Annotated in this window: 56 protein-coding genes (1 of these 56 only partly in view); 26 read left to right on the top strand and 30 right to left on the bottom strand. The window is 65.0% G+C overall.

The window, feature by feature from the left end; genetic code table 11:
- Nucleotide 1 precedes the first annotated feature (1 nt).
- Nucleotides 2-418: a pyridoxamine 5'-phosphate oxidase family protein gene (locus ACSFA3_RS14325; protein WP_435506108.1), complete on the top strand. Its 417-nt coding sequence runs from the start codon at nt 2-4 to the stop codon at nt 416-418.
- Between the two features lies 1 nt (nt 419).
- Here ACSFA3_RS14325 and ACSFA3_RS14320 read toward each other — a convergent pair whose 3' ends face one another.
- Nucleotides 420-800 carry a DoxX family protein gene (locus tag ACSFA3_RS14320; RefSeq protein ID WP_435506107.1) on the bottom strand — a complete coding sequence of 127 codons (381 nt, stop codon included), beginning with the start codon at nt 798-800 and terminating at the stop codon, nt 420-422.
- A 130-nt stretch (nt 801-930) separates the two neighbouring features.
- Here ACSFA3_RS14320 and ACSFA3_RS14315 point away from each other — a divergent pair, with 130 nt between their 5' ends.
- A complete protein-coding gene (locus ACSFA3_RS14315) occupies nt 931-1,149 on the top strand; it encodes a hypothetical protein (protein ID WP_435506106.1) in 219 nt (72 codons plus the stop codon).
- A gap of 6 nt (nt 1,150-1,155) precedes the next feature.
- On the opposite strand, the gene ACSFA3_RS14310 is transcribed toward ACSFA3_RS14315, so the two are convergent.
- The 5 genes from ACSFA3_RS14310 to ylqF all read right to left on the bottom strand — a co-directional run bounded on the left by ACSFA3_RS14310 (nt 1,156) and on the right by ylqF (nt 7,173).
- Entirely contained in the window at nt 1,156-1,881 is a 726-nt protein-coding gene (locus ACSFA3_RS14310) for an ABC transporter ATP-binding protein (protein ID WP_435506105.1), read from the bottom strand.
- Nucleotides 1,882-1,901: 20 nt separating this feature from the next.
- Entirely contained in the window at nt 1,902-3,830 is a 1,929-nt protein-coding gene (locus ACSFA3_RS14305) for a branched-chain amino acid ABC transporter ATP-binding protein/permease (RefSeq protein ID WP_435506232.1), read from the bottom strand.
- Between the two features lie 65 nt (nt 3,831-3,895).
- Nucleotides 3,896-4,771, bottom strand: a complete 876-nt coding sequence (locus ACSFA3_RS14300; protein WP_435506104.1) for a branched-chain amino acid ABC transporter permease — start codon at nt 4,769-4,771, stop codon at nt 3,896-3,898.
- Between the two features lie 78 nt (nt 4,772-4,849).
- Nucleotides 4,850-6,082: an ABC transporter substrate-binding protein gene (locus ACSFA3_RS14295; protein WP_435506103.1), complete on the bottom strand. Its 1,233-nt coding sequence runs from the start codon at nt 6,080-6,082 to the stop codon at nt 4,850-4,852.
- A 143-nt stretch (nt 6,083-6,225) separates the two neighbouring features.
- Nucleotides 6,226-7,173 carry a ribosome biogenesis GTPase YlqF gene (gene ylqF / locus ACSFA3_RS14290; protein ID WP_435506102.1) on the bottom strand — a complete coding sequence of 316 codons (948 nt, stop codon included), beginning with the start codon at nt 7,171-7,173 and terminating at the stop codon, nt 6,226-6,228.
- A gap of 100 nt (nt 7,174-7,273) precedes the next feature.
- On the opposite strand from ylqF, the gene ACSFA3_RS14285 reads away from it, so the two are divergent.
- Nucleotides 7,274-7,702, top strand: a complete 429-nt coding sequence (locus ACSFA3_RS14285) for a CBS domain-containing protein (protein WP_435506101.1) — start codon at nt 7,274-7,276, stop codon at nt 7,700-7,702.
- Nucleotides 7,703-7,718: 16 nt separating this feature from the next.
- Here the strand turns inward: ACSFA3_RS14285 and ACSFA3_RS14280 are convergent, their stop codons facing one another.
- Entirely contained in the window at nt 7,719-8,582 is an 864-nt protein-coding gene (locus tag ACSFA3_RS14280; protein ID WP_435506100.1) for a D-amino acid aminotransferase, read from the bottom strand.
- Between the two features lie 146 nt (nt 8,583-8,728).
- Here ACSFA3_RS14280 and ACSFA3_RS14275 point away from each other — a divergent pair, with 146 nt between their 5' ends.
- Nucleotides 8,729-10,897 (top strand): hypothetical protein, encoded by a 2,169-nt coding sequence (locus ACSFA3_RS14275; protein ID WP_435506099.1) that lies wholly within the window; start codon nt 8,729-8,731, stop codon nt 10,895-10,897.
- A gap of 45 nt (nt 10,898-10,942) precedes the next feature.
- On the opposite strand, the gene ACSFA3_RS14270 is transcribed toward ACSFA3_RS14275, so the two are convergent.
- The 3 genes from ACSFA3_RS14270 to ACSFA3_RS14260 all read right to left on the bottom strand — a co-directional run bounded on the left by ACSFA3_RS14270 (nt 10,943) and on the right by ACSFA3_RS14260 (nt 13,800).
- Nucleotides 10,943-11,317 carry a response regulator gene (locus ACSFA3_RS14270; protein ID WP_435506231.1) on the bottom strand — a complete coding sequence of 125 codons (375 nt, stop codon included), beginning with the start codon at nt 11,315-11,317 and terminating at the stop codon, nt 10,943-10,945.
- Nucleotides 11,318-11,478: 161 nt separating this feature from the next.
- Nucleotides 11,479-13,035: a glutamate--cysteine ligase gene (gshA, locus tag ACSFA3_RS14265; protein WP_435506098.1), complete on the bottom strand. Its 1,557-nt coding sequence runs from the start codon at nt 13,033-13,035 to the stop codon at nt 11,479-11,481.
- A gap of 78 nt (nt 13,036-13,113) precedes the next feature.
- Nucleotides 13,114-13,800 carry an alpha/beta hydrolase gene (locus tag ACSFA3_RS14260; protein ID WP_435506097.1) on the bottom strand — a complete coding sequence of 229 codons (687 nt, stop codon included), beginning with the start codon at nt 13,798-13,800 and terminating at the stop codon, nt 13,114-13,116.
- Between the two features lie 111 nt (nt 13,801-13,911).
- Here ACSFA3_RS14260 and ACSFA3_RS14255 point away from each other — a divergent pair, with 111 nt between their 5' ends.
- The 3 genes from ACSFA3_RS14255 to ACSFA3_RS14245 all read left to right on the top strand — a co-directional run bounded on the left by ACSFA3_RS14255 (nt 13,912) and on the right by ACSFA3_RS14245 (nt 17,777).
- A complete protein-coding gene (locus ACSFA3_RS14255) occupies nt 13,912-14,256 on the top strand; it encodes a hypothetical protein (RefSeq protein ID WP_435506096.1) in 345 nt (114 codons plus the stop codon).
- Nucleotides 14,257-14,515: 259 nt separating this feature from the next.
- Nucleotides 14,516-16,036, top strand: coding sequence for a collagen-like triple helix repeat-containing protein (locus ACSFA3_RS14250; protein WP_435506095.1), 1,521 nt, complete (start codon nt 14,516-14,518; stop codon nt 16,034-16,036).
- A gap of 22 nt (nt 16,037-16,058) precedes the next feature.
- Nucleotides 16,059-17,777: a ShlB/FhaC/HecB family hemolysin secretion/activation protein gene (locus ACSFA3_RS14245; protein WP_435506094.1), complete on the top strand. Its 1,719-nt coding sequence runs from the start codon at nt 16,059-16,061 to the stop codon at nt 17,775-17,777.
- A 21-nt stretch (nt 17,778-17,798) separates the two neighbouring features.
- Here the strand turns inward: ACSFA3_RS14245 and ACSFA3_RS14240 are convergent, their stop codons facing one another.
- Nucleotides 17,799-18,185 (bottom strand): hypothetical protein, encoded by a 387-nt coding sequence (locus ACSFA3_RS14240; RefSeq protein ID WP_435506093.1) that lies wholly within the window; start codon nt 18,183-18,185, stop codon nt 17,799-17,801.
- A 46-nt stretch (nt 18,186-18,231) separates the two neighbouring features.
- Here ACSFA3_RS14240 and ACSFA3_RS14235 point away from each other — a divergent pair, with 46 nt between their 5' ends.
- Nucleotides 18,232-18,453 (top strand): hypothetical protein, encoded by a 222-nt coding sequence (locus tag ACSFA3_RS14235; RefSeq protein ID WP_435506092.1) that lies wholly within the window; start codon nt 18,232-18,234, stop codon nt 18,451-18,453.
- Here ACSFA3_RS14235 and ACSFA3_RS14230 read toward each other — a convergent pair.
- Together ACSFA3_RS14230 and ACSFA3_RS14225 are read right to left on the bottom strand one after the other, a co-directional pair.
- Nucleotides 18,419-19,345, bottom strand: a complete 927-nt coding sequence (locus tag ACSFA3_RS14230) for a DUF808 domain-containing protein (protein WP_435506091.1) — start codon at nt 19,343-19,345, stop codon at nt 18,419-18,421. The genes ACSFA3_RS14235 and ACSFA3_RS14230 overlap by 35 nt on opposite strands.
- Before the next feature lie 16 nt (nt 19,346-19,361).
- Nucleotides 19,362-19,880: a GNAT family N-acetyltransferase gene (locus ACSFA3_RS14225; protein WP_435506090.1), complete on the bottom strand. Its 519-nt coding sequence runs from the start codon at nt 19,878-19,880 to the stop codon at nt 19,362-19,364.
- A gap of 104 nt (nt 19,881-19,984) precedes the next feature.
- Here ACSFA3_RS14225 and ACSFA3_RS14220 point away from each other — a divergent pair, with 104 nt between their 5' ends.
- Genes ACSFA3_RS14220 through ACSFA3_RS14210 form a run of 3 tightly spaced genes read left to right on the top strand, consistent with a single transcriptional unit; the run spans nt 19,985 to nt 20,671 of the window.
- Nucleotides 19,985-20,131 (top strand): hypothetical protein, encoded by a 147-nt coding sequence (locus ACSFA3_RS14220; protein ID WP_435506089.1) that lies wholly within the window; start codon nt 19,985-19,987, stop codon nt 20,129-20,131.
- Between the two features lie 7 nt (nt 20,132-20,138).
- The gene (locus tag ACSFA3_RS14215) at nt 20,139-20,390 is read left to right on the top strand and encodes a VF530 family protein (protein ID WP_435506088.1); all 252 of its coding nucleotides are present in this window, start codon (nt 20,139-20,141) and stop codon (nt 20,388-20,390) included.
- Nucleotides 20,387-20,671 carry a 2Fe-2S iron-sulfur cluster-binding protein gene (locus ACSFA3_RS14210; RefSeq protein WP_435506087.1) on the top strand — a complete coding sequence of 95 codons (285 nt, stop codon included), beginning with the start codon at nt 20,387-20,389 and terminating at the stop codon, nt 20,669-20,671. Before ACSFA3_RS14215 ends, ACSFA3_RS14210 begins: the two co-directional genes overlap by 4 nt.
- Here ACSFA3_RS14210 and ACSFA3_RS14205 read toward each other — a convergent pair.
- Nucleotides 20,668-21,942 (bottom strand): MFS transporter, encoded by a 1,275-nt coding sequence (locus ACSFA3_RS14205; RefSeq protein ID WP_435506086.1) that lies wholly within the window; start codon nt 21,940-21,942, stop codon nt 20,668-20,670. The genes ACSFA3_RS14210 and ACSFA3_RS14205 overlap by 4 nt on opposite strands.
- A gap of 36 nt (nt 21,943-21,978) precedes the next feature.
- On the opposite strand from ACSFA3_RS14205, the gene ACSFA3_RS14200 reads away from it, so the two are divergent.
- Nucleotides 21,979-22,662 (top strand): RluA family pseudouridine synthase, encoded by a 684-nt coding sequence (locus tag ACSFA3_RS14200; protein ID WP_435506085.1) that lies wholly within the window; start codon nt 21,979-21,981, stop codon nt 22,660-22,662.
- A gap of 6 nt (nt 22,663-22,668) precedes the next feature.
- Here ACSFA3_RS14200 and ACSFA3_RS14195 read toward each other — a convergent pair whose 3' ends face one another.
- From ACSFA3_RS14195 to egtB, 5 genes are all read right to left on the bottom strand, one after another.
- Nucleotides 22,669-23,109, bottom strand: a complete 441-nt coding sequence (locus tag ACSFA3_RS14195) for a universal stress protein (protein ID WP_435506084.1) — start codon at nt 23,107-23,109, stop codon at nt 22,669-22,671.
- 48 nt (nt 23,110-23,157) lie between these two features.
- Nucleotides 23,158-23,928 (bottom strand): 2OG-Fe dioxygenase family protein, encoded by a 771-nt coding sequence (locus ACSFA3_RS14190; protein WP_435506083.1) that lies wholly within the window; start codon nt 23,926-23,928, stop codon nt 23,158-23,160.
- A gap of 10 nt (nt 23,929-23,938) precedes the next feature.
- Nucleotides 23,939-24,220 (bottom strand): DUF427 domain-containing protein, encoded by a 282-nt coding sequence (locus ACSFA3_RS14185; protein ID WP_435506082.1) that lies wholly within the window; start codon nt 24,218-24,220, stop codon nt 23,939-23,941.
- A gap of 40 nt (nt 24,221-24,260) precedes the next feature.
- Complete coding sequence (gene egtD, locus ACSFA3_RS14180; RefSeq protein WP_435506230.1) at nt 24,261-25,169, bottom strand: L-histidine N(alpha)-methyltransferase; 909 nt, start codon at nt 25,167-25,169, stop codon at nt 24,261-24,263.
- A gap of 104 nt (nt 25,170-25,273) precedes the next feature.
- A complete protein-coding gene (gene egtB / locus ACSFA3_RS14175) occupies nt 25,274-26,581 on the bottom strand; it encodes an ergothioneine biosynthesis protein EgtB (protein ID WP_435506081.1) in 1,308 nt (435 codons plus the stop codon).
- Between the two features lie 93 nt (nt 26,582-26,674).
- On the opposite strand from egtB, the gene ACSFA3_RS14170 reads away from it, so the two are divergent.
- A complete protein-coding gene (locus tag ACSFA3_RS14170) occupies nt 26,675-28,012 on the top strand; it encodes an NAD(P)/FAD-dependent oxidoreductase (protein ID WP_435506080.1) in 1,338 nt (445 codons plus the stop codon).
- Nucleotides 28,013-28,062: 50 nt separating this feature from the next.
- Here the strand turns inward: ACSFA3_RS14170 and ACSFA3_RS14165 are convergent, their stop codons facing one another.
- Both ACSFA3_RS14165 and ACSFA3_RS14160 read right to left on the bottom strand, forming a co-directional pair.
- Nucleotides 28,063-29,793: a long-chain fatty acid--CoA ligase gene (locus ACSFA3_RS14165; protein WP_435506079.1), complete on the bottom strand. Its 1,731-nt coding sequence runs from the start codon at nt 29,791-29,793 to the stop codon at nt 28,063-28,065.
- A gap of 108 nt (nt 29,794-29,901) precedes the next feature.
- A complete protein-coding gene (locus ACSFA3_RS14160) occupies nt 29,902-31,668 on the bottom strand; it encodes a PAS-domain containing protein (protein WP_435506078.1) in 1,767 nt (588 codons plus the stop codon).
- 124 nt (nt 31,669-31,792) lie between these two features.
- Between ACSFA3_RS14160 and ACSFA3_RS14155 the strand changes: the two genes are divergently transcribed.
- The 10 genes from ACSFA3_RS14155 (at nt 31,793) to ACSFA3_RS14110 (ending at nt 40,691) form a co-directional block, all read left to right on the top strand.
- On the top strand, nt 31,793-32,560 hold the full coding sequence (locus tag ACSFA3_RS14155; protein ID WP_435506077.1) for a GntR family transcriptional regulator: 768 nt from the start codon (nt 31,793-31,795) through the stop codon (nt 32,558-32,560).
- On the top strand, nt 32,557-33,348 hold the full coding sequence (locus ACSFA3_RS14150) for a transporter substrate-binding domain-containing protein (protein WP_435506076.1): 792 nt from the start codon (nt 32,557-32,559) through the stop codon (nt 33,346-33,348). Before ACSFA3_RS14155 ends, ACSFA3_RS14150 begins: the two co-directional genes overlap by 4 nt.
- Nucleotides 33,349-33,384: 36 nt before the next feature.
- Complete coding sequence (locus ACSFA3_RS14145; RefSeq protein WP_435506075.1) at nt 33,385-34,047, top strand: amino acid ABC transporter permease; 663 nt, start codon at nt 33,385-33,387, stop codon at nt 34,045-34,047.
- A gap of 15 nt (nt 34,048-34,062) precedes the next feature.
- Nucleotides 34,063-34,716, top strand: coding sequence for an amino acid ABC transporter permease (locus ACSFA3_RS14140; RefSeq protein ID WP_435506074.1), 654 nt, complete (start codon nt 34,063-34,065; stop codon nt 34,714-34,716).
- A complete protein-coding gene (locus tag ACSFA3_RS14135) occupies nt 34,700-35,500 on the top strand; it encodes an amino acid ABC transporter ATP-binding protein (RefSeq protein WP_435506073.1) in 801 nt (266 codons plus the stop codon). Before ACSFA3_RS14140 ends, ACSFA3_RS14135 begins: the two co-directional genes overlap by 17 nt.
- A 67-nt stretch (nt 35,501-35,567) precedes the next feature.
- Nucleotides 35,568-36,140, top strand: a complete 573-nt coding sequence (locus tag ACSFA3_RS14130) for a DUF1439 domain-containing protein (protein WP_435506072.1) — start codon at nt 35,568-35,570, stop codon at nt 36,138-36,140.
- A complete protein-coding gene (locus ACSFA3_RS14125) occupies nt 36,137-37,135 on the top strand; it encodes a glycerophosphodiester phosphodiesterase (protein ID WP_435506071.1) in 999 nt (332 codons plus the stop codon). The genes ACSFA3_RS14130 and ACSFA3_RS14125 overlap by 4 nt, the downstream gene beginning before the upstream one ends.
- 40 nt (nt 37,136-37,175) lie before the next feature.
- Complete coding sequence (locus tag ACSFA3_RS14120; protein ID WP_435506070.1) at nt 37,176-38,201, top strand: P1 family peptidase; 1,026 nt, start codon at nt 37,176-37,178, stop codon at nt 38,199-38,201.
- Nucleotides 38,202-38,220: 19 nt separating this feature from the next.
- A complete protein-coding gene (locus tag ACSFA3_RS14115; protein ID WP_435506069.1) occupies nt 38,221-39,582 on the top strand; it encodes a TAXI family TRAP transporter solute-binding subunit in 1,362 nt (453 codons plus the stop codon).
- A complete protein-coding gene (locus tag ACSFA3_RS14110; RefSeq protein ID WP_435506068.1) occupies nt 39,579-40,691 on the top strand; it encodes an acyltransferase family protein in 1,113 nt (370 codons plus the stop codon). The genes ACSFA3_RS14115 and ACSFA3_RS14110 overlap by 4 nt, the downstream gene beginning before the upstream one ends.
- A 113-nt stretch (nt 40,692-40,804) precedes the next feature.
- On the opposite strand, the gene ettA is transcribed toward ACSFA3_RS14110, so the two are convergent.
- Complete coding sequence (gene ettA, locus ACSFA3_RS14105; RefSeq protein ID WP_435506067.1) at nt 40,805-42,466, bottom strand: energy-dependent translational throttle protein EttA; 1,662 nt, start codon at nt 42,464-42,466, stop codon at nt 40,805-40,807.
- 249 nt (nt 42,467-42,715) lie between these two features.
- Between ettA and ACSFA3_RS14100 the strand changes: the two genes are divergently transcribed.
- The 3 genes from ACSFA3_RS14100 (at nt 42,716) to ACSFA3_RS14090 (ending at nt 46,580) form a co-directional block, all read left to right on the top strand.
- On the top strand, nt 42,716-44,611 hold the full coding sequence (locus ACSFA3_RS14100) for a DEAD/DEAH box helicase (protein ID WP_435506066.1): 1,896 nt from the start codon (nt 42,716-42,718) through the stop codon (nt 44,609-44,611).
- 132 nt (nt 44,612-44,743) lie between these two features.
- Entirely contained in the window at nt 44,744-45,517 is a 774-nt protein-coding gene (locus tag ACSFA3_RS14095) for an SDR family NAD(P)-dependent oxidoreductase (RefSeq protein WP_435506065.1), read from the top strand.
- Nucleotides 45,518-45,545: 28 nt separating this feature from the next.
- Nucleotides 45,546-46,580, top strand: a complete 1,035-nt coding sequence (locus ACSFA3_RS14090) for an L-idonate 5-dehydrogenase (RefSeq protein WP_435506064.1) — start codon at nt 45,546-45,548, stop codon at nt 46,578-46,580.
- A gap of 6 nt (nt 46,581-46,586) precedes the next feature.
- Here ACSFA3_RS14090 and ACSFA3_RS14085 read toward each other — a convergent pair whose 3' ends face one another.
- The 8 genes from ACSFA3_RS14085 to ACSFA3_RS14050 all read right to left on the bottom strand — a co-directional run.
- Nucleotides 46,587-47,657, bottom strand: a complete 1,071-nt coding sequence (locus tag ACSFA3_RS14085; RefSeq protein WP_435506063.1) for an ABC transporter ATP-binding protein — start codon at nt 47,655-47,657, stop codon at nt 46,587-46,589.
- Nucleotides 47,658-47,687: 30 nt separating this feature from the next.
- Nucleotides 47,688-48,539 (bottom strand): carbohydrate ABC transporter permease, encoded by an 852-nt coding sequence (locus ACSFA3_RS14080; protein WP_435506062.1) that lies wholly within the window; start codon nt 48,537-48,539, stop codon nt 47,688-47,690.
- Nucleotides 48,536-49,429: a carbohydrate ABC transporter permease gene (locus ACSFA3_RS14075; protein WP_435506061.1), complete on the bottom strand. Its 894-nt coding sequence runs from the start codon at nt 49,427-49,429 to the stop codon at nt 48,536-48,538. Before ACSFA3_RS14075 ends, ACSFA3_RS14080 begins: the two co-directional genes overlap by 4 nt.
- Before the next feature lie 15 nt (nt 49,430-49,444).
- Complete coding sequence (locus ACSFA3_RS14070; RefSeq protein ID WP_435506060.1) at nt 49,445-50,833, bottom strand: ABC transporter substrate-binding protein; 1,389 nt, start codon at nt 50,831-50,833, stop codon at nt 49,445-49,447.
- Nucleotides 50,834-50,964: 131 nt separating this feature from the next.
- Nucleotides 50,965-52,077: an acyltransferase family protein gene (locus ACSFA3_RS14065; protein WP_435506059.1), complete on the bottom strand. Its 1,113-nt coding sequence runs from the start codon at nt 52,075-52,077 to the stop codon at nt 50,965-50,967.
- A 131-nt stretch (nt 52,078-52,208) separates the two neighbouring features.
- A complete protein-coding gene (locus ACSFA3_RS14060; protein WP_435506058.1) occupies nt 52,209-52,970 on the bottom strand; it encodes a FadR/GntR family transcriptional regulator in 762 nt (253 codons plus the stop codon).
- Entirely contained in the window at nt 52,967-53,938 is a 972-nt protein-coding gene (locus ACSFA3_RS14055; RefSeq protein WP_435506057.1) for a 2-hydroxyacid dehydrogenase, read from the bottom strand. The genes ACSFA3_RS14060 and ACSFA3_RS14055 overlap by 4 nt, the downstream gene beginning before the upstream one ends.
- A gap of 1 nt (nt 53,939) precedes the next feature.
- On the bottom strand, nt 53,940-54,003 hold the final stretch of the coding sequence (locus tag ACSFA3_RS14050) for a Bug family tripartite tricarboxylate transporter substrate binding protein (protein ID WP_435506056.1). The gene runs 911 nt beyond the window's last position; 64 of the gene's 975 nt are visible here — the last part of the coding sequence; the start codon falls outside the window, past its right edge — the gene reads right to left on this strand; it ends in the stop codon at nt 53,940-53,942.

Here is a 54,003-nt window from a genome sequence, read left to right as displayed (position 1 = left end):
CATGACCGCAGTCACCCTCCAAGCCATGGCCAAGATGATGCGCGATCTGGACATCGCCATGCTCAGCACCGTGACCGACGACGGTTCCATTGCAGGCAGGCCCATGAGCAACAACGGCGACGTCGACTACGACGGCGACTCCTTCTATTTCACGTTCGAGCAGTCGCGCACCGTGGCCGACATCGAACGCAACCCGCGAGTCGGACTGGCTTTCGAGGGCGCTGATGGCCTGTCGATCCACGTGAGCGGACATGCCGAGCTGATCCGCGACAAGGACCAGTTCGAAGCACACTGGGTCGCAGAACTCGACCACTGGTTCGACGACGGCATCGACACGCCGGGCATCGTACTGATCAAGGTCGGCGCAGACCGCATCAAGTACTGGCGCGGCGAAGAAAACGGCGAGTGGACGGCCTGAGTCAGCTCCGACGCTCGGAGCGCCAGGTCGTCCACGCGATCAGCGCCAGCAGCGCTATCTGCAGCGGCAGACGGAGCACCAGTGCCCAGTAAGGGACCGACGGGAATAGCCCGGGTTCCTGCAGCATGTGGACGTTTGCCGGCGTGACGGCGATGGTCAGGAGAAAAAGCCCGATACCGGCCGCGCGCCGGGTCGGCCTCCATAGCAATCCGGCCGCGCCCAGCAGCTCGAGCACTCCGCTGGCCAGTACGACCTCACGCGGCCACGGAATGTACGGCGGCACGATGCGCATCTCGGTCGCGGTCGCTACGAAGTGCGCGATCCCGCCGATGAAGAACCACAAGAAAACGAAGGCCAGTCCGGCCCGGCGCAATGGAGTCATGGTGCAACATTAAGCTTCGCGGCTGAAGCGGAAGTCAGCGGCCCGCCCGGCGGCGAGTCGTCCGACACGGGCATCCAGCCCGGCCCGCTCTAATCACTGCGGATTCAATTCACCAACAGGAGAGATCGTCATGCCTCAGTTCGGCACCATCAAGGGACTCGTCGTCTACACACCCGGAGACGGGCCGCCGCTCGAAATCCCGCTCGGCAAGGTCGAGATCGATCTCACGGCGCCCGATAGTGCCACCCTCAGCTGGGAGGCGGACGACGGCGTGCTCGGCCTGACAGCCATTCCTCGCACGACGTTCGACGAGTATGTCGAAGCCGGCAAGATCGAACTCGAAGCCTGAGTCTTTTCAGTGGCCGCCGCCGCCGAGGTAGGCGGCCTTCACTGCGGGGTCGTCGCGAAGCTTGTCCGCCGGCCCGTGCAGCGAGATCTTTCCGTTCTCCAGCACATAGCCGTAATCGGCCACACCCAGCGCAGCGGCCGCGAACTGCTCGACCAGCAGCATCGTGACGCCCTCGCTTTTCAAGCGCTCGATGATGCGGAAGACTTCCGCCACCAGGATCGGCGCCAGCCCCATCGACGGCTCGTCGAGAAGAACGACCTCCGGATTCAGCATCACGGCGCGCGCCATGGCGAGCATCTGCTGCTCGCCGCCAGAAAGCGTGCCGGCGAGCTGCATGCGACGCTCTTTCAGCCGCGGGAACAGCTCCAGCGCACGTTCCAGATCGCCAGGCACGTCACCGCGCGGGCGGCTTCCGGTCAGGCGCGGAAATGCGCCGAGCGTCAGGTTGTCGGTCACCGTCATGGTGGCGAAGACGCGCCGGCCTTCCGGTGAATGCGCGAGCCCCTGTTTGGCTATGTGATAGCTCTCCAGCCCGTCGATACGCTTGCCGTTCAGCGTGATCTCGCCGGCCGTCGGCGCGATCATTCCGGAGATGGCGCGCATGGTCGTCGTCTTGCCGGCGCCATTGGAGCCGATCAGCGTGACGACCTTGCCCTTGGGCACCTCGATCGAGATGCCGTGCAGCACCTGCACCTTGCCGTAGCCGGCGGATAAGTTGTGGATGGTCAGCATGGGTTGTTCCGTCTGCGCGTTCACGTCGCCGTTCCGCCGAGATAGGCCTCGATGACCTTCTCGTCCGCCTGCACCTTCGCAGGCTCGCCCTCGGCGATCTTCTGGCCGAAATCGAGCACCGACACCGTGTCGCACATGCTCATCACCACGTCCATGTGGTGCTCGATCAGGATCACGGTCACGCCATGCTCGCGGATCTTGCGGATGATCGCGACCAGTTCCTTGATGTCGGGCGCAGTCAGGCCGGCGGCGGGTTCGTCGAGCAACAGAAGTTGCGGGTCGAGCGCCAGCGCACGGGCGATTTCCAGCAGGCGCTGCTTGCCGTAAGGCAGGTTGCGCGCTTCCTCGGTCGCCAATTCCTGCAGCCCGACGAAGCGCAGCAGGTTCAGCGCGCGCTGTGCGGCTGCATCGCGCTCTCGCTTGTAGCGCGGCGTGTGCAGCGACACGTCGATCAGGTTGCTGTCGAAGGTGTGATGCAGGCCGACCTGCACGTTCTGCAGCGCCGTCATCTCGCCGAAAAGCTGCACGTTCTGGAAGGTTCGCGCGATGCCCGACAGCGCGATGTCCGAAGACGTGCGTCCGACCAGCGAACGACCGGCAAAAGTCAGTGCGCCGGCGGTCGGCGTGTAGATGCCGGTCAGCACGTTCATCATCGTGCTCTTGCCCGATCCGTTCGGACCGATCAGGCCGTGGATGGTGCCGCGACGGATGCTCAGGTCGACATTGTTCAGCGCCTTGAGGCCGCCGAACTGCATCAGCACACCGGTCGCTTTCAGCACCTCGTCGCTGCCACCGGCATTCGCTGCGACCGAGACCGCGTCGGAGCGCACATTCGTATCGGCGAGATCTGCTACCTGCAACTTCGGCTTGCGGATGTTGAAGGCAGTGCGCACGAAGCCGACGATGCCGTCCTGCAGGTAGTACACGACGAACAGCATGATCACGCCGAAGATCGACAGCCGCCAGTCGGTCATCGTCTCCAGCCAGAACGCGAGCCCCGCAAGCGCGATGCTGCCAACGACCGGGATCGCCATCTGCGATGCGGTCGCACGCTGGCGCTGAATGGCGACCACGGCGGTGACGACGACCAGCACCGCCAGCCCGACCGACACGTAGCGGAACAGCACCACGTCGTCCAGCAGCTTGGGCAGCAGCACGATGATGGCCGCGCCGAGCATCGAGCCGATGCGGCTCTTGCGTCCGCCCATGATCACGGCGAGCAGGAACAGCACGGTCAGCTCGAAGTTGTACGAATTCGGCGAGATGTACTGCTCCGAATAGGCATACAGGCTGCCAGCCAGACCGGCAAATCCGGCGCTAATCACGAAGGCGTAGACCTTGTAGCGGTACACCGAAACGCCCATGCAGTCGGACGCCACCGGGCTGCCGCGCAACGCCTCGAACGCCCGGCCCAGGTGCGAACGCAGAATGCGGTGCACGACGACCAGCGCCAGCACCATCAGTACCACGACGACCCAGTAGAACTCGCGCTCGTCGAGCTTGTGGCCGAACAGCGCCGGCTTCTCCAGCTTGATGCCCATCGGGCCTTCGGTGAGGAAGCTCATCTCGTTGATGAGAATCTGGATGATGGTGCCGAAGGCCAGCGTCACCATCGCCAGGTACGGCCCCGACACGCGCAGCGCCGGCAATGCCAGCAGCGCGCCGAAACCGGCTGTCAACAGGATGGCTGCCGGCACGGTGATCCAGAACGGCGCGGCCAGCTTGAAGACCAGCACGCCGGCCGTGTACGCGCCGAGTCCGAAAAGTCCCGCATGGCCGAGCGAAACCTGGCCGGTATAGCCGACCACGATGTCGAGCCCGAACAGCACGATCGCGTAGATCATGATGGTTTCGAGCAAATGGATGTAGTACGGGTTGTCGATCCCGACCGGGAATAGCAGCAGAAGCGCGATGCCGACGATCACCATCAGCAGATGGCTCTTCTTCATCTTCTCTGGTGCGGTCGGAGCGACGACCTTCGCGGCGGAAGTGGGTGCAATGGACGACATCTTCTTCAGACCTTCTTGATCGCGGTCTTGCCGAACAGGCCGGCAGGGCGAACCGCCAGGACGATCAGCAGCAGCACCAGTCCGGGAACGTCCTTGTATCCGGTGCTCAGGTAGAAGCCGGTCGTGGTCTCGGCGATGCCGAGAATGATCCCGCCGACGACGATGCCCATGCCGCTGGTCAGTCCGCCGATGATGGCGACCGCGAAAGCCTTGAGGCCGAGCACAGCACCCATCGTGGCGCCGGTCAGCGTCAGCGGCGCGATCAGCACGCCCGCGAACGCCGCCGTCATCGACGACAGCGCGTACGAGAACGTGATGACCAGACCGGTGTTGATGCCCATCAGCTTGGCCGCGTCGCGATCGTTGAAGGTCGCGACCACGGCCTTGCCGTAGATCGTCTTGCGGTTGAAGAACTCGACCGCCAGCATCATCAGCAACGCGCCGACGACCACCAGGATTTCCATCGGCAGCACGTTGGCGTTGAGGAACTTGAGCGGCGATTCGGGCAGCGGCGACGGAAACTTGAGGTCGTCGCGACCCCAGACGTTTTCGGCCACGTTCTTGAAGATGATGCCCAGCGCGATGGTCGACATGATCCAGCCGAACTCCGACTTGATCTTGATCGCCGGCCGCACGCCGATGCGTTCCACCACCACGCCCTGGAAGGCACCGAACAGGCAGACGATCGGGATCATCAGCCAGTAGTTCACGCCGAGCCCGACCAGTGTCAGGCCGACCAGTGCACCGAGCATGAGCGCGTCGCCCTGCCCGAAATTGAGAGTATCTGATGTCGCAAAGGTCAGCTGGTAGCCGAAGGCGATGACCGCGTAGATCATGCCCAGCGCTATGCCGCTGAAGATGAGTTGGGTGAGGATTTGCATGGAATTTCCGGACATTCAAAAAAACGCCGCTGCCGGAAAATCCTGCAGCGGCGCTACTTCCACCGTGGGTTCGTACCCTTATTTCTTCATCAGCGCGTCGTTGGCCGCCAGATCCTTGATGCGCACCTTCGCAGCCGCCTTCTGGTCGTCGGCATTCGCGTAGATCACGCGTCCGCCCTTGACTTCGCCGAATACCGGGATGTTCGCGGTGATCGCGTCATGGTCGGTCTTGGAGAACGGCTTGTTGTAGGTCGTCACGACGCCCTCGACCGGCGCCTGCAGGTTTTCCAGCGCTTCCTTGATCTTCGGACCTTCGGTGCTGTTGGCCTGCTTGATAGCTGCAGCCAGCAGGTAGATCGAGTCGTAGCCCTGTGCTGCCGACACCGGCGAATCCATCCGGTTGTTCTTGGGCTTGAACTTCGCGACGAAGTTGTCGATGAAGGCCTTGCGCTTGGGCGTCGTCGCTTCCTGGATGAACGTCTGCGGCATGCGTGCACCGTCGCCGCCGGGACCGGCGTTGTCGATGAAGTTGGCCATCGCCAGCGTCCAGCTGCCGACCATCGGCACCTTCCAGCCCAGCTTGGTCATGCCGTTGGCGATCTGCGCCAGCTCGGGGCCGATGCCGTACGTCAGGATGGCTTCGGCGCCCGCTTCCTTGGCCTTCAGCAGCTGGGCCGTCATGTCGACGTCCTTGATGTTGAACTTCTCGACCGCGACGGCAGTGATGCCCTTGGCCTTGAGCGCCTTCTCCAGATCCTCGCGGCCCAGCTGGCCGTAGTTGGTGGAGTCGGCCAGGATCGCGACCTTCTTGAAGCCACGACGCGTGACCGCCTCTTCCACGATCATCGGCGCCTGGATGCTATCGTGCGCCGCATTGCGGAACACGTAGTTGTCGGGGTCCTTGTCGAACTGGCGCGTGATGATGGAGCCGGTCGCGACGTTGTTGATGACGGGGATCTTCGCGTCCTGGAAGAAGCGCTGCGACGCCAGCGCCACACCGGTGTTGATGTAGCCGACGGTCGCGACGACCTTTTCCTTGTTGATGAATTCCTGCGCGATCTGCACGCCGCGTTCGTTCTTGGCTTCGTCGTCGCGTTCGACCAGCAGGATCTGGCGACCGATCACGCCACCGGCCTTGTTGATTTCTTCGGCTGCGAGGCGTACGCCGTCGCGCATGCTGACGCCCATCGACGACGACCCGCCGGTGAACGGACCGTCGACGCCGATCTTGATCGGGTCCGCGGCGAACGCGCCGGCAGCTGCGAGCGAAATGATGCCGGCAACGGCCAGGCGCTTGAACGGAAATAGCATGTGTCTTGTCTCCACGAGGTTCTGATGTCTGAGGTGCCGAGAAGGTAACGACAACTTCAGATTCCGCGGAGAGTGACAACCCCTAGCAGTGCTGTCAGCCCTGTGTCAGCGCCATGCCATCGATGCCGGTCGAAAGCGTCCGGCTACCGTATTCCGTCCGGCATGGCCTTCTTTCCGCGCGCTGCCTTTTTCGCCTGACGCGCCGCATCGAGCAGTTCGCCCTCGGCCATCCAGCCGGCGAACTGCGCGGGTGTCTCTAGCGTCACGCGGCCCAGGCTGGCATCGCGGAACGCCTGCATCACGATTTCCGCCGCTTTCTGCAGATTGACGCGCCCCTTCCCCAGCAGCGCGCCGCGCTTTCGTCCGATGGCTTCGAGAAGTTCCTCGTCCTTCATTGCTGCGACTGCGGCAGCATCGGTGTCGTCCAGCTTGAAGCGCGCCGCGATGAGCGCCGCGTAGTTGACCTTGAGCACGTCGAGCAGCTCGAGCGCGACTTCTTCCTCGTCGTACGCATTGCGACCGATGGCGCCGCTGGCCGCCAGGTTGTAGCCGCACTTGGCAGCCACGATGCGGGGCCACAGCATGCCGGGCGTGTCCCAGAGATAGAAGTCGTCGGCCAGCGTGATGCGCTGTTCGAGCTTGGTGATGCCGGCCTCGTCGCCGGTCTTGGCTTTCTTCTTGCCGCCGACCAGCGTGTTGATGAGCGTCGACTTGCCGACGTTGGGAATGCCGCAGATCAGCACCCGCATCGGCTTCGCCATGCCGCCGCGGTTCGGAGAAAGCTGGTGGCAGGCCGCGACCAGCTGCTGCGCGGCGGTGGTCTGGCTGGCGTCCAGGCCGATGGCGCGCGTGTCGGGCTGCGCGTTGTAGTGCGCGAGCCATTCGGCGGTGCGCGCGGGGTCGGCCACGTCCTGCTTGTTGAGCACCTTGACGCCGGGCTTGTGGCCGGTGAGTTCGGCCAGGATCGGGTTCGCACTGGAACCCGGCAGACGCGCATCGAGCAGTTCGATCACGACATCGATGTCCTTGATGCGCTCGCCGATGGCCTTGCGGGTCAGATGCATGTGACCGGGGAACCACTGGATCGCCATCGGTAATTACTTTCGCTTGTTCGTCGCTCGGAGGGGTCTGCATTGTCGCAGTCGCGGTCGCCCCCTATGATGGCTTTCAAATCCACTTGCCGGAGTGTCCATGAAGCCAGTTTCCCTTCTGCTCCAGCGCCGCGCCCCCGGCCTCTGGCGCACCGCCCCCGACACCACCGTCTTCGATGCGCTGCAAACGCTGGCGCGACACGAGGTCGGTGCACTGGTCGTGATGCAGGGCGATGCGCTGGTCGGCGTCTTCTCGGAGCGCGACTACACCCGCAAGGTCGCGCTGCAGGGCAAGAGTTCCAAGGACGTGCGCGTCTCGGAAATCATGACCGCCAACGTCTTCACCGTGACGCCGCAGACGCCGACGCACGAATGCATGGCGCTGATGAGCCAGAAGCGAATCCGGCACCTGCCCGTCGTCGAGGGCGCGACGGTGATCGGCATGCTGTCGATCCGCGACCTGATGGACGACATCATCGCGGACCACGAACAGACCATCGAGCAGCTCCGGACGTACATCCAGACCTGAGACGCGGCAAGCCGGATCAGATCGACTGCGCCGCCTTCGCCCGCTGATAGGCGGCGTGCAGGCGTGCGAAGACCGGACCGGGCTTGCCGTCGCCGACCTTCTGGCCATCGAGCTGCGTCACCGGCAGCACTTCCTTGCTGGCCGAACTCAGCATCAGCTCGTCGGCCCCGCGCAATTCGGCTTCGCTGATCGGGCGAAGGTCGTAAGCGATGCCCTCCTCTTCGCAAAGCTCGCGGATCAGCTCGTAGCGGATGCCTTCGAGCACATGCTTGCTCTTCGGCGAACCGAAAACCGTGCCGCCGCGCACCACCCACACATTGGACGACGACGCTTCGGTCAGCAGTCCGTCGCGCATCAGGATGGTTTCGGTGGCGCCGGCATCGACCGAAATCTGTCGCGCCAGCACGTTGCCCAGCAACGAGGTGCTCTTGATGTCGGCGCGTTCCCAGCGGAAATCGCTCGCCGTCACGCAGGCCACGCCCTTCCCGAGCGTCTCGGCACTCGGCAGCTTCATGGCATTGACCATCATGAAGACGGTCGGCACGATGCCTCTGGTCATCGCATGGTCGCGCACGGCAACGCCGCGCGTGACCTGGATGTAGATCATCTGGTCTTCCTCAGGCAGCCCTGCGATCAGGCGGCGGCAGCGCTCCAGCCATTCTTCGGCCGAATGCGGGTTGTCGATGCTCAGGCTGGCCAGACTGCGCGCCAGACGCGCCATGTGTTCGTTGAAGCGGAACAGCTTGCGACCGTAGACCGGCACGACTTCGTAGATGCCGTCGCCGAAGATGAAGCCGCGATCGAGTACGGAGACTTTGGCTTCGCCGACGGGCGTGTACTCGCCGTTCAGGTAGCAGAGGGTGTCGGGCAGGGCTTGCATGGTGTGTCGGGTGTGCGAAGGGAAAGTGAGAAATGCGGATCTCCCGATTTTGCCCTTCCGGCCTACGCATGCCCGGACGGCGAGCCGGCAAACTTGCATCTTCCACAAGCCGCCTCAAAGAACCAGGAACCGAATCCGCCAAGCCGATGCACGATGAAAAACTTTCCCGCCACACCTGGCAATTCTTTCGCGCCGGCGGCGTCGATCAGGTAGCGATCCGCAGTGGCGCCGACATCGCGCATATCGGCGAACTCGACCAGAAACTCTGGGTCGCGCTGGCCTGCCCTACCCGCGGCATAGAGTTCGACGCCCGCACGCTCGACCTGATCGACACCGACCGCGATGGCCGCATCCGTCCGCCCGAACTGATTGCCGCCTGCGTCTGGGCCTGCAGCCATCTGAAGAACCCCGACACGCTGATGCAGGGCGGGGATTCGCTGGCGCTGGACGACATCGCCGAACTACCGGCCGACGAAAAATCACCGGACATGCCGCTGACTGAAGAAGCGCGCCGCATCCTGCAGTTGCGTGGGAAGGAAGGCGCCGACACCCTCACGCTGGCCGACGTCACCGACCGCAGCCAGCTGCTCGATGCGATGCGTTTCAACGGCGACGGCGTCGTCCCGCCGGAAAGCACCGACGACGAAGCCGTCGCAGCCGTGGTCCGCCGCATCATGAAGACGCACGGCAGCGTCAAGGACCGCAACGGCAAGGACGGCGTCAACCGCGCGCTCGCCGAAATATTCTTCAGGCAGGCACACGCGTTGCGCGACTGGCAGGCCGGCGTCGACGCACCGAGCGTCGCAAGGGACATACCGCTGCCGAACGAAGCCATGCTGGCCGCGGCCCAGGCGGTGGGCGCGGTGCGCGAAAAAGTCGACGATTTCTTCGCACGCTGTCGCGTGGCGGCCTTCGACGTCCGGGCCGTCGCCGCGCTGAATCCGTCCATCGAAACCTACGAAACGCTGGCCGCGCAGGACCTGCAGATGCGTTCAGACGCCATCGCCAGGCTGCCGCTCGCACCGATCCAGCCCGACCGCGCCTTGCCGCTGCAACACGGCGTCAACCCCGCCTGGGCCGATGCCCTGCGCAAACTCCAGCGCGACGCGGTCCAGCCGCTGCTGCGAGCCGACGCGATCGCCATGGACGAAGCCGAGTGGATGGCGCTGCAATCGCGTGTCTCGCCGTGCAGCCTCTGGCTGGCTGCGAAGCCCGACACCCTGCTTGGCGCGCTGTCGGCCTCGGAGGTCGAAGGCGCACTTCTTCATGAAGCGGCGGTCCTCGAACTGATCGCCGAAGACGAACGCATCGAACCGCACAACGCGCGCATCGCCGATCTGGAGAAACTGCTTCGGCTCAAGCGCGATCTGCTGACGCTGCTGGAAAACTTCGTGTCGTTCAAGGCGTTCTACCGGCGCGAAGGCGCGATTTTCCAGGCTGGGACGCTGTATCTCGACGGCCGCAGCTGCGAACTCAGCGTCGAAGTCGCGGACGCCACCAAACATGCGCCGCTCGCCGGGCTGGCAAAGGCTTACCTTGCGTACTGCCGCTGCACCCGCGACGGCAAGACCATGACGATCGTATCGGCGTTCACCGCCGGCGATGTCGACTTCCTTTTCATCGGACGGAACGGGGTCTTCTACGACCGCCAGGGCCGGGATTGGGATGCCACGATCACCAAGGTGATCGAAAACCCGACCAGCGTCTCGCAGGCCTTCTTCTCGCCCTACAAGAAATTCCTGCGGCTGATCGAAGAACAGGTTGCCAAGCGCGCCGCCGCCAGCGACACCGTCGCCCAGGGCTCGCTGGGGTCGCTTGCAACGACACTGGTGACGGCCGACAAACCGGCGGTTGCCGGGGCCAAGCCTGGTGCGCCGTTATCGCCGCTGAAGGTGCCTGCGCGTTTCGATGTCGGCACGGTTGCGGCCATCGGCGTCGCGCTCGGCAGCATCAGCGCCGTGATGGTCGGCATCTTCGGCAAGTTCGTGGATCTGGGGCAATGGATTCCAGTCGCCATCATCGGAATCATCCTGGCGATATCGGGACCGAGCATGCTGATTGCCTGGCTCAAGCTCCGGCAGAGAAGCCTGGGGCCGATCCTCGACGCGAGCGGATGGGCGATCAACGGGCGGATGCGCGTGAATGTGCGGTTGGGCGGCTCGCTGTCGCAAACGGCGCAACTGCCGGCAAATTCGAAACGGACCGTCCGCGATCCTTATGCGGAGAGCAACGGCACTGCGATCTGGCTGCTGGTCCTCGTCAGCATGGCCGCATTCGCCGTACTGGCATGGCGCATGGGATGGCTGACGCGCTGATACGCGAAGGAACGAGGCGCTGAAATGCGCCTCGCCGAGGTCCGATCAGGCGCGATGAGCGCCTTCGCAGTACGCCAGCAACAGGTCGATTTCGGCGGATTTATCGAAGAAAGCATCGGCACCCAAGGCGCGCGATCGCTCGCGCATGTCGCTGGTCGCATAGTTGCTGAGCACGACGACCTTCTGGTGCGGCGCTCGATCACGACAGGCATTGACGACACCGAAGCCGTTGCCCTGCTGCAGGAACAGGTCGATGACGGCGAGATCCCAATCGCCGCTGTGCGAATGGAGCCATTTGACAGCTTCGTCTTCGGTACTGGCATGGGCGACGACAGTGGCATCGGCGACATCCTCGAGAAAACCGACAAGGTTCTCCCGGATCACCGGGTTGTCTTCGACCAGATAGGTCTTGAAAGGCATGGATGTGTGGAACAAGGTAAGGCTGCAGTTGGAGGAAGCGTTGCAGGTATGTTTGCGTCCATCTTCCAACAACACTGTTTCCACATGGTGAGCCATGCAGGCCATTGCAGGTAGGCAGAAACCTACCATCCCTGTACGGCCATCGTGCCGCGCCGTCGTTGTCAGACGGTGGCGGCGACCCTCACCCGCTTGCCGATTCCGAGCCGCGCCGGCGACACGTACTGCTGCCGATAGATCTCGAACGGCATCGTGTCGTTGGCCTCGATGCGCTTCTGTGCCTCGACCGAGGCAACGCTGGCTTCGGCGAACGCCGTCTGCCTGTCCGCAGGCAACGGCTGCGCGAGCAGCGCAGCGCGGATCGACTCCGACTGCGCGCAGACGAAGGAAGTGAAGGAATCGTCGTGCGACGCATGCATCTCGGCCAGCACACGCGCCGACGGCAGGCGTGATGCGTCGTCGAGCGCGGCTTCGGCTGCGGCCAGTGCGGCTGCGTACAGACCTCCACCGTGTGCTGCGTCGAGTGCAAGCGCGATCGGCGTGCACTCTGCGACCAGTTGGTGACCCCATGCGGTGAGCGCCACATCGGTGCCGTTGCGCTGCAGGCACAAACCGGGCTCGCGCCCGCGCGCAGCGGTGAGATGCTGGTTATGGGCGAGTTCGGCGATTTCCTTCGGCGAATCGTCGGGGCTGTCGCTCAGCAGGCAATGCAGCAGGAAGACATCGAGGAAGCGAATGGTTTCCGCGGAAATGCCGACCGGCTCGAACGGATCGAGGTCCATCAGTCGCACTTCGACATATTCGACGCCTCGCTCGCGCAGCGCGTGCAGCGGACGCTCGCCGGGATGGATGACGCGCTTCGGACGGATGGTGCCGTAGAACTCGTTCTCGATCTGGAGCAGTGTGGTCGCGAGCTGGCTGTAGTCGCCGCCCGGATTCTGGATTCCGATGGCTTCGTACGCCGGCCACGGGCGCGTCAGCGCATCCTGCAAAGACGCGCCGTAGCCTTCGAGGCTGTTGTAGCTGACTTCGAGCGACGCCTGCGCATCGCTCTGATAGCCGAGTCGGCCCATCCGCAACGACGTGCCGTGCGGCATGTGCATGCTGCTGTCGCCCAGCGGCTGGAGTTCGTGCGAACGGCCCGCGACGAAGGTAGAGCAAAGCGCCGGCGACGCGCCGAAGAGATACAGCAGCAGGAAGGCATGACGCCGGAAATTCCGGATCAGCCCGAAATACTGTTCGCTCGACACGCCCGGCAACGACCAGTTGTAGTGAATGCCGGAAATCGTCTGCATGCGACGACCGTAACGGTGCCCGAGTCCCATGCGATAGACGCTCTTGGCACGCGCAACGTTGGAACTGCCGTAGCGGCCCAGCGGAATCGTCTCGTCCGTCGGCAGGCCGCAAGGCATGCTCGAGACCCAGAGACGTTCGTCGCCCGCAGCATCCAGCACACCGTAGGTGAAGCGATGGACTTCGGTCAGCTCGTCCAGTGCTTCCTCCACGCCGGCATGCACGCCGGTGATCAGTTCCAGCTGCGACTCGCTGAAATCGGTCGTGATGTTCGGATGTGTGAGCGCCGATCCCAGTGCGGCCGGATGCGGCGTCAGCGCAAGCTGTCCGTCGGGCAGCGACCGCAGGCTTTCCTTCTCGATTCCCCGCCGCACGCCTTTCAGCCGCTCGGGCGAAAGCGCTTTCAGCCGCTCCTGCAATTTGCTCATTTTTTTATCACCCAACAGTCTTTCTGGGGCTGGAAGGTAGCACTTCCGCATACAGGCTGCTGAGCGGGGGAATCCGCGTCATGCGGCCAGCACGCGCAGCAGGAAAGCCTCGATGTCGCCGATCTCTTCCATGCAGACCGAATGCTCCATCGGATATTCGTGCCATTCGACCGCATAACCCAGCGCCGTCAGCGCATCGCGAGAGGCTGCGGCGCGCGCCGGCACGACCACGCCGTCGCGGCTTCCGTGCGCCAGGAACACCGGTGTGTCCTGATTTGCCGGATTGCGCTCGGTGGCTGTCGTGCTGGCCAGCGGCAGGTAACCCGACAGCCCGACGATGCCCGCCAGGCGCTCCGAATGGCGCAAGCCGGTCAGCAGCGCCATCGCACAGCCCTGCGAAAAGCCGGCGATGACGATGCGATTCGCCGGAATGCCGCGCGCTTTCTCGCGGGCGATCAACGTCTCGATCGCGGCCATCGAGCGACGCAGTCCGGTGTCGTCTTCGGGACGTCCCGGTCCGGCGATGTCGTACCAGGCCGGCATCGGGTAGCCGCCGTTGATCGTGACGGGAATCACAGGCGCATTGGGAAACACGAAACGCACCGGGCCCACCGACGACAGGTCGAGTTGCTTCGCGATCGGCACGAAATCGTTGCCGTCGGCACCCAGTCCGTGGATCACGATCATGGTGGCGGTCGGTTCGGGCCCGGACACGAGCTCGATCGGCGGCAGGGACGGAAGAGGTTGGGCGGGGTTTAGCGTCATGAAAGGTCTTCGGGAAATTGCAGGCTGAACGATAGCGCAACGGCGTTGCGGTCTACATGGCGCGATGGTGTTGCGGTCTAGGCTCGCAGCGAACAAGTTCGAAGGATCGATATGAAAGAAAAAGAAACTATCCCGTCCGCAGATAGGTCGGCGCTGCAACCGCCGTTCGAGAAGGCGAAGTTCGACGGTCTGGTGCTCGTCTGCGGCGAATGCCAGAAACGCAGCAGCGGGCCGTCGAAACTCACGGCCAAGGACGTTCGGCGCGAACTCAAGGGAACGCTCGGCAAGGAACGCTTCCGGCTCCGCGTCGCGCAATCTTCCTGCCTGGGCCTGTGCCCCAAAAAATCTATCGCCGTCGCTGCTGCATTCAGCGGTGCACCAGCGCTGCTGGCTTCCGTGCGCGACGATGCGGACATCGCCGCCGTCGCAGCCCGGTTGGCGAATCCAGAAATCTGAACAGACCAGCCCACGCCGTTAGGTCTTAGGTACTAGATAGGGAAAATACGCTGGGTCGATTGTGAAATCGATCACGCAAACGTTTTTGCTCAGTTGTCTTTTATCGATTTTCAAACGTCACAGATTGTGTTCGATTGTTTACAAATACCTGTAACGCGATCGACCGCTGCATTACCGAAGCCAGCAGCGCATCGCGTTCAGGCACCGGGTGAACCCCAGTTCGCCCGGTTTGTGACGACGTTGAAATCAGGAGAACGACATGCGAGCCAGTATCCAGACACGATTCAATTCGATCCTTTGCGCGGCGGCAGTGACTGCTGCGCTTGCAACGTTGGGAGGCTGCTCGTCGAGCGGTCATGTAGGCGCCTCCGCGGGCGGTAGCAGCGAGGCGACGCCGGGCGGCATCGGAGGCGCCACCGGCGTATCCGACAGTGGGGGCGGCGCCGGGAGCGGCGGTGCGGGTGGCGGGAGCAGTGGTGGCGGCAGTGATCCCGTCGTAGGTGTGGGCGGCGGTGTAACGGGCGGCGCGAGCGGCACGGGCGGGAGTGGAGGCACCGGGATGGCCGGCGGCGGAACGGGTGGAAGCACCGGCGGCGGAACAGGCGGAGGTACAGGTGGAGGTATCGGCGGAGGAACAGGCGGCCCCGCTGCCGTCGCATCGGCGGGTGGCCAGCTTCTCGATGGCCTCGGCAAGACGGTGACGGGCGCCGGCACCATTGTTTCCGGCGTCGGGAGCAGCACGCCGGCCGGTTCGGTGATCGCCAATGCGGGCGCGACGGTCGGCAATGTCGGGACCGCGGTCAGCAGTGGCCTGGGCCAGATGGGCCTCGGCACGGATGTCGTCGGCACGACACTGGGCGGCCTGCCTGCAGTCGTCGACAGCACGGGCAAAACGGTGTCGAGTGCCGGGACGTTGGTGGCATCGATCGGCGGCAACTCGCCGTTGGGCGCGGTCACCAACGTTGCAGGCGGACTGGTCGACGGCGTCGGCAACGGCGTCGGCAATGTTGCGGGATCGCTCGGCGGCGTCATGTCGAACGGCACGGTGCGCCAGATCACGGGCGGCGCGAGCCAGGCCGTTGACCGTATCGACAGCGGCGCACTGACGCTGGTGCAGCGCATCGGCGACGGCACGGGCATCGGCCGGCCCGTCGATGGCCTGACGCGTCAGGTCGGCGCCAGCCTCCAGGGCATCGGCGTCGGCACGCAGGTGGCTTCGCTGACGCAACCGCTGGGAACGACCGTCGGCGGTGCCGGCCAACTGGTGCGTTCGCCGGACGTTGCGACAGGCGGCACGCCGGCGGCGCCCGGTCTTTCAGGCCTGTCAGGCCTGTCAGGCTTGACAGGCGCAGTCGGTGCAGTCGGCGCCCTCGCCGGCACAGGCGCGGTGCTGGCGCCGGTTTCCGGTGTGGTGGCCGGTGTGGGCGCCGCGGCGGGCGCAGGAATCGGCGCATCGGTCGCGGCGAGCAATGGGGGCGTGTCCGCTGGCGTCGGTGCCGGTCTGGGCGCAGGGGTCGGTGCCGGACTGGTGACCGGAACATCCGGCACGTTGACCAGCGCGCCGACGACGCTCGGCAGCACGGTGGCCGCCACCGGCGCGACCGTTGCCGGCACGACGAGCGCTGTCGGCGTCGGCTCGGTCGCACCGCTGGTGGCGGGCACGACTGCGGCTGCAGGCACGGTGGTGACCGGCGTCACGGGCCTGGTGAGTAGCGTCGGTGGCCTCGGCGGTCTCGGTGCACTGGGTGGACTGGGCCTGAGCCGCGGCGGCAACAACTGAGTCGCCAACCGAGTCAAAGCCGATGCCGACACTCCAACCGACACCCACCCGTCGTTTTCACCGTGTCGGCATCGCGCTGACGCTGGCTGGAGGCGCCGTCGCCCTGCACGCACAGACCGCGCAGGGCGGCAATCCGCTCGACCAGCTGCCGATGCCGGCGCCGGTTCCTGCAGTGCAGGCACCGGCGCCGCAAGTGACCGCGCGGCCACCGCCCGGCGCCGCCGACGGCGCGGACAAGCTGTCCCGGCAGCTCGCGCCGTCGCGCTTCGACATCGAGGGCGTGAAGGCCCTTCCCTTTTCCACCGTTTCCGCGCTTTTTGCGCCGATGGCCGGTCGACAGACAACGGTTGCGCAGCTGGTCGAGATCGCCGGCCAGGCGACCGCGCTCTACAGGCAGGCCGGTCACCCGCTGTCGTTCGTGTACCTGCCGGACCAGAGTTTCGACGGCGGCGTGGTGCGCGTGATCGCGGTCGAGGGCTACATCGGCAGCGTGCGGATCGAGGGCGACGCCGGACCGGCGGAAGCGCGGTTGCGCGACATCGCGAACCGCCTGCTCGCCGAGCGGCCGCTGCGCCAGTCGACCTTCGACCGCATCACGCAGTTGCTGCTGCGGCTGCCCGGCGTCACGGTGGCCGCGACAGCCTCGATGCCGGCCACCACCGATGGCGCCACCGTGCTGGTGCTCAAGGTCGTGCGGAAGCCGTACAACATATCTGTCGGCGCCGATCTGCGTCAGCCGACCGCGCGCGCGGTATTGAGCGGTGTCCTCAACGATCCTTTCGTGCCCGGCGGCCAGCTGAGCGCATCGACATTGCTGGGTGATCCGGCGCGCGAGAAACTGCTGACGCTCGGCTACACGCAGCTCGTCGGCAACGACGGCCTGCAGTTCAAGGCGCAGGCCACGACGTATCGGGGCTATCCGGACAAGAAGCTGGACAGCGGATCGCCGCTCGAGCGCTTCAACACCAACCGCCGCCTCGAGCTTTCCGCCAGCTACCCGCTGCTGCTGGATGCGCGCAGCAGCCTGCTGCTGAACGGCGGCTTCTACGGCGTCGACAACGCCGACGACTACCGCGTGCCCGCGAACGGTGCCCGGCTCACCGACGACACCCGCGTGCGCGCACTCTTCGCGCAGCTCGCTTATCTCGACGTGCAGCCCGACCGCAGCCGCAGCGCCGGACTGATGCTGGCGCAGGGCTTCGACGGTGCCGGCGCTTCGGCCGAAGTGCGGAGCAACGTCGCCGGACTCGGCGGACCGGGCACGGCACGACTTGCTTTCACCCGCCTCGCCGTCGACGCCAGCCAGCGGGACCGGTTCGCCAACCAATGGGGCACCGGCGTGTCGTTCGGTGCGCAGTACAGCCCGCAGTCGCTGGCATCGTCGGAGCGCATTTCCTTCGGCGGACCGAAGTTCGGTCGCGGCTACGCTGCGGGCGATGCAGCCGGAGACTCGGGTTGGGGCGTGGGTTTCGAGCTGAACCGCATGTTCAGGTTCGATACCACCTGGCTGAAGCAGGTCGAGCCCTACGTCCTGCTCGAACAGGCACGGGTGTCGACGGATATCGGCCGCCCGATGCCCCGCACGCTGCGTTCGGTCGCCCTCGGCGTCCGGCTGTCGGATGCGAAACACTACAGCGTCGATCTCGCGATCGGCAAACCGACCGGCGATGCCGCCATCGACAATCCGGCGCGCAAGGTGCGCATCAGCCTGCTGTTGAGCTATCAGCTGGCTTCGCGTTAGACCACAAAGTTGCGGAATCTTTCAGCGGGCTGCCGCGCGGCAACTGCGCACGCTGGCATCGAAGTGCGCTGCCAGCGCCGGATCGCAGGCGCTGCTCGCGGGCATCAGCCGGCACAGACCGACCACGACATAGTCGGAAACGGCATCGGTACAGGCCTGGTACGGCGCCAGATCGGGGTTGGCGCGCGCCTTGAAGCCCCAATCCTCGGAAAACGACACGGTGCGCGCCATCGAATCCTCGAAGAAATCGCGGTCGCGGTCCCTGATCGCGGCTTCCATGAGCGGCAGTTCGCCGTCGAGAAAGCGCACTGCGGCAGCGGGAAACTGGGCGGCATCCTGACGCGCCGGCTGGGCAATGACGTCTGCAGCGCCCAAGCCGCCCAACGCCATCGAGAGCGCCAGAAACACGGAGCGCCAGCCAGCTCTCGTTCCGTGGCACCTAAACTTGGCCGCTATGGCATCCAAACCCACCCGTGCACCGCGCATGTTCGAGCGCGGCATTCTTGTCGCATTGATCGGTATCGCGATCATCGTCGGCCCCCGCTTCCTTCAGTCTTCACGCTTCTACGAAATGGTCGCGGGCGCACAGGTGGTCGGCTGGTTCGCGCTGGTGCTCGGCATCGCGCTGGCCGCCGTCGACCTCATGCAGCGGGCGAAGAAGAAGCGCGGCGGCTGAAAAGCTTCTTGCCGAGCTCTACCACCGCCAGCACCACGGCACCGGCGATCAGGCCGACCACCAGATTGACGAACGACGGGCCGATCGCCCCGAGCACGCCGCCCGTCGCCTGCGCCCAGCCGTCGACGCCGTGGCCGATGAACGGCACGCCGTGCACCAGAATCCCGCCGCCGACAAGGAACATAGCCAGCGTACCGACGACCGACAGCGCCTTCATGAGCCAGGGTGCGGTCGCGAGGATTCCGCGGCCGAGCGCCTGCAACCCGGCGCTCGACTTCTTCGTCAGGTAGGTGCCCGCGTCGTCGAGCCGCACGATGCCGGCGACCAGCCCGTAGACGCCGACCGTCATCGCGATCGCGATACCGACCAGCACGGCGACCTGCGTGCCGAACGACTGACCGGCCACCGTTCCGAGCGTGATCACGATGATTTCCGCCGAAAGGATGAAATCGGTGCGGATGGCGCCCTTGACTTTTTCCTTCTCGGCCGCGACGACATCGACCGCCGCGTCGGCAATCGCCGCCACATGCCGTTCTTTTTTGGCCTCATGCTCGTCCTTGTGCAGGAACTTGTGCGCCAGCTTCTCGACGCCCTCAAAGCAGAGAAACGCACCGCCAATCATCAGCAGCGGCGTGATCGCCCAGGAAGCGAAGCTGCCGATGAGCAGCGCCGCCGGCACCAGGATCGCCTTGTTGATGAACGAACCCTTGCAGACGGCCCAGACGACGGGCAGCTCGCGGTCGGCGCGCACGCCCGAGACCTGCTGGGCATTGAGCGCGAGGTCGTCGCCCAGAACGCCGGCGGTCTTCTTGACGGCGACCTTGGAGAGAACCGCGACATCGTCGAGCACGGTCGCGATGTCATCGAGGAGAAGGAAAAGACTGGAGGCCATATTTCCTTTTTCTAACTCAGGCGACGGTGCGCTTGAGTCGGACTTCTTCGATCCTCGCAGTCCCGATGGAGGTGGTCTTGGCTGTCTTCATGTCGCGCTTGAAGCCGGCGAGCTCGGCGAAGCGCAGCGCGCGTTCGTTACGCAACGGGATCCACATCGTGACGTTGGTGCAGCCCTCTTCGTCGAGGCCTTCGCGGGCGGCATCCCAGAGGGCGACGCCGACACCCTTGTCCCAATGCGCCGGCAGAACGTAGAGCGACCAGATCTCGCCGGTGGTCGACGGCGTCTTCGGGTCGCGCGAGCGGTCGAAGCCGACGAAACCGACGACCTTGTCGCCCGACACGGCCACCTGGACCTGCGGCTCGCTGAATTCGATGGCGTCGCGCCACTTGGCTTCACGGGTGGCCGGCGCCAGGGCGCGCAGCTGATCTTCGGGGAGGATGTCCGCATAGGCGACCGCAGCGGCGGCGGCGTGGACTTCGGCGATGGCTTTGGCATCGCGCATTTCGGCGGGGCGAACTTCGTAGTTGGACATGACAGGAGAGAGAAGCGTGGTTCGTTCAAAGAACCGGCTATTGTCGCTGCGCCGCTAAACTGGCCGTTACCGTTCATTGCATCGCATCTATCCGGAGAAAAATCATGGCCAAAGGTCAACAACGCACCAACAAGGAAGCAAAGAAACCTCGCAAGGACACCTCGCCGCCAAAGCCGCCGGCGATCGCCGGGGAGCCGATCCGCACCGTCACCACGGCGGTGATTCCGCGCGGCAAGCTGAAGAACAAGTGAGCCGACGGTGACGACCGAAGCCGGAGGACAGCCGCGCAACCCGCTGCACGGCCTCACGCTCGAAACCATCGTCACCGCGCTGGCCGAAAACTACGGCTGGGACGGATTGGGCGAGCGCATTCCGGTTCGATGCTTCACGGCGGACCCGAGCGTGGCGTCGAGCCTGAAATTCCTGCGCAAGACGCCATGGGCACGGGAAAAAGTCGAAGGGCTGTACCTTTTCATGCTGCGCGAACAGCGCCGGCAGCAGGCAAGGTGAAAGTCCGGGTCGCGCCGGGCGGCTTCGATTTCGAAGCCGAGCCCGGCCAGACATTGCTTCGCGCAGCCGAAGCGGCCGGCATCGAACTGCCCAGTTCGTGCCGCAACGGCACCTGCCGGACCTGCATCTGTCTCGTCAGCGCCGGTCCGGTGCGTCACACCATCGACTGGCCCGGCCTGAGTGCCGAAGAGAAAGCGGAAGGCTGGATTCTTCCCTGCGTGGCGGAGGCACTTGGCGATGTGACGTTGTATGCGCCGGGCGCGTTTTCGGTGTTCGATTAAATGACCGGACCGATCTTTTCGTCCGGCACGATCCTGTCCCGCTGCGCCAGCGACGGAAACAGCTTGAACCAGGCCGCCGCGACCGCGATCGTTCCCACGCCACCCAGAACCACCGAACCGACCGGACCGAGCAGCGCAGCCGTGGCGCCGGACTCGAATTCACCGAGCTGGTTGCTGGCGCCGATGAAGATCGAATTCACCGCGCTTACCCGGCCGCGCATCGCATCCGGCGTCTCCAGCTGCACCAGCGTCTGGCGGATCACGACGTTGACCATGTCCGCACCACCCGAAACCGCCAGCGCGATCAGCGAAATCAGAAAGCTCTGCGACAGCCCGAATACCACCATGCACAGCCCGAACAGCGCCACCGCGATCAGCAGCGTGCGCCCGACGTGGCGCTCGATCGGCTGGCGCGTCAACACGATCGACGTCAGCAGCGCCCCGACCGCCGGCGCGCTGCGCAACAGGCCCATGCCCCAGGCGCCGGTGTGCAGGATGTCCTTGGCATAGATCGGCAGCAGCGCCACCGCGCCGCCGAGCAGCACGGCGAACAGGTCCAGCGACACGGCACCGAGCACCGGCTTGCGGCGCCAGATGAAATCGACGCCGGCGAAGATCGTCGCCATGGTCACCGGCTCACGGACCCGCGCCGGCTGGACGTACCGCAGCGCTACGACGAGAACGCAGCCGATCGCGAACAGCACGACGCTCGCGCCGTACACCACGCCGGTGCCGGCGACGAAGAGTAATCCGCCCAGCGCCGGCCCGCCGATGATCGCGCCCTGCATCCCCGCCGAACTGAAAGCCATCGCGCGCGGCAGCATCAGCGGCGGCACCAGCATCGGCGTCAGCGCCTGCTGGGCCGGCATCTGGAAAGCGCGCACGGCGCCGAGCACGACCGAGAGCCCCAGCAGCAGCGCACGGGAATCATGGTGTCCGACATGGGCCGACAGCAGCGCGAGCGCTACCAGCCCCTGCACCGCGAAACAGATCGCGAGGATGCGGCCGCGGTGGTGCCGGTCGACCACGTGGCCCGCATAAAGCGCCAGGATCAGCGCCGGCATGAACTGGTAGAGCCCGACAAGCCCCAGGTCCCAGGCGCTGCCGGTGAGGTCGTACATGTGCCAGCCGATCGCCACCAGCAACATCTGACTGGCAGCGGTTCCGAAGAGCCGTGCAATCCACAGACGCATGAACGGGCGCTGTCGGGTGAGATCGGAAAAGCTGGGTTGGACGGATTCTCTGAGCGGATCGGGTGCGGCGGCTGACATCCGTTCGAGAATAGCCCACCGCCGACGACTTCGCCGATGACAGCTCCGTTCACGCTCCCTGTTCCTTCAACGCAACGCCCTGCAATCCCGCCCGGGCTCGTCGTCATTCACGAAGACGCCCATCTGCTGGTGCTCGACAAGCCGTCGGGGTTGCTGTGTGTGCCAGGCCGCGGCGAGGACAAGCAGGATTGCCTGAGCGCACGCGCGCTCGCCCGCTGGCCCGATGCCCTGGTGGTGCACCGGCTCGACATGGCCACGAGCGGGCTGGTGCTGATGGCGCGCAGCCCGGCGCTGCAGCGCGCTTTGGGCGACGCTTTCGCCAGGCAGGAGGTCTGGAAACGCTACGAGGCGGTGGTCGACGGACTGCTGGCGGTAACCCCGGACTGGTCGACCATCGATGCGCCGATCGCCGCCGACTGGCCGCGCCGACCGATGCAGAAGATCGACGCGGCCGGAAAACCGAGCATCACGCGCTGGCGTGCGCTAGGAAGCGAGCCTGACGATGCGACCCGTCTGCTGCTGGAACCGCGCACCGGTCGCACCCACCAGCTCCGCGTGCATCTGGCTTCCATCGGCCATCCGATCCTCGGCGACACGCTGTATGCAGGCGATCCGGTCAGGGACCGTTCCGAACGGCTGCTGCTGCATGCAAGCCTGCTGCGGTTCCGGCATCCGGCAAGCGGAGAGCCGGTGCGCTTCGAAAGCGCGACGCCGTTCTGATGACGGTCACTCGGCCTTGACCACCATTACCGGCATCGTCGCGTCCTGGAGCACTCGCTGCGTGACGCTGCCCAGCAGAAGTTTCTCGATTCCGGCGCGGCCATGCGAGCCCATGACGATCAGGTCGACGCCCAGGGCGCGCGCCGTGTCGGTGATGGCTTCGTGCACCACATGCCCGTCGATCACGCGCTGGTCGCTGTGCAGGCCTTCGGCTGCCAGCGCGGCGACACCGCGCGCCAGCGCAGCGTGCGCGCTGCTGGTCGCAGCCGCCAGATACTCGTTCTGCCCCATCGCGTAATCGGCGCCGACACCGATGAACGGATAGTTGTCGATCACATGGATCAGCGTGATCCGGCTGCCGAAAGCAAGCGCCAGTCCGCTCGCCTTGCTTACCGCGAACATCGAAGTTTCGGAGCCATCGATGGGAACCAGAATGTGATTGAACATGGAAGAGCCCCAGAAAAGTCGCGGAAAGTTGCGTAAAGCCGCAAAACCTCAATTTACAGCATCGTCACCCTGGAACGCCTGACCGCGACAGGTCACGACCAGCGTGTCGCGATACCCTTTCGAATCGGCGCCAAGCGGCTGGATCGGCGTCGATTCGTGGATCACCCGTGCGTCGTCGAGCAGCATCAGCGTCCAGGGCTCGGTCATGGTGAAACGTTCGCCACGGCGGCCTTCGGATTCGAAAACCCGCGTTTCGCCGCCCTTGATGCCGTGCCGGCCGACCAGCATGACAGCCACGAGATCGACGCCGTCGCGATGCGCGCCTTCGGGCGTCGGACGCCCGATGCCTGCGGCGGTGTCGATACGGAACTGGTGCGCCTCGACGAACCAGCGGCGCGGCCCACGCAGCTCGCCGGCCACCGCGGCCAGGCGACCGAGCAGATGCTGCCAGGCCGGCGCCGCGAGTGTTCGCGACTCCATCGGCGCGAACCAGCGCTGCATGCCGCCATGGAGCGCGTTGTATTCGACAGGCTGCCAGTGCGCACGATGCGGCACCTGAACGACGGTTTCTCCGTCGGCGTCCGCATCGATCTCGAAGCAGGCATGGCGTCGCTGTCGGTATTTGCCGCCGTCCTTCAAATACTCGTCGGGCGGCAGCTTGTCCCAGTCGCCTTTCAGCGCATCCAGCGCCGAGAGATCGGGCATTGCCAGCCAACTGGCGACGCCTTCCGGGTCGAGCACGGCATAACCGTCGGTGCGAAGGGCCGAAGCGAGATCGGCGGGAGGTATGGCTGCGGGTTCGAAGGCGGTGGTGGTCACGCGACCGCCTTCACGCCCCGACCTTCACACCCTTCCAGAATGCGACGCGATCCTTGATCGACTCCGCCTCCGGCTTCGGTTCCGGGTAATACCACGCTGCGTCGGTATTGAGCTCGCCGTTGACCAGCAGGGAAAAGTAGCTCGCCGAGCCTTTCCACGGGCAGGTCGTCTTGTGGTTGCTGAAGGTCACGTACGAACGGTCGAGCGAATCGAGCGGAAAGTAGTGATTGCCTTCGACGATGACGGTGTCGTCGCTTTGCGCGATGGTGACGCCGTTCCAGGTTGCTTTCATGTTGGAGTTCTCCGTGGCCCGCACGGTGCGGGCTAGCTCGCTATTGTGCCGCTGGCGCCTGCAGCCAGTGCACGCTGAAAAGTCGCTCCGGATCGGTCCAGACCACCTTGGGAACGAATCCGGCCTTCTCTGCCAGAGCGCGAAGGCCGTCGATCGTGAATTTATGCGAGTTTTCCGTGTGGATGGTTTCACCCTCGGCGAAGTCGAAAACGACCTCGCCGAGCGAAACACGCTGGGCGCGCCGGCTGATCAGGTGCATCTCGATGCGACGCAAGGGCGCGTTGTAGAACGCCGCATGGGCAAAGCCGTCGAGATCGAAGTCCGCGCCGAGTTCGGTATTCGCGCGGCGCAGGAGATTCAGGTTGAACGCCGCCGTGACGCCCTGCGCGTCGTTGTAAGCCGCATGAAGCAGCGCCGCATCCTTCACGAGGTCGACACCCAGCAGCAGGCCACCGCCGCGCAGCAGGCGCGCCGAAAGCTGCAGGAACGACAACGCCTCCTCGGGCGTGAAATTGCCCAGCGTGGAACCCGGGAAAAATCCGACGCGCCGTCCTGCGCCCTCGCCCGGCGCGGGCAGCACCAGCGGCATCGTGTAGTCGGCAACGACCGGTTGGACCGTGAGCGCGGGATAGTCGGCACGCAGGCGCTCGGCCGCCGCCTCGAGATGTTCGCCAGAGATGTCGATCGGCACATACCGGCGCGGTGCTTCGAGCGCATCCAGCAGCAACCGCACTTTCGTCAGCGAACCGGCGCCGAATTCGATGATTTCCGCGTTCGGCCCGATCTCGGCCGCCATGTCAGATGCGTGGTCGGTGAGTATCTGCAACTCGGTCCGTGTCGGGTAGTACTCCGGCAGATCGCAGATGCGGTCGAAGAGCGCCGAACCCTCCACGTCATAGAAGAATTTCGGCGAAACGCTGCGAACGGTACGCGACAGTCCCGCACGCATCTCGCGCCCGAATTCGGAGAGGTTGTCGCTGGCGTCCAGCGTACGCTCGGGTAAGTGAAGAGGAAGCTGTCGACTGTTCTCGAGCTGGGCGGACTGTTGCGACATCAAAGATCCTTGGCGAGCCGCAGCCCCGTGAACTGCCAGCGCGCGGCCGGCGGGAAAAAGTTGCGGTAAGTCGGGCGCGTGTGTCCGGCCGGCGTCGCGACGCTGCCGCCGCGCAGCACGACCTGCCCGACCATGAACTTTCCGTTGTATTCGGCGGCGATTCCCGGCATCGGCCTGAATCCCGGGTACGGGTCGTAGGACGAACGGGTCCATTGCCAGACATGCCCCGTGATCTGCTGCAGTTCCGGATCGGACGAAGCAGCTTCCCACTCGAACTCCGTGGGCAAGCGCGCACCGGCCCATTCCGCATAGGCTGCGGCTTCGTAGAAACTGAGTTGCGCGACGGGCGCTTCCGGGTCCATCGGCCGCACGCCGTTCAATCCGAACACGTGCCATCCCGCGGCTGTACTGTGTGCGCCGGTGGCGGAAAGCTGGAATGCGAGCCGCGGATCGTCCGATGCTAGCCAGTAGGCCGGGCACTGCCAGCCGTTCGCCTGCACCTGCGCCCAGCCGTCGGACAGCCAGAACTCGGGACGACGGTAGCCGCCGTCGTCGATGAAGCGCAGGTAATCGCCGCAGAGCACCAGCCTGTCCGCGATCGCATAGGGGCGAAGCAGCGCGTCGTGGCGCGGGGTTTCGTTGTCGAAAGCGAAGTTTCCGACTGCGTCGCGTGCATCGGCGGAATGGCCGGTATGGCCGATCTGCACCGTGCCGCCCGGCTGCGCAAGCCAGCGGACCGGCGGCAGGGGTGCCGCGAGCCGCAACGACGGGCCCGTCGCGGTACGGTAGGCAGGCAGCAGCGGATTGCATGAGAACGCATGGAGGATGTCGGTGACGAGCAATTCCTGATGCTGCTGCTCATGCTGGAGCCCGAGCGCGACGATGGGCGCTATCGTTTCCCAGGTCGCGTCATCGGCGCCGGCGAGAAAAGCCACGACGGCGGCATCCACGTGCGCCCGATAGGCCATCACTTCGTCGTTCGATGGTCGGGTGACCAGCCCGCGCTGCGGTCGAGGTGCACGCGGCCCGAGCGCTTCGTAGTAAGAATTGAAAAGATACTGAAAGCGCGGATCGAAGGCGACATAGCCCGCTGCGTGCGGTTGCAACAGCACCGTTTCGAAAAACCAGGTGCTGTGCGCAAGGTGCCATTTCGTCGGGCTGGCATCCGGCATCGACTGGATGCACTGGTCTTCCACGGACAACGGTGCCGCGAGTGCAACACTCGCCGCACGCACTTCCGCAAAAGAGTTCTTACAGTTTTCGCGCAGCGAACTGGCGGTCGGCGCGTCCGGCCGGGATAACGTCATGCAATCTCCAAGGTTTTCACTTCAGTTTTAGCTGGGAGCAGTTAGTGCTTTCGTAGGACAAACTCGCCCTCGACGGCTGTCGATAATGTCGCGATGAAAACGTCTCCTTCACCATCGGTAGCCCGTCCGCGGGTACTGATCATCGGTTGCGGCTTCGGCGGGCTCGAAGCTGCCCGTCATCTGCGAAATGCCGAAGTCGACATCACCATCGTCGAAAAAACCAACCATCATCTGTTCCAGCCCCTGCTTTATCAGGTGGCGACCGCCGGTCTGGCCGCACCGTCCATCGCGGCGCCGACCCGGCTCTTGTTCCGCGAACAGCGCAATGTCACGACGCTTCTCGGCGAAGTGGTCGAGATTCTTCCCGCAACCCAAGAAGCCGTGCTGGCGGACGGTCTTCGCCTCGGCTACGACCACCTGATCGTGGCGGCCGGCTCGACGCACAGCTACTTCGGCAACGACCAGTGGGCCGAGTTCGCACCGGGTCTGAAGACGCTGGCCGATGCGTTCCAGATCCGCCGCCATGTACTGATGTCTTTCGAACAGGCGGAGAAGGAGTCCGATCCGGTCAGGCAGCGCGCGCTTCTGACCTTCGTCGTCATCGGCGGCGGTCCGACCGGCGTGGAAATGGCCGGCACGCTGGCCGAAATCGCGCATCACACGCTGGAGGGCGAATTCCGCCGGATCGATCCGGCCAGTGCGGAAATCCTGCTGGTCGAAGGCGGCTCGCGCATCCTGCAGGCGATGCCGGAAGGGTTGAGCCAGAAGGCACGCGAGCAATTGGAGCGCCTGGGCGTGAACGTCCGGCTCGGCGCCCGCGTCACGTCGATCGATGCCACAGGCCTCCAGGTCACCGTCGACGGGCAGGACGAGCGCATCCCCAGCCATTGCGTGATCTGGGCCGCCGGCGTCGCGGCTTCTCCGCTCGGCAAGCTGCTGGCGACCGCAACCGGCGCCGAAAGCGACCGGGCGGGCCGCGTCAAGGTCGAGCCGGACCTGAGCCTGCCGGCACATCCCGAAATCAGCGTGGTCGGCGACCTGGCTGCGGCGATGAGCTACGCGCCGGGCAAGCAACCGAAGCCGGTTCCGGGCGTTTCGCCCGGTGCCAAGCAGATGGGACGCGCTGCGGCAGCCAACATCCTGCTTCGCATCGCCGGCCGGCCGACGAAGCCGTTCCGCTATGCCGACTACGGCAATCTGGCGACCATCGGCCGCAATTCGGCGGTGGTCGACCTGGAAACGCCGTTCGGCGCCTTGCGATTCAGCGGCAAGTCGGCCTGGCTGTTCTGGCTCTTCGCACACGTCTACTTCCTGATCGGCTTCCGCAACCGCTTCGTCGTGCTGATGGACTGGGCGAGCGCCTACTGGAGCTTCCAGCGGCACGCGCGGGTGGTTGCGGACGTCGGCGCGAGCGGCAAGAGCGAGTCCTGAGCCGCCCGGCCCGGCCCGGCCTGGCACGGTCTGGCCCGGCTCAGGCTCGATCAGGCGGTCGCGACTTTCGAAGCCGCCGCGGCATCGGCCGCCTCGTCCTCCTGCAGCAGCCGCCACATCACCTTGCCGCTGCCGCTCTTCGGCAACGCATCGACGAAACGCACCGTGCGCGGGATCTTGTAGACCGCCATGTTGTCGCGACACCAGTCGATGATCTGCTGCTCTGTGGTGTCCTTGTGCGACGCGCGCAGCACCACGACGGCTTTCACCGACTCGCCGCGGTAGGCATCCTTCGTGCCGATGATGCAGGCCTCCTGGATCGCCGGATTGCGGAACATCAGCAACTCGACCTCCGCCGGCCAGACCTTGAAGCCGCTGGCGTTGATCATCCGCTTCAGCCGGTCGGTCATGAAGAAGTAGCCGTCTTCGTCGACGCGGCCCATGTCGCCGGTGCGGAAGAAGCGCCTGCCCTCGAATTCGATGAAGGCCGATGCGGTGGCGTCGGGACGTTTCCAGTAGCCCTGGAAGACTTCCGGCCCGCTGGTGATGATCTCGCCGGCCTCGCCGGTCGGCATCTCCTGCAGCGTGTCCGGATCGACCACGCGCGAATCGGAACTCATGTAGGGAATGCCGAGGCACTGCTGTTTCGGATGGTCGAAAGGTTGCGCATGCGAGGGCGCAGCGGTTTCGGTCAGGCCGTAGCCTTCCATGTAGCGCAAACCATACAGCTCGAGCAGCCGCTGGGCCACGGCCTGCGGCATGGCGGCGCCGCCGCCGCCGATGTAGCTGAGGCTGCTGAGATCGAAGCTCGCGAAGTTCGGGCTGGCCAGCAGGTCGATGACCATGGTCGGGATGTTGGTCCAGCTGGTGATCCTGCGCAGGGAGATCAGCCGGCCCGCGACCTCGCGGTCCCAGCGCGGCATGATGACCAGCGATGCGCCCGAGAAGATCGAGGTATGCAGCATGCTGACGGTACCGGTGATGTGGAACATCGGTATGACGGCCAGCACCACCGAATCGGCCGAAACCGCACCCCACAGCTGGCCGGAGACGGCGTTGTGCATCAGGCTCGAATGGTGATGGATGCAGCCCTTCGGCAAGCCCGTCGTGCCGCTGGTGTAGGGCAGCAGCGCCATGTCGTTGGCGCCGACTGCGAGCTCGGGCGGCCGGCGACCCGCGTCGAGTGCATCTTGCCAGTGCATGACGGCGCCTTCGGCCGCACCCTCCAGCACCGGCAGCGGATGGCGTGCGAGCAGCCAGTCGCGCCATGCCGGAGCCAGTGCTTCTTCACCGGTGACTTCGGGATCGAAGGCGTCGGTGAACTGCGTCACGATCATGTGTGCGAGGCGCTGGCCGGGCTCCAGCGCATTGTTCGCCTTGGCCAGTTCGGGCGCCAGATCGCCGGTGATGATCGCGACCTTCGCATCGGGGTCGACGATGTAGTGCTTGAGTTCTTCGGCCCGGTTCATAGGGTTGACCGGCACCACCACCGCATTGGCGCGCAGGATCGCGAAATGCGCGATCACCAGTTGCGGGCAGTTCTGCATGTCGAGCAGCACGCGATCGCCGCGCCGCACGCCCAGCGCGTGCAGCGTGCCGGCCAGCCGCTCGGCCCGGTCGACCAGTTCGCGGTAGCTGACGACGCTGCCGAAGAAGATCAGCGCGTCCTTGTCGGGGTAGCGATCGGCGGAAGTGGCGAGGTTGTGCCAGAGCGACGTGGCAGGCACGGTGATGGAATGAGGCAGCCTCGAGGGCCAGAACTTGTGGTGCGGACGGTCCATGAAGTCTCCAACTGAATCGTCGAGACTACGACGCCCGGACCGCTGCCCGACAGAGGGGAAGCCCCCGGAAGAGGTCGCGCAGGCGACGCTTCCGGGCGCCCCGCTTCTTCAGTCCGGACTTCCGAATACCTGGATGCCCGAAGCGCCGGCGCGTCGGTCGTGCTTGGCCGCATACATGGCGGCATCGGCATGGCGGATCAGTACGTCGGCATCGATGCCGGCGTCCGGGTAGATCGCGATGCCCAGCGACGCATCGAGCTTCAGCAGATGCGCTTCCACCTCCAGCGGTTCCCGCAAAGCCACGAGCACACGGCGGCCGAGTTCAAGCGCGAGGCTGCGGCTGCGCACCCGGTACTGCAGGATCGCGAACTCGTCGCCACCCATGCGCCCGACGATACCGGCGCCGCCGACGGCCAGGCTCATCTTGCCGGCTGCCAGCGCCAGCACCTTGTCGCCGATGGCATGGCCGAAACGGTCGTTCACAGGCTTGAATTCGTCGATGTCGATGTAGTGCACGGCGAAACCTTCGCCGGTGCTCGTGGCCGATTCGGTCGCACCGGCCAGATATTCGAGGAAGACTTCCCGGTTGACGAGCGAAGTCAATCCGTCGTGGCGCGCCAGATGCCGGATGCGTTCCTCGCTGCGCTTGCGCTCGGTGATGTCGGTGTAGGTGCGCACCACGCCGCCGCCCTCGATTGGCACCATCGACACTTCGATGACGCGCCCGTCGGGCCGTTCGCGGTCGTAGCGCTGGATGCCTTCGATCCCGGAATTCGGACGCATCAGGGGAAGCAGCTCGTCGGCGGTACGCGAAAACTCGTCCTGCGCCCACTGGTAGGCCACGACCTCGGAAAACGCCGGACGCGATGCCAGAAGCTCGCGCGGGAGATCGAGCAGCTGCAGCACACGATCGTTGCAGACCTCGACGATCCCCTGCGCGCTCACCATCATGATTCCCTGCTGCATGCATTCGAGCGTGGTTTCGAGCAACGCCGATTTCTGGCGCAACAACGCTTCGCTTTCGCGCGCACGACGCTCGGCGATCTGCAGCCGGTTCTGCTGGCGTTTGAGGACGGTGATGTCGACGTGAGCGAAAAAGCGCTTGCCGTCGGGCGCCCGCTGCTCGATCACACGGCTCCACCGCTCGAAAGGCAGCGGCACCTCGAAAGGTGCGCCGGCGAAGCGCATGTTCTCCTCCAACACCGCGAGACCGCTTTCGAACAGCGCCGACGCGCTGTTCTCCAGATCCCGCCATGCACAGCGATAAGCCTCCTCGAAGGTCAGGCCGACGGCGGTGTCCCGCTGACCGAACCCGTACATGGTCACGAAGGGCTGGTTGACCCACAGGATTCGGTCGTCCGCGCCGCTGACCATCACACCGTCCGCCACGTGATCGAAGAGCGAAGTTCCTTCGATGCCGTGCAGGTCCAGGCGCTCCATGGCAAGCGATGCGGCCTCGTTCCTCGGCGATTGGTCCTGGGCCTGGTCGTGGTCCAGACGCCAGATGCGGATGCGGCCGACACCCGGCACCGGCAGCGACGCAACCAGCAGACGCTTTCCGCGATGCTCGAACGCAAAAGGCCGCTGCTGCGCCCGATGACGGGCCACGCCTTCCTCGATGTAGCGATCGATCTGCGGCATCTCCTCGGCGCTGAGCCGACCGTTGTAGAAACGGCGGAGATTGGCGACGTAAGGCTCGCCGACGGCGATCGCTTCCGCATGCTCCGGGAAGAAGGAGACGAAGCTCCGGTTCCACATCATCAGCCGGTCGTCGTCGTCGAAAAGACAGATCGCAATGCCGAGGCTGTCGAGGGCTTCGACGACGGGTTGCAAAAGCACACCCACAGACTGCAACGGTGCATCGGCTGGCTTCACTTGACGGCTCTTTCGCGGATTGGGGCGAATTCTGCCTCGGAAAACGCACAGGCCCGGCGTTTCGCACTTCGCTGGTGCGCATTGCTTGCATACAAGCTGGCACGGAAGCTGCTGAACTGCAGGCATGTCGATCTCCGCATCCGAAATCAGTGCACGCATCGTCGAGGCCGTGATGGCGCGCAAGCTCGCGCCCGGCTCCCGGCTGGGCGAGCAGCAGCTGGCGATGCTGTTCGGCTGCAGTCGCACCATCGTCCGGGAAGCACTGACCCGACTGGCGGCGCGCGGCATCGTCACCGTCGAGGCGCGCCGGGGCTGGTTCGTGATCGAGCCTTCGCAGGAAGAGGCGCGTGAAGCCTTCGAAGCCCGCCGGGTGATCGAGGTCGGGCTGATCCGCAGCGCGGGCACCGCCGGCAGCATCGACAAGACCGCGCTGCGCCGTCTGAAGGCGCACCTCCAGCGAGAGAAAGCCGCAGTCAAGGGCACCGACGTCGGTGCGCGCAGCTTCCTGCTCGGCGATTTCCACGTCTGCCTGGCCGAATGCCTGGGTAACACGCTGCTGGCCGACACGTTGCGCGACTTCACCGCGCGAACCACGCTGATCGCCATGCTTTACCAATCCACGCACGACGCCGCGCAATCGTGCGAAGACCACGTGCGCATCGTCGATGCGCTGGCACGCGGCGATGCGGCAGAAGCCGAAGCGCTGATGGCCGAACACATCGGCACCGTGCATTCCGCGCTGCGGGCCCAGGCCAGCCCCGATCCGCTGGCGCAGTTGCGCGATGCGCTCGCACCGATGCCGGGCACCCGCCCCCGTCGTCGGGCGACGCCTGCCGCCCCGGCCGACGACACCTCCATCGATTCATCCACTTACCTAGGAGCTCTCTTGTGAAAATCTCTAAACGCCTGTTCGCGCTCGGCCTCACGGCAGCCGCCATCCTTTCCGCAACCGGCGCGCAAGCGCAGGCGGCGCTCGACAACATCATGAAGTCGAAGACGATCAAGATCGCCGTGCCGACCGACTACCCGCCGTACGGCTTCGTCGGCCCCGACATGGCACCGCAGGGCCTCGACGTCGAAACGGCGAAGCTGATCGCGTCCAAGCTCGGCGTCAAGGTCGAACTGGTTCCCGTGACCAGTGCCAACCGCATTCCGTATCTTCAGACGCGCAAGGCCGACCTGGTCATCTCCACGCTTGGCAAGAACGCCGAACGCGAGAAGGTCATCGACTTCAGCAGCGCCTACGCGCCGTTCTTCCAGGCCGTGTATGCCGCGAAGAACATGAGCATCAAGACCTTCGCGGACATGGGCGGCAAGAGCGTTGCCGTGACGCGCGGCGCGATGGAAGACCAGGAACTGGCCAAGGTCGCCCCGGCCACGCTGGACTACAAGCGCTTCGAGGACAACAACGCGACCATCGCCGCCTTCGTGGCCGGCCAGACGCAGACCATCGCGACCAGCGCGGCCGTCGCCGGCGACATGATGAAGCGCAACCCGCAGCTCGGCGTCGAATACAAGCTGCTGCTCAAGGACAGCCCGTGCTTCGTCGGCGTCGCGAAGGGTGAGGACGCGCTCAAGGCCAGGGTCAACGAGATCATCGCCGCCGCCCGCAAGGACGGCACGATCGACAAGATGTCGACCCAGTGGCTCGGCCGTCCGGCCGGCGACCTGCCGCTCTGATCCGCCCGATCCATCGATCACTGATCCCTCACGATCATGCTCATCGACTTCGACTTCATGGCTGTCCTCAGCCAGTGGCCGCTGCTGCTCAAAGGCGTGGCATGGACGGTCGGCCTGACCGCCATCGCCACGGTGCTGGGCATGATCGTCGGCACGCTCTGCGCCTGGGCGCGGTCGTCCGGCGCGCTGTGGCTGCGCACCATCGTCGGCACCTACGTGGAACTGATCCGCAACACGCCGTTCATCGTGCAGCTGTTCTTCATCTTCTTCGGGCTGCCGGCGGCCGGCTTCAAGCTGTCGGCGGAGACGGCGTCGATCATCGCGATGGTGATGAACCTCGGCGCCTATTCCACCGAGATCATCCGCGCCGGCATCGAGGCGACGCCCAAGGGGCAGATAGAGGCGGCGGTGAGCCTGGCGCTCAGCAAGGCGCAGGTTTTCCTGCGCGTAGTGCTGCCGCCGGCGCTGAAGAAGGTGTGGCCGTCGATGGTCAGCCAGATCATCATCGTGATGCTCGGCTCGGCCGTGTGCGGACAGATCTCCACCGAGGAACTCAGCTACGCCGCAAACCTGATCCAGAGCCGGAACTTCCGCGCCTTCGAGGCCTTCATCGTCGCGACGGTGATCTATCTCGCCCTGTCGGTGGCGCTGCGGCGACTGCTGAACTGGGCCGGTCCAAAGTATTTCTTCGGTCGATAGGAAGGAAACCCTCCCATGGTCGAATTCACTCTCTGGGACATCCTGCGCAACCTGCTTCTCGCACTGCGCTGGACGGTCGCCCTGTCGCTAATCGCCTTCATCGGCGGCGGCCTGGTCGGCGCCCTGCTCCTGTTCCTGCGGCTTCGCGGCGGCAAGGGCATGGACCGCGCGGTCAGCCTCTACGTGCAGCTTTTTCAGGGCACGCCGCTGCTGATGCAGCTATTTCTCTGCTACTTCGGCATCGCGCTGTTCGGCATCGACGTGTCGGCCTGGACAGCCGCATCGGTCGCGCTCACGCTCTACACGAGCGCCTACCTGACCGAGATCTGGCGCGGTTGCGTGGCATCGATTCCGAAAGGTCAGTGGGAAGCCTCGAACAGCCTGGCGCTGAGCTTCAGCGAGCAGATGCGCCACGTGATCCTTCCGCAGGCTACGAAGATCGCGACCGCGCCCACCGTCGGCTTCCTGGTGCAGGTGGTCAAGGGAACGGCGCTGGCATCGGTCATCGGTTTCGTCGAGCTGACCAAGGCCGGCAGCATGATTTCCAACGCCACCTTCCGCCCTTTCGTGGTCTTCAGCTGCATCGCGCTGCTGTATTTCGCGCTGTGCTTCCCGATCAGCCTGTTCGCCAAACACCTGGAAAGAAAAACCTATGCAAACCGCCGCTGAAACTCCTGCCGCAGCTGTCGCTTCGCACGGCGGCCACGTCCTCGCGGGCGCGCCCATCGTGCAGATCACTGCACTGCGCAAGTCGTATGGCACCAACGAAGTGCTCAAGGGCATCGACCTGACCGTGAAGCGCGGCGAGGTGATCGCCATCATCGGCAAGAGCGGTTCGGGCAAGAGCACGCTGCTGCGCTGTATCAACGGGTTGGAGGTATTCCAGGAAGGTGCGCTCACCGTCGACAGCAAGCCGCTGCTGCACGAAAGCGCGATGGCGATGCGCGAACTTCGCCAGCGCGTGGGCATGATCTTCCAGAGTTTCAACCTGTTCCCGCATCTCACTGTCGGCAAGAACGTGATGCTGGCGCCGACGCTGGTCAAGCAGCGCGGCAAGGTCGAGGCCGCGAGCCAGGCCCGCAAGCTGCTGACGCGCGTCGGCCTGGCCGAGAAGTTCGACGCCATGCCCGACCAGCTCTCGGGCGGTCAGCAGCAGCGCGTCGCCATCGCGCGCGCGCTGGCCATGGAGCCGGCCGTTCTGCTGTGCGACGAGATCACTTCTGCGCTCGATCCGGAACTGGTCGGCGAAGTGTTGCGCGTGGTCGAATCGCTCGCCGACGAGGGCATGACGCTGCTGATGGTGACGCACGAGATGAGCTTCGCGCGCAAGGTCGGCGACCGCGTGATCTTCATGCACCAGGGCCGCGTGCACGAGATGGGACCGCCGGCCGAGTTGTTCGGCAACCCGCAGACGCCGGAGCTCAAGCAGTTCCTCTCGTCCCTCCACGACTGAACGCACGACCGCGCATTCGTTCCCCGCGCGGCTCAGGGGCTTGCGCATGTGGCAAGCTCCGGGCGTTATGACTCTCCGTCCGCTCTCCCGTCGCCTCCTGCTGCGTGCCGCCCTCGGCACCGCGGCGCTGCACGCGCCCTTGGCTGCGTTGGCCGGCTTCAACTTCTTCACCAGCGAGTACACGGCCAGCCGCGAAGAACTACAGGCGCAGGTCGTGAAACGATTTCCTGTCCGGCAACGCTATGCCGAACTCTTCACCGTGGCATTGCGAGAGCCTAGGCTGACGCTCGACGCGGCGACGAACCGTGCGGCGATCGCGGCTCTGTTGACCATCGGCAGTCCTCTGCTGAATCCGCCGAGCGTCGAAGGCGCGATCATGGTCAGCAGCGCGCTCAAATACGATCCTGCGGCTTTGGCGATCCGTCTCGACCAGCCGAAAGCGGAGCGGCTCGAACTGCAGGGCATGACCGGCCGCGATGCCGAGCGCCTGCAGCAGATCGGCGCGGTCGTCGCACAGGAACTGCTGCGAGACTACGCGTTGATCGCCTTCAAGCCCGAGCAACTCACGGTCGGCCGCAAGACCTACCGGATCGGCCAGATCACGATCGAGCCCGACGACATCCGGGTGGAACTCAAATGACCCGGTTCCTGCGCTCCCGTGCCGCGACTTTCGCTGCGTGCGCAGCGTTTGTCGCAATGCTGCTGATGACGTTCGCCGCGGCGGCAGAACCGTTCGACCTGCAGGCACACCGGGGCGGGCGTGGGCTCTGGCCGGAAAACACGCTGGCCGCGTTCGACAAGGCCGTCACGCTGGGCGTGACCACGCTCGAACTCGACATCGCCATGACCGCCGACGACGTGGTGGTGGTTTCGCACGACGTCGCGCTGAATCCGGATCACACCCGCAACGCGGCCGGCGCATGGATATCTGCACCCGGCCCGCTGATCCGGTCGCTCACCTACGACCAGCTCCAGACCTACGACATCGGTCGTATCCAGCGCGGAACCGATTACGCGAAGCAGTTCGCCTATCAGTCGCCCCGCGACGGCGAGCGCATACCGACGCTGGCGGCCGTGTTCGCCATGGTGCAGGCCCGCAGCGCCGAAACCGTGCGCTTCAACATCGAGACCAAGACCGATCCGACACGCCCGGACGACACCGCGTCTCCCGAGCTGATGGTCAGGGCGCTGCTTGCCGAGATCGACAAGGCCGGCATGGCGTCGCGCGTGACGGTGCAGAGCTTCGACTGGCGCACGCTGACGCTCGTCGCCCAGCGCGCGCCCGGAATGGCGCGCGCCTATCTCACGACCGCGCGCACGCTGGCCGACCGCCGCTGGACCGACGAGATCGATGCAGCCGCTTACGCATCGACGCCGCAGCTGGTCAAGGCAGCTGCGGGAACGCGCGCCGGCCCGGTCGTCTGGTCGCCGAGCAGCCGGGACGCCACGTCGACGATGGTGACGGAAGCGCGCTCGCTCGGGCTGCTGGTGATTCCGTGGACCGTGAACAAGCGCAACGAGATGAGTCTGCTGATCGGCCTCGGCGTCGACGGGCTGATCACCGATTACCCCGACGTGCTGCGCGACGTGATGCGCGCGCAGGGCATGGCGCTGCCGACGGCGTACAAGCGCTGATCAACGGCTCCATTTTGGTGCGCCCGGATAATCGGGGCCCATGCGCTCCCAGACAAACAATCCAACGCCTGCCGACGGCAGCATCACCGATGTCGCCGGCGTCGAGGTCGGCCATTTCACCGACGCCCGCCGTCCGACAGGCTGCACCGTGATCCTGACGCGCGGCGGGGCGGTCGGCGGCGTCGACGTTCGCGGCGCGGCGCCCGGCACGCGCGAAACCGATCTGCTGGCCCCTGGCAACCTCGTCGAACAGGTACACGGCGTGATGCTGGCTGGCGGCAGCGCCTGGGGACTGGCGGCCGCGGATGGCGCGATGCGCTGGCTCGAGGAGCGCGGCGTCGGCATGGATGTGCGCTTCGCCACGCTGCCGATCGTGCCGGCGGCAGTGCTTTTCGATCTGCCGATGGGGGACGCGCGAATCCGTCCGGACGCCGCCGCCGGCTATGCGGCCTGCGAGGCCGCTTCTACCGCGGCGCCCGAGGAAGGCAATGTCGGCGCCGGCACAGGTGCGCTGGTCGGCAAGCTCTTCGGCGTCGAGCTGGCGATGAAGGGCGGTATCGGGACGGCTTCGGTCACGGTAGGCGGCGTCACGGTCGGCGCGCTCATTGCCTGCAATGCGCTCGGCGACGTGATCGATCCGGAAACCGGACGGGTCGTGGCTGGCGCCCGCACCGCCGACGGCCTCGCGCTGCGCGACACCCGACGCGCCCTGATGCGCGGCGAACCGCCGAAGCCGCTGCTGGCCGGCACGAACACCACCATCGGCGTGGTCGCGACCGACGCCGTGCTGACCAAGGTCCAGGCGAACCGCCTGGCGATGGTGGCACACGACGGGTTGGCGCGCAGCATCAACCCGGTCCACACGATGAGCGATGGCGACACGTTGTTCGCGCTGGCCACTTGCCGCGTGGCGCTCGACGGCGACGCGCCCGGCATGACCGTGCTGAGCGCGATGGCCGCAGAAGCGGTGGCCATCGCCACCGTACGGGCCGTGCGGGCGGCGCGAACGGTCACGACCGACACGCTTCACATTCCCTGCGCAGCCGACCTGGCGGCGCGCTCCTGAGCAGGCGCCCCGAACTTCCATGGCGATGCCCAAGACCCTCAAGCTCATCCTGCTGTCGATTCGCGACCTGGTCGCCTCGGCCGGCCCCGTGGTGTTCCTCGTCATCGGCCTGCTGATCGCGGCCTACTGGTGGCTCGACCCGCAGCCGCCCCGGCGCGTCACGCTGGCGACCGGTCCCGCCGGCAGTGCGTACGCAGAGTTCGGCAAACGCTATGCGCAGGCGATCGCGGCTAACGGCATCGCGGTCGTGCTGAAGCCGACGGCAGGCTCTTCCGAAAATCTGCAGTTGCTGCGCGACGGCGGCGCCGACGTGGCTTTCGTGCGCGGCGGAAGTGCGGATGTCGTCGCAGATGGCGAAGCCGGACTGACTTCACTCGGCAGCCTGTTCTTCGAGCCGCTCTGGGTCTTCTACCGGACCGAAGCTGCGCGCAACGTCGACCGCAAGACATCGACGCTCACGTCCCTGGCCCAGCTGAAAGACCTGCGCGTCAACGTCGAAACTTCGGGCAGCGGCGTGCCCGAAATCATGGACCGGATGCTTCGCGCCAACCGGCTCGACCCCGCGACGATGCAGCTCTCCAACCTGGAGCAGACGCCGGCCACCGAAGCGCTTCAGGCGGGCCTCCTCGACGTCGTGGTGCTGGCTTCCGCCCCGCAATCGCCGCTGGTGCAGCACCTGTTGCGCGCGCCGGGCGTCAAGCTGATGGATTTCGGCCAGAGCGACGCCTATGCACGCATCTTCTCGTTCATGTCTGCGGTGACGCTGCCGCGCGGCGTCGTCGATCTGGCGCGCGACGTGCCGGCGCAGGACGTCTCGATGCTGGCCGCGACCACTTCGCTGCTGGCCCGCGAGCAGACGCATCCGGCGCTGCGCCAGCTTTTCGCACAGAGCGCACAAACGATCCACGGCGACGCCGGTTGGTTCAACCGCGCGCGAGATTTCCCGAACACCCGCACCAGCGAACTTCCGGTGAGCCCCGAGGGCGATCGGGCAATCAACGGAACGCCACCGTTCTGGCAGCGCTACCTGCCGTTCTGGGCCAGCAATCTGGTCGAGCGGATGTGGCTGGTGCTCGGTGGCCTGCTGGTGCTGATGCTTCCGCTGAGCCGCATCGTCCCGCCGCTGTATCAGTTCAAGGTGCGATCCCGCGTGTTCCGCTGGTACGCGCGGCTGCGCGACGTGGAAGCGAAGCTCGATAACGATCGGAACGAAGACCAGGGGCACCGCAAGGACCTGCTGAAGGAACTGGACGATCTCGACCGGGTCGTCAACAAGGTCGCCGTGCCGCTGTCCTATGCGGACGAGCTCTACGCACTGCGCAACAACATCGCGGCGGTTCGCCGGCGCGTCCAAGGACTACAGGAAGAACAAACATCATGAAACGCGAAACCGAGACGACTTTGAAAGAGCGACGACATACATTCCATGCACTCGACGCGGCGCGCGGAATTGCGGCACTGATCGTGGTGCTCTACCACCTGCCGACCGCCTTTCGCGGCACGCTGTTCGGCAGCGGCGATCTCGCCGTCGACTTCTTCTTCGGCCTGAGCGGCTTCGTGCTCGCACACGCTTATCTCGACCGGCTCGCAGACGGACGCATGGGCGCGAGGGAATTCATGGTTGCAAGGCTGGTTCGGCTCTATCCGTTCTACCTGCTGTCGCTGCTGACCCTGTCGGCGTTGCTCGTCGGCATGCATTTCGCCGGCCTGCCGCTTCCATGGTCCACGACCGCGCTGGCCGCGAAGATGCCGTTCGCCGTGCTGATGCTGCCATCTCCGACGCTCGACTGGCATGCCTATCTCTACCCTTTCAACATCGCGGCTTGGTCGATCTTCCTGGAGCTGGGTGTGAACCTGCTGTTTGCGCTGATCTGCAGACCGGTTCGCCGCCCACGCGTGCGCTGGGCGCTGATCGTGATTTCAGGCGCCCTCCTCGCGGTGCAGCTGTTGCAGCAGGACCTGCTCGGCGGCTCGTCCTGGAGCACGTTCGCGGCGGGGATTCCACGCGTGTGCTTCTCGTTCTTTCTCGGAATCCAGATCCACGAATGGCTCAAGCATCGCAATGCAGCGAAGTCGGTCCATCCCGGCTGGAGCCTGCTTGCGTTGGGCGTGCTGCTTGCGACCATCTGCGCACCCGAGGAACACTGGCTCAAGCTGGCCGCGATCTTCGGCATCTTTCCGGTGCTGATGCTGGTGCTGGGTGCCAGCGACGTGCCGCGCGGACTTGCCGGTGCGGCGCTGCGCAGGTTGGGCGTGCTTTCGTACGCCGTCTACATGATGCACGGCCCCATCCTGCTGGCCTGGCTCACGCTTTACCTCACGCCCGACATCCAGCCGACCGAATCGGCCCTCGTCGTGCTGCCGATCCTCGCAAGCATCGTGCTTGCAAGCTGGGCAGCGGACCGTTGGATCGATACCCCGGTCCGCGCCTGGCTGACCGCCCGGCTCAGAGAGCGAAAGATCGCTCGCCAGTTGGCGGCGGCGACCTGAACTAGCGACCCGGTTGCTAAAGACACCGCGGAACGGGCTGCGTCCGGCCGCTGGTGTCGCCCCGGGTAGGGGGTTGGCGCTGCGACACGAAGTTCGCAAGCCTCGGGCAAGCCTTATTTCAGCGCCTTGTAGCGCATGCGCTTCGGCTTGGCGCCCTCTTCGCCCAGACGCTTCTTCTTGTCGGCTTCGTATTCCTGATAGTTGCCGTTGAAGAACGTCCACTGGCTGTCACCCTCGGCCGCAAGGATGTGCGTGGCGATGCGGTCCAGGAACCAGCGGTCATGGCTGATCACCATCACGGTGCCGGCGAATTCCAGCAATGCGTCCTCGAGCGCGCGCAAGGTCTCGACGTCCAGGTCGTTCGACGGTTCGTCGAGCATCAGGACGTTGCCGCCCGCGATCAGCGTCTTCGCCAGATGCAGGCGACCGCGTTCGCCACCCGACAGCTGGCCGACCTTCTTCTGCTGATCGGCGCCATTGAAGTTGAAGCGGCCTGCGTAGGCACGGCTGGCCATCTGGAACTTCCCGACGTTGATGATGTCGAGGCCGTTCGAGATGTCTTCCCAGACGGTCTTCTGGTTCGCCAGCTCGTCACGGTGCTGATCCACGAAGGCCGCACGGACGGTCGAGCCGATGACGACTTCGCCGGTATCCGGCTGTTCCTTGCCGGCGATCAGCTTGAACAGCGTCGATTTGCCGGCGCCGTTCGGGCCGATGATGCCGACGATCGCGCCCGGCGGCACGGTGAAGCTCAGGTTGTCGATCAGCATCCGGTCGCCGAATGACTTGCTGACGCCGTGGAACTCGAACACCTGCTGGCCCAGCCGCTCCGCCACAGGAATGAAGATTTCCTGCGTTTCGTTGCGCTTCTGGTATTCCATGTCGCTCAGCTCTTCGAAACGGGCGAGACGCGACTTGCTCTTTGCCTGGCGCGCCTTCGGGTTCTGGCGCGACCATTCGAGCTCCTTCTTCAGCGCCTTGGCATGCGCTTCTTCGCTCTTCTGCTCCTGCGCCAGCCGTTCGCCCTTCTGCTCCAGCCAGCTGCTGTAGTTGCCCTTCCACGGGATACCGCGACCACGGTCCATTTCCAGGATCCACTCGGCTGCGTTGTCGAGGAAATAGCGATCGTGGGTGATGGCGACGACGGTGCCGGTAAAGCGCTTCAGGAACACTTCCAGCCACTCGACCGATTCGGCGTCCAGGTGATTGGTCGGTTCGTCGAGCAGCAGCATGTCGGGCTTGGACAGCAGCAGGCGGCACAGCGCGACGCGACGCTTCTCGCCGCCGGACAGCAGTCCGATGGTCGAATCCCACGGCGGCAGGCGCAGCGCATCGGCGGCGATCTCGAGCTGATGCTCGGAATCGGTACCGGCAGTGGCGATGACGGCTTCGAGTTCGGCCTGCTCGGCAGCCAGCGCGTCGAAGTCGGCGTCTTCCTCGCCGTAGGCCACATAGACCTCTTCTAGCCGGGCCTTGGCCGCGAAAACGGCACCCATGGACTCTTCGACCGACTGGCGAACCGTGTGCTCGTTGTTGAGCTTGGGTTCCTGCTCGAGATAACCGATGGAAAGGCCCGGCATCGGCAACGCCTCGCCTTCGTATTCCTTGTCGACGCCGGCCATGATCTTGAGCAAGGTCGACTTGCCGGAGCCGTTCAGGCCGAGCACGCCGATCTTGGCGCCGGGGAAGAACGAGAGCGAAATGTCTTTCAAGAGCTGCCGCTTGGGCGGCACGGTCTTGCTGACGCGATTCATCGAATAGACGTATTGGGCCATCTGTGTACTTGCGTTGGGTCGGGATAACCGTCGATTATCGACTCATGCGACAATCCAACCCGCTGTCGGGCTCAGTTACCCGCAGCAGCGGCTCTTCTGCCGGGGACAAGATGGCTTACCGCACGCAGGTGCAACGGGCTCTCGGCTCCCATCCCTGATTACATCTGCCTTTACTGGCCTGGTCGCTCCAACAAAGAGCATCACGGCGGGCCGATGCCAATGCGCCATGCAAGGCGCTTGATGCTCTCAATGACCTTTGACGATTTGAATCTGGCCCCGGCCATCCTGAAGGCTGTGCTCGAACACGGCTACGACACGCCCACGCCGATCCAGGCCCAGGCGATCCCCGTGGTGCTCGCCGGGCACGACCTGCTCGGCGGCGCCCAGACCGGCACCGGCAAGACCGCGGCCTTCACGCTGCCGATGCTGCACAAGCTCACCATGAGCCGCAGCGCCACCAACAAGTTCGGCGGCACCGGCATCCGCGCGCTGGTGCTCACCCCCACCCGCGAACTTGCGGCGCAGGTCGAGGAATCGGTCCGCACCTACGGCAAGTACCTGCAGCTCGAATCCACCGTGATCTTCGGCGGCGTCGGCATGAACCCGCAGATCAGCAAGCTCAAGAAGGGTGTGGACATCCTCGTGGCCACTCCGGGCCGCCTGCTCGACCTGCAGCAGCAAGGCATGCTCGACCTGTCGCAAGTGCAGATCCTGATCCTCGACGAAGCCGACCGCATGCTCGACATGGGCTTCATCCACGACGTGAAGAAGATCCTGGCGCTGGTGCCGAAGGAAAAGCAGAGCCTGCTGTTCTCGGCCACCTTCAGCGACGAGATCCGCGATCTCGCAGCCAATCTGCTGAAGGATCCGCAGAGCATCCAGGTCACGCCGCGCAATACGACCGTGCAGCGCATCACGCAGGTGATCCATCCGGTCGGACGCGGCAAAAAGAAGGCGCTGCTCGTGCACATTATCAACGAGCACAACTGGAGCCAGGTGCTGGTGTTCACGCGCACCAAGTTCGGCGCAAACAACGTCGCCGAGTTCCTGACCAAGAACGGCATCCAGGCGATGGCGCTGCACGGCAACAAGAGCCAGAGCGCACGCACGCAGGCACTCGCCGGCTTCAAGAGCGGCGATATCCGCGCGCTGGTCGCAACCGACATCGCTGCCCGCGGCATCGACATCGACGAGCTGCCGCACGTCGTCAACTACGAGATCCCGAACGTCAGCGAAGACTACGTTCACCGCATCGGCCGCACCGGCCGCGCCGGCAACAGCGGCGAAGCCGTGAGCCTGGTCTGCCTCGACGAAGAAGGCTTCATGCAGGAAATCGAACGCTTCACGAAGCAGCAGATTCCGGTCAAGACCGTCGAAGGCTTCGGCCCGGACGAAGGCGAACGCGCCGAACCGATCGCCATGGGTCGCCAGACGATCTGGGGCGGCGCCGGCCGTCCGCCTAGCCGCGACGTGATGCAGGCCGCAGCGAAGGCCGCCCGCACCGAAATGCTGCAACGCATGCGCGACAGCAAGGGCAGCCAGGGCGAACGCGCCGGTGGCGGTGGTGGAAACGGCGGCGGTGGTGCTGGCGGTCAACGTCGTGCCGGCGGCGGCGGCGCCCCACAAGGCGCGCGTGGCGGGAACGGTAACGGCAGCGGCAACGGCAGCAGTGCCGGTTACGGCAACGGCGGTGGTCAGGGTCCACGCGGTCAGGGTCCACGCGGACCGGGCGGCCCGGCCCGCGGTCCTCGCGACATGCCGCGCGACATGCAGCCGCGCGCACCGCAACACGCAGGCTATGCGGGATCGCAAGGCGGCATGCCGCATGAGGAGCGCCAGCCGCGCCATCACGGCAACAGCCACAGCCCAACGCAAGCCAATCAGGTTGCGCATCTGCGCGCTGAATCGGTCGGCAGCGGTGACGGCCAGCCGGATCCGTTGCGCACGAGCGTCGATGCCACATTCGGCGCGGGTCGCGGTCGTCGCCCAGGTGGCGGCGGCGGTGGTGGTGGTGGTGGCTACGGCGGCAATCGTTCCGGCGGCGGTGGTGGCCGCTCGGGCGGTGGCGGCGGCGGGTATGGCGGTGGTGGTGGTGGTGGCGGCGGCCGTTCGGGCGGCGGCGGTGGCCGTTCCTTCGGACGCTGATCGCAGCCGATAGGCAGTACGACTTCAAAAGGCCCTTCGGGGCCTTTTGTGCTTTTCATCGGGACAAGACCGGATGCGCCGATTGCCGTTGCGTCCAAAGAATGCAGGTCCATTCGCGAAGGAAAACCTGTCTTGAATTCCGTCCTCCAAAGTTTCAGTCTCGCCGGGCGCACGGCGCTCATCACCGGGTCGAGTGCCGGCATCGGCTTCGCACTGGCCCGTGGCCTTGCAGGGGCCGGCGCCCGCGTGGTCTTGAACGCGCGCAACCCAGACAAGCTCGCCCACGCAGCCGAAACGCTTCGCAGCGAAGGCGCCGATGTCGTGACCGAGGCTTTCGACGTCACCTCCAGCGAAGCGGTCGGGACGGCCGTCGACCGCATCGAATCCGGCACCGGCCCGATCGACATCCTTATCAACAACGCCGGCATGCAGCGCCGCGCTCCGCTCGACCAGTTCGCCGAGGCCGACTGGCATGAACTCATGCGGACGAATCTCGACAGCGTGTTCCTCGTCGGCCAGGCCGTGGCGAGGCACATGATCGGCCGCAAGCGCGGCAAGATCGTCAACATCTGCTCGGTGCAGAGCGAACTCGGACGACCTGGCATCGCGCCGTACACGGCGAGCAAGGGCGCGGTGAAGATGCTGACCAAAGGAATGGCGATCGACTGGGGCCAGCATGGCATCCAGGTCAACGGGCTCGGTCCGGGCTACTTCAAGACCGAGCTGACGCAGGCGCTGGTCGACAACGCCGAGTTCACGCAGTGGCTGGTCAACCACACGCCATCGCGGCGCTGGGGCAATGTCGAGGATCTGGTCGGTGCCGCCGTTTTCCTGTCGAGCGACGCCTCGAATTTCGTCAACGGCCACATCCTGTATGTGGACGGCGGCGTCACCGCGCAGCTTTGAAGAAAACAGAAGAACAGGAAGAACGGACATGGAAGCACTCGTCATTCACGCGCCCGGCGACCTGCGGGTCGAGACCATCGACACCGCGCCGCTCGGTGACGGCCAGCTGCAGGTCCGCGTGCGCTGCGGCGGCATCTGCGGCTCGGACCTGCACTACTACCAGCACGGCGGCTTCGGCACGATCCGCATCAGGGAGCCGATGGTGCTCGGCCACGAGGTGTCGGGCGTCATCGAAGCGGTCGGTTCTGCCGTCACCGGTTTCGCTGCCGGCGAACGGGTCGCGATCAGCCCGAGCAACCCCTGCGGCCTCTGCAAGTTCTGCCAGCAAGGCTTGCAGAACCACTGCCTCGACATGCGCTATTACGGCAGCGCCATGCGCATGCCGCATGTCCAGGGCGCATTCCGCCAGCAGATCGTGGTCGAGACGCACCAGGCGCACAAGCTGGCCGATCATGTGAGCGACGGCGAAGGCGCGATGGCCGAGCCGCTGTCCGTCGCGCTGCATGCGGTGCGACGTGCAGGACCGCTGCTCGGCAAGCGCGTGCTCGTGACGGGTTGCGGCCCGATCGGCGCGCTCGCGATCATCGCCGCGCGGCGTGCCGGCGCTTCGCACATCGTGGCGACCGATGTCGGCGCGCACACGCTCGGGAAAGCGTTGAAGGTCGGTGCCGACGAGGTCGTCAACGTGGCCGAAACGCCCGACGGTCTGCAGCGCTTCACGGCGGACAAGGGCAGCTTCGACGTGCTTTTCGAGGCCAGCGGAAACGCCCGAGCGCTGGTCGGCGCGTTCGATGCCTTGCGGCCGCGCGGCATCGTCGTTCAGGTCGGGCTGGGCGGCGAGATGACGTTGCCGATCAACACCATCGTCGCGAAGGAGTTCGACTTGCGCGGCGCTTTCCGCTTCCACGAGGAATTCGCCGTCGCGGTGGAGCTTTTGAACAAGGGGCTGGTTGATGTGAAGCCGCTGATATCGGCGACGTTGTCGTATCGGGATTCGGCCCGCGCCTTTGCGCTGGCAGCGGACCGGTCGCAGGCGATGAAGGTGATCCTGAATTTCGACTAGTCCGGACTAATCCAGCCGCGCACCGCTGGCGCTGTCGAAGACATGCGCCTTGGCTATATCCAGCGTCAGGTACACCGTGTCGTCGGGCTTGACGTCGACACGGCCGTGCATCACCAGCACGATCTTCTCGTCGCCGACCTGCAGCAGCAGTTCGGTCTCTGCGCCGGTCGGCTCGACGACGACCACTTGCGCCGGAATGCCCTCGCCGGTTGCCGACAGCTCCAGATCGGTCGGTCGCACGCCGTAGTGCACGGACTGACCTTCGGTGACGCGCGCATCGACGGGCAATGGCCAGTGCGCGCCCTGAGCCTCGACCCAGGGCCGCCCGTGCGCATGGCGCGCGGTGCCGGCGAGCACGTTCATCGACGGCGAGCCGATGAACTGCGCGACGAACAGATTGACCGGCCGGTCGAACAGCTCCAGCGGCGTGCCGATCTGTTCGACGATGCCGTCATGCATCACGACGATGCGGTCGGCCATGGTCATGGCTTCGATCTGGTCGTGCGTGACGTAGACAGTAGTGGTCTTCAGGCGCTGGTGCAGCGCCTTGATCTCGGCGCGCATCGCGACGCGTAGCTTGGCATCGAGGTTCGATAGCGGCTCGTCGAACAGGAACACCTTCGGATCGCGCACGATCGCGCGGCCCATCGCCACGCGCTGCCGCTGTCCGCCCGAGAGCTCGCGCGGATAGCGGTGCACCAGTGCGCCGAGGTCGAGAATCTTCGCGGCGCGGTCGACGCGGGCTTCGGTGTCGGCCTTGTCGGCGTTGCGCAATCGCATGCTGAAGGCCATGTTCTCGCCGACGGTCATGTGCGGGTAGAGCGCGTAGCTCTGGAACACCATCGCGATGTCGCGGTCCTTGGATTCGAGGTCGTTGACCACGCGGTCGTCGATCAGGATCTCGCCGCCGCTGATGGCTTCGAGCCCGGCCAGCATGCGCAGCAGCGTCGACTTGCCGCAGCCCGAAGGCCCGACCAGCACGACGAATTCGCCGTCGAGGATGTCGAAACTCAGGCCGCGAATGATCGGCACCTTGCCGAAGGATTTCTGTACTTTGCGGAACGTTACGGTTGCCATGGATCGAGGTCCCTGCCTTGTTTTTTGACGTCAGCTCTTGACGGCGCCGGCCGTGAGGCCGCCGACCATGTAGCGCTTGAATGTGTAGTAGATGGCCGCCGGCGGCAGCGCATAGATGAGGCCGGTCGCCATCAGCAATTCCCACGGCGAATCGTCCGCGGAAAGGAAGCTGCCGAGCGCCACGGCCAGAGTCACGCTGCGGTCGTTCGACAGCAGCAGGAACGCGTACAGGTACTCGTTCCAGGCCAGCAGCAGCGAGTAGGTTCCGACAGCAACCAGCGACGGCACCATCAGCGGTATGTAGACCATGCGAAACAGCTGCAGTGGCGAAGCACCGTCCATGCGCGCTGCTTCGTCGAGCTCATACGGCAGCTTGTCGGAAGCCTGCTTCAGCACCCAGATGCAGTAAGGCGAAGCGATGGTGACCATCGCCAGAATGAGCGCCCACTGGCTGTTGAGCAGCCCGTAGTTGCCCATCGTCTTGTACATCGGTACCGCGAGGAAAGCGGCGGGAATGAAGTATGTGAACAGCGCCAGATTCATCACCGTGCGACCGCCGCGCACGCGCAGCCGGCTGATCGCGAAGGCCGCAGTTGTCGCGACGAAAAGCGTCAGCACGCCCACCGTCACCGCGATGAACAGCGAGTTGCCCAACTGCGTCCAGAAGTGGTTCAGATAGAAATGCTTCTGCTGGAACACGATCGCGAAGTTGTTCAGCGTCGGATGCGCGGGCCACAGCGCGCCCGATGTCGCCGAGTCCTTCGGCGAGATCGCGAACAGCACCATGTGGTAGATCGGTATCAGCGTCCAGATCAGCACCGGGATGCCGATCAGCAGCAGCTTGGCCTCGGTTCCGACCGCTTTCCATTTGATCCGCGTCATTTCGAAAGCCTCTTCATCATGAAATACACCAGCGGCAGCACCAGCGGCATGGCGACGACGATGGACGCCATCGACAGGTCGACCTGGTCGAGCCGCAGATAGCGAATGCCCAGCGTGGCCAGCACGTGCGTCAGGTCGGCCGGACCGCCGCCGGTCAGCAGGTAGACGCTGTTGAAATCGCCGAGCGTCCAGATCATCGACAGGATGGTCGAGGTGAGGAACAGCGTTCGCAGCGAAGGCCAGCTGATGAAGCGAAACTTTTGCCACGATGTCGCACCGTCAACCGACGCCGCCTCGTACTGATCTGCTGGAATAGCCAGACGGCCGGCGAGCAGGATCAGCGTCCAGAACGGCAGCGATTTCCAGATGTGCACCAGCATCGAAAAGCCGAGCGCGAGCGTCGGGTCGTTAAGCCAGTTGGGACCGTCGGCGCCGGTGAGCCGGAAGATCGTCTGGTTGATCACGCCCCACTCCGGGTTCAGCATGAATCGGATCGACAGGATGGTCGGGATCGACGGCATCGCCCACGGCAGGATGAAGATGGCCGAGACGATCTTGATCCACCAGCGCGACTGCACGAAGAAACCCGAAAGCACCAGCGCCACCACCATCTTCACGTTGATCGCTATCACCAGGAACACGACGGTGTTGATCAGCGAGCGGAAGAAGATCGGGTCTTCGACCAGCTTGACGTAGCTCTGCGGATGGCGCGCGAGCCACAGCCCGTATCCCACCGGATACAGCACGAAGACCAGGAAGATCAGCAGATAGGGCAGCACCATGAGCGTGCCCCACAGCTCCCAGCGCGTGAATACTGCGGATGGCTTGACCTTGACTGCCGCCACACCGACCGCAGAAGAATCAGGCGAAGTCGCGATGACGGAACTCATGATGTTGCCTCCGCCTCAGCGCGCGACGACCTTGATGCGCTCGATCATTTCGTCGACCGCCTTGTCCACCGGCACCTTGTCGGTGACGATGCGGCTCATTGCCTTGGCCCAGACGTTCTCGTTGTTCAGGATGGTGAACTTGTAGTTCTTCGTGAACTCGAAATTCACCGTGCCGGCAGCGTACTGGTTGAACACCGAACGGCGATGCGGATCGGCCTGCCAGAACGGACGCCCCTGCGCTTCCTTGGTCACCGGGAACCAGCGGCCGAGCGAGCCTTCGACGTACGGCGTGAGGTTTTCTTCCTGCAGCAGGAACGCGACGAATTCCTTGGCTCGCTGCTTGTTCTTCGCTTCCTTGAAGACCACTCCGGTCTTGACAGCGGTGCGGTAGACCATCTTGCTGCCGTCGGGCTTGCTGGGGAAGCCAGCCGTGCGGATACGCTCGGTGTAGTTCTTCTTGGCCTCGTCGCGCTGCTCCTGCGTGAGAGATGCATTGTTGGAGTCGTCGAGCCACTTCGCGGCGATGGAGATCGTCGCGTTGTGCGTCAGCACGGTGGTCTTGTTGTGGAACGCGACATTGTTGTCCGGGTCTTTCCAGCTGGTCGACGACGGCGGCGTGCAGCCCTTCTGATACGGCGCGACATAGTCGGTCATGGCGCCGATCAGGCCCTCGCGCACCTTCGGGTCGTCGACCAGCAGCTTGCCGCTGTCGTTGACCAGCTGCACGTTGTAGGCGTCCATGAAAGTCAGGAACGAGTAGAACGCATCGCTCGAATCGACGCCCATCGGCATGCCCATGCCGAAGGTCCGCTTGCCGCTCTTCTGGCGGCTGGCCGGCTGCACCTTCTCGCACCAGAACGACCAGTAGCCTTTCCAGTCGGTCGGTATGTCGGATTCCTTGAAACCGGCCTCGGTCAGCATGTCGAGCCAGTACTCGATGTGCATCGTCTGCTGCTTGATCGGGAACGCGTAGTAGGCGCGCGTCTTGTCCTTGTCGTTGTAGAGGAAGGTGGTCTCGACGGTATTCGGCGCGAAGCGCGCGCGCATCGGCGAAATCACGCTGCTGATGTCCTCGAGCTTGCCGTCGAAGGCCCACTTGCCGGTGACCTGGAAGTCGTAGACGTCCGAGTAGGCGACGTCGGGCGGATTGCTGGAATCGAGCGCCGAGACGGTCTTCGGAATCATGTCCTGGATGGGGTATTGCGAAAGCTCGACCTTCACGCCCTTGTGCTTGTCCTCGAACTTCTTGATCATCGCGAAGAGTGCGTCGTCTTCGGCCTTGTAGAAGCCCTTGACCCACCAGACGGTGAGCTTCTCCTGCGCCATCGCCTGACCGGAGGCGATCAGGCCCAACGCCAGCAGCGTGGGCGTCAGCGTATGCGCAATTAACGACTTGAGTTTCATTGTTGCTGTCTCCGTTGTTTGTGTCTCTGTCGAGGCACGAGCGTAGGGAAAACAGCACACGCGAATAAGCGTGTAAACGCTTAGTCGCGCGGTTTCAGCGGCAATGCCGGACCGCTAGCACCGACAGTCGGTCATTCACATGCCCGGACCGAAACCGAATCGCTCGACGGTCGCCTGAGCGGCGCACCGTTGAAAAGCAGCAGCAGCATGTCGCTTCGGGCGATCAGCCGATGGACCAGGTAGGAAACGACGGCAACCGAACCGACGAGCAGCACGAATTCCGGCAGCACTGGAATGTCTGCCGGCGCGATGAGTTTGTAGAAGACGTTGAGCAATGGAAAGTGCACCAGATAGACGGTGAACGAGGCATCGGCGATATTGCGGACGCTCTTGCTCGGATGATCGAGCAGCAGCCGGCACACGGTCAGCAGCGTGCGCGCGAAGCCGAAACAGACGATCGTGATCGCGAAGACGCGCGCGATATTCATCGCCCCGCCGCCCCAGGTCGTCGTCATCGCAAAGGCGAGCGGCACCAGCGTCATTGCAAAGACGGCAAATGAACCGTGACTCATGACGATTAGCAGGCGCCGGTTGATGCGCATCGCCGCGCCGAACAGCAGGTAGGGAAGGAAACCGAGTGCCGACAGAATCGTGGAGCTCAGGATGAACGTATCCGGCACGCGACTGCCGAGCATCGAGCCGAGGCCGGAGACGCTGCCCGCGATCAAGAGAAACATCAGCGTGCCACGCACCGGCGTGTCCACCAGCCGATTCACGCCGAGTTCGAACCAGCGCTGCAGCGGAGTCACCTGCATCAGGGCGAGTACCGCGCACATGTAGATCAGCGTCGGCAGGAACCACAGATGCGCAAGCCAGTGGTCGCCGACAAAGGCGAGCAGCATCGCCGAGTCGTCCTGCACCATCAGCGAGATCGGATTCAGCAAGAGCCCGGCTGCGAGCAATGGCACTCCCAGCTTGAAGATGCGCCCACCGAACCACCAGCCCGGATGTTTCCGGCCAAGCATCATCATTGCGAAATAACCCGCGACCATGAAGAACAGCGGCATGCGGAAGATGTGGATGAACTCCGCGACGTACGAGAGCAGGACGCTGTGCTCGTCCGATATGGCGAACTCCCAATCGTTGCCGGTCCGGTAGACCATTGCGACGTGATAAGGAATGCCCAGGAACATGAGGATGGCGCGGGCGGCGTCGAGGAAGTGAATCCTTCCGTTCGTGTTCATCGGCCGCCGTCTTCCGGCGCTTGCTGGTTTGCAGGCTGTATCGTCATAGACCATAAGGATTATCCGGTCGTGACAGCATCCGATGTTTCCAGTCGTTGCGGAATGAAAACGGAAGATCAGGGCGCTCCGTGCTACGTGCTTGCAGTCCGCGAACGTGTCTTGCCTTTCAACCGCGTCCCAGGACTGTCGATGCGCGGCAGCCCGGCCCGGGATACCAGTACGGTCTGGATATCGCGCCCCGCGCCGTCGATCAGCTCAAGGATTGCCAGCTCGGCGCGCTCGGGATCGCGCGCGATCACGCCGTCCAGCACGGCACGATGCAACGGCAGAGCGCCCGCAGGCCCCTCGGCGCGCCGCGTCGATATTTCGAAGCTGGTTCGCAACAGCGCGCCCAGTGCCCGACTCATCTGCGAAAGCAGCCGGTTGTGGCTGGAGCGGATCAGCCCCTGATGAAAACGCAGGTCGGGAGTGATGTAGTCGCCTCCCTTCAAGACCGCCTGCTTCATCCCTTCGTACGCAGCCTCCAGCTCCGCGATGTCCTCGTCGGTGGCTCGCGACGCTGCCAGTCGAACGGCGGCCGGCTCCACGGCCCGACGCAGATCGTGCAGGTCTTCCAGGAATTGGTCCGGCAACCCGACGCGCGACTGCCACGCAATCACGTCTGCATCGAACCAGTTCCAGCAATCCTCGGGTTGCACGCGCGTACCGACCTTCGGTCCGCTAGTGACGAGCCCCTTGGCGATCAGCGATTTGATGGATTCGCGCACGACGGTCCGGCTGACGCCGATCAGGTCGCACAGCAGCGGTTCGGGCGGCAGCGAGGCGCCGGGTGCATAGATGCCGGCCACGATGTCGCTACCGAGGCGGTCGACGGTATGGCCGTGAATGCTCACGGCACGGGCGGCACCGGCGTCAGCAGAGGGGTTCCCGCAAAGTGCGCGTCGAGGTTGTCGAGCGTGAGCTGTGCCATCGCCTCGCGCGTCTCTCGCGTGCCGCTTGCCATGTGCGGCGTCAGCACAACGTTCGTCATGGCGAACAGCTCGGGTGGGACATTGGGCTCGTCGATGAACACGTCGAGCGCCGCACCGGCGATGGTGCCGTCACGCAGCGCAGCGATGAGCGCAGGCTGGTCGACGACGGTACCGCGCGCGACGTTCACGAGATAGCCGTTCGGCCCGAGCGCGGCCAGCACCCGCGCGTCGATCAGGCCTCGCGTTGCCTCGCCGCCAGGAGTGATGACGATCAGGAAGTCGACCTCGGCGGCCAAAGCGACGGCATCCGCGTAATGGCAGTACGGCACGTCGTCGCGCCTCGTTCGCGTGGTGTAGGCGATCTGCATGTCGAAAGCCTGCGCACGGCGCGCGATCGCTTGCCCGATACGCCCCATTCCGACGATGCCCAGCCGAGCGCCGGTGACCTTGCGCGCCAGCGGATGCGGACCCTTGAGCCACTGCCCGTCGCGCACGAAGCGGTCGGCCTGCGGCACGCGCCGTGCGATCGACAGCAGCAGCGCGATGCCCAGATCGGCGACGTCGTCGGTCAGCACGTCGGGCGTATTCGTCACCGGAATGCCACGCTCGGTTGCGGCCTTCACGTCGACGCCGTCGTAGCCGACGCCGAAGACCGAGATCATCTTGACGGACGGCAGTCGCTCCAGCAGCGCGCGCGGGACCTTCGCCTCGCCATTGGCGACGACGGCACGGATGCGCGGCGCAGCCTCCTCGAACGCCGCCTTGGCTTCGGCGGATGCCGTGTCGAGATGCGCGCGGTCGTGCACGCGATAGCCGCGATGCAGGCGCTCCATGAGCCACGGCATCAGCGCGGCGACGACGAGGATTTCGGGACGGTTGTCGTTGGTCATGTCAGGCACGGATTCCAAGTTTCTGGACGAGTTGTTTGAAGTAATCGTGATCGCGCTGCATCGAT

The organism is Variovorax glucosi (genome assembly GCF_051216695.1).
In the GTDB taxonomy this organism is placed as follows: domain Bacteria; phylum Pseudomonadota; class Gammaproteobacteria; order Burkholderiales; family Burkholderiaceae_C; genus Variovorax.
This window is presented reverse-complemented; position numbering and strand designations above follow the sequence as displayed.

Excerpts from the sequence above, each read along its gene's own strand:
- ACSFA3_RS14250 (WP_435506095.1), top strand. The coding sequence starts at position 14,516 with ATGCGAGCCAGTATCCAGACACGATTCAATTCGATCCTTTGCGCGGCG.
- ACSFA3_RS14120 (WP_435506070.1), top strand. The coding sequence starts at position 37,176 with ATGCGCTCCCAGACAAACAATCCAACGCCTGCCGACGGCAGCATCACC.
- egtB (WP_435506081.1), bottom strand. The coding sequence starts at position 26,581 with ATGACGTTATCCCGGCCGGACGCGCCGACCGCCAGTTCGCTGCGCGAA.
- ACSFA3_RS14220 (WP_435506089.1), top strand. The coding sequence starts at position 19,985 with ATGGCCAAAGGTCAACAACGCACCAACAAGGAAGCAAAGAAACCTCGC.
- ACSFA3_RS14100 (WP_435506066.1), top strand. The coding sequence starts at position 42,716 with ATGACCTTTGACGATTTGAATCTGGCCCCGGCCATCCTGAAGGCTGTG.
- ACSFA3_RS14230 (WP_435506091.1), bottom strand. The coding sequence starts at position 19,345 with ATGGCCTCCAGTCTTTTCCTTCTCCTCGATGACATCGCGACCGTGCTC.
- ACSFA3_RS14185 (WP_435506082.1), bottom strand. The coding sequence starts at position 24,220 with ATGAAAGCAACCTGGAACGGCGTCACCATCGCGCAAAGCGACGACACC.
- ACSFA3_RS14130 (WP_435506072.1), top strand. The coding sequence starts at position 35,568 with ATGACTCTCCGTCCGCTCTCCCGTCGCCTCCTGCTGCGTGCCGCCCTC.
- ACSFA3_RS14270 (WP_435506231.1), bottom strand. The coding sequence starts at position 11,317 with ATGCCTTTCAAGACCTATCTGGTCGAAGACAACCCGGTGATCCGGGAG.
- ACSFA3_RS14310 (WP_435506105.1), bottom strand. The coding sequence starts at position 1,881 with ATGCTGACCATCCACAACTTATCCGCCGGCTACGGCAAGGTGCAGGTG.
- ACSFA3_RS14125 (WP_435506071.1), top strand. The coding sequence starts at position 36,137 with ATGACCCGGTTCCTGCGCTCCCGTGCCGCGACTTTCGCTGCGTGCGCA.
- ettA (WP_435506067.1), bottom strand. The coding sequence starts at position 42,466 with ATGGCCCAATACGTCTATTCGATGAATCGCGTCAGCAAGACCGTGCCG.
- ACSFA3_RS14305 (WP_435506232.1), bottom strand. The coding sequence starts at position 3,830 with ATGAAGAAGAGCCATCTGCTGATGGTGATCGTCGGCATCGCGCTTCTG.
- ACSFA3_RS14055 (WP_435506057.1), bottom strand. The coding sequence starts at position 53,938 with ATGACCAACGACAACCGTCCCGAAATCCTCGTCGTCGCCGCGCTGATG.
- ACSFA3_RS14295 (WP_435506103.1), bottom strand. The coding sequence starts at position 6,082 with ATGCTATTTCCGTTCAAGCGCCTGGCCGTTGCCGGCATCATTTCGCTC.
- ACSFA3_RS14065 (WP_435506059.1), bottom strand. The coding sequence starts at position 52,077 with ATGAACACGAACGGAAGGATTCACTTCCTCGACGCCGCCCGCGCCATC.
- ACSFA3_RS14285 (WP_435506101.1), top strand. The coding sequence starts at position 7,274 with ATGAAGCCAGTTTCCCTTCTGCTCCAGCGCCGCGCCCCCGGCCTCTGG.
- ACSFA3_RS14155 (WP_435506077.1), top strand. The coding sequence starts at position 31,793 with ATGTCGATCTCCGCATCCGAAATCAGTGCACGCATCGTCGAGGCCGTG.
- ACSFA3_RS14085 (WP_435506063.1), bottom strand. The coding sequence starts at position 47,657 with ATGGCAACCGTAACGTTCCGCAAAGTACAGAAATCCTTCGGCAAGGTG.
- gshA (WP_435506098.1), bottom strand. The coding sequence starts at position 13,035 with ATGAGCAAATTGCAGGAGCGGCTGAAAGCGCTTTCGCCCGAGCGGCTG.
- ACSFA3_RS14275 (WP_435506099.1), top strand. The coding sequence starts at position 8,729 with ATGCACGATGAAAAACTTTCCCGCCACACCTGGCAATTCTTTCGCGCC.
- ACSFA3_RS14320 (WP_435506107.1), bottom strand. The coding sequence starts at position 800 with ATGACTCCATTGCGCCGGGCCGGACTGGCCTTCGTTTTCTTGTGGTTC.
- ACSFA3_RS14260 (WP_435506097.1), bottom strand. The coding sequence starts at position 13,800 with ATGACGCTAAACCCCGCCCAACCTCTTCCGTCCCTGCCGCCGATCGAG.
- ACSFA3_RS14280 (WP_435506100.1), bottom strand. The coding sequence starts at position 8,582 with ATGCAAGCCCTGCCCGACACCCTCTGCTACCTGAACGGCGAGTACACG.
- ACSFA3_RS14255 (WP_435506096.1), top strand. The coding sequence starts at position 13,912 with ATGAAAGAAAAAGAAACTATCCCGTCCGCAGATAGGTCGGCGCTGCAA.
- ACSFA3_RS14195 (WP_435506084.1), bottom strand. The coding sequence starts at position 23,109 with ATGTTCAATCACATTCTGGTTCCCATCGATGGCTCCGAAACTTCGATG.
- ACSFA3_RS14235 (WP_435506092.1), top strand. The coding sequence starts at position 18,232 with ATGGCATCCAAACCCACCCGTGCACCGCGCATGTTCGAGCGCGGCATT.
- ACSFA3_RS14225 (WP_435506090.1), bottom strand. The coding sequence starts at position 19,880 with ATGTCCAACTACGAAGTTCGCCCCGCCGAAATGCGCGATGCCAAAGCC.
- ACSFA3_RS14170 (WP_435506080.1), top strand. The coding sequence starts at position 26,675 with ATGAAAACGTCTCCTTCACCATCGGTAGCCCGTCCGCGGGTACTGATC.
- ACSFA3_RS14070 (WP_435506060.1), bottom strand. The coding sequence starts at position 50,833 with ATGAAACTCAAGTCGTTAATTGCGCATACGCTGACGCCCACGCTGCTG.
- ACSFA3_RS14090 (WP_435506064.1), top strand. The coding sequence starts at position 45,546 with ATGGAAGCACTCGTCATTCACGCGCCCGGCGACCTGCGGGTCGAGACC.
- ACSFA3_RS14075 (WP_435506061.1), bottom strand. The coding sequence starts at position 49,429 with ATGAGTTCCGTCATCGCGACTTCGCCTGATTCTTCTGCGGTCGGTGTG.
- ACSFA3_RS14145 (WP_435506075.1), top strand. The coding sequence starts at position 33,385 with ATGCTCATCGACTTCGACTTCATGGCTGTCCTCAGCCAGTGGCCGCTG.
- ACSFA3_RS14315 (WP_435506106.1), top strand. The coding sequence starts at position 931 with ATGCCTCAGTTCGGCACCATCAAGGGACTCGTCGTCTACACACCCGGA.
- ACSFA3_RS14080 (WP_435506062.1), bottom strand. The coding sequence starts at position 48,539 with ATGACGCGGATCAAATGGAAAGCGGTCGGAACCGAGGCCAAGCTGCTG.
- ACSFA3_RS14205 (WP_435506086.1), bottom strand. The coding sequence starts at position 21,942 with ATGTCAGCCGCCGCACCCGATCCGCTCAGAGAATCCGTCCAACCCAGC.
- ACSFA3_RS14135 (WP_435506073.1), top strand. The coding sequence starts at position 34,700 with ATGCAAACCGCCGCTGAAACTCCTGCCGCAGCTGTCGCTTCGCACGGC.
- ACSFA3_RS14110 (WP_435506068.1), top strand. The coding sequence starts at position 39,579 with ATGAAACGCGAAACCGAGACGACTTTGAAAGAGCGACGACATACATTC.
- egtD (WP_435506230.1), bottom strand. The coding sequence starts at position 25,169 with ATGCGTGCGGGACTGTCGCGTACCGTTCGCAGCGTTTCGCCGAAATTC.
- ACSFA3_RS14165 (WP_435506079.1), bottom strand. The coding sequence starts at position 29,793 with ATGGACCGTCCGCACCACAAGTTCTGGCCCTCGAGGCTGCCTCATTCC.
- ACSFA3_RS14200 (WP_435506085.1), top strand. The coding sequence starts at position 21,979 with ATGACAGCTCCGTTCACGCTCCCTGTTCCTTCAACGCAACGCCCTGCA.
- ylqF (WP_435506102.1), bottom strand. The coding sequence starts at position 7,173 with ATGGCGATCCAGTGGTTCCCCGGTCACATGCATCTGACCCGCAAGGCC.
- ACSFA3_RS14325 (WP_435506108.1), top strand. The coding sequence starts at position 2 with ATGACCGCAGTCACCCTCCAAGCCATGGCCAAGATGATGCGCGATCTG.
- ACSFA3_RS14115 (WP_435506069.1), top strand. The coding sequence starts at position 38,221 with ATGGCGATGCCCAAGACCCTCAAGCTCATCCTGCTGTCGATTCGCGAC.
- ACSFA3_RS14140 (WP_435506074.1), top strand. The coding sequence starts at position 34,063 with ATGGTCGAATTCACTCTCTGGGACATCCTGCGCAACCTGCTTCTCGCA.
- ACSFA3_RS14245 (WP_435506094.1), top strand. The coding sequence starts at position 16,059 with ATGCCGACACTCCAACCGACACCCACCCGTCGTTTTCACCGTGTCGGC.
- ACSFA3_RS14300 (WP_435506104.1), bottom strand. The coding sequence starts at position 4,771 with ATGCAAATCCTCACCCAACTCATCTTCAGCGGCATAGCGCTGGGCATG.